This is a genomic window from Lacrimispora xylanisolvens (genome assembly GCF_002934545.1).
Classification (GTDB): domain Bacteria; phylum Bacillota; class Clostridia; order Lachnospirales; family Lachnospiraceae; genus Lacrimispora; species Lacrimispora xylanisolvens.
On sequence record NZ_PTJA01000014.1, the window covers coordinates 57,672 to 115,342 of the forward strand.

The following is a 57,671-nucleotide window of genomic DNA, read 5'->3' on the forward strand; positions in this document are numbered from 1 at the left end:
GTGGCAGTCAAATCAAAGGATTCTAAGATGAAGTCACTTGCTTTTTCTACAACGGTGTCTGCATTATTTGGTATCACAGAGCCTGCAATCTATGGAGTGACCCTGAAGCTGAAAAAACCCTTTTATGCAGCTCTTGCGGGAGGTGCAGTAGGAGGAGGGATTTATGGAACCTTTGCAGTAAAGGCTTTCTCATTTTCTGTTCCAGGAATCACCGCATTACCGTCTTATGTTGAGCATGGGACAAAAAACTTTCTCTTCGCTTTACTTGGTATTGGCTGCAGCTTTGTGGTTGCTTTTATTCTGACCTTATTGTCAAATTTTGAAAACAAAGTGTCCAAAATGGAGATCGGATCCCCTTTAACAGGAAAACTGGTTCCCCTTTCCGAAGTGCCGGACAAGACCTTTGCAGATGGGATTGTTGGGCAGGGGGTTGGAATCATACCATCAGAAGGCGTTGTAAAAGCACCGTTTCAGGGGATTGTTTCAGCTATTACAGACAGCAGGCATGCAATCGGTCTGACATCAGATGAGGGAGTCGAACTTTTGATTCACATCGGAATTGATACCGTAAATCTGGGCGGAGATGGTTTTGAACTGCTTGTAAAGGAAGGACAGAAGGTAAAAAAGGGAGATTCCCTCCTTTTGTTTGACATGGAAAAAATCAAGAATGCAGGATTTGACTTAATTTCTCCCGTTCTGATTACGAATACGGCAGTGTATGATGCAGTAAAAAATATGACAAATCAAGAAACGGTGTGTTTTTCTGACCCTGTTTTGCAAATTACCCCCAGGCAAGAAGAAATCTCAAAAAAATACTAATCAGGAGGAACTAGAATGAATCAGTTAAAAAAAGGTTTTCCAGAAGGCTTTCTGTGGGGAGGCGCAGTTGCTGCCAATCAGGTGGAAGGTGCTTATTTAGAAGACGGAAAAGGATTGTCAACATCCGATTTTGCCGCTTATAAAGATCCATATGCAGGCGGAGAAGTTAATAATTTCACTTTTAATGTAAGTTCACAGGAGCTTTTAGAATATACCGCAAATGAATCCGGTTATTTATTTCCCAAACGCTGGGGAATTGATTTTTATCATCATTATAAAGAAGATATCAGATTATTTGCTGAGATGGGATTTAAAGTATTCCGGCTCTCCATATCCTGGGCAAGAATTTTCCCTACCGGTATGGAGGAAAAGCCCAATGAGAAGGGCCTTAAATTTTATGATCTTGTATTTGATGAACTAAAAAAATATGGGATAGAGCCATTGGTTACGCTGTCACATTATGAGATGCCCATTGAGCTTACAAAGAAATACAATGGCTGGCAGAGCAGAGAACTGATCCCCCTGTTTACCAGATTTGCGGAAACATGTTTTGAAAGGTATAAAGATAAGGTCACATACTGGATTACATTTAATGAGATGAATATGAATCTTAACAGCCTTTATACCGGTGCAGGAACTCTGCCTGATCTGGTTTCCAATCAGGAGGCAGCCGCATATCAGGCTTCTCATTACCAGTTTGTTGCCAGTTCGCTGGCCATTCAGATTGGAAAGAAGATCATGCCCCAGGCAAAAATCGGATGTATGATATGCAGGCTGGAAACTTATGCAGAGACATGTAATCCTGAGGACCAGCTTCAGGCGCTTAAGGAGGATCATATCAATCTGTTCTATCCGGACGTACAGGTGCGGGGAGAGTATCCGGCTTATATGAAACGTTATTTTGCGGAAAATGGAATAGAGTTTGAGACTCTTCCGGAGGATTTTGAAATTATCCGGTCAAATACTGCAGACTTTATCTCCTTCAGCTATTACATGACCTATGTAACAAAAGGAGGCCCGGATGCAAAGGAACTTTCCGGACATCTTGTATCTAAGATAAAGAATCCTTATATTAAATTATCGGATTGGGGCTGGCCCATTGATCCCATTGGATTAAGGATTACATTAAATAAGTTATGGGACAGATATCAGGTACCGCTGTTTGTGGTTGAGAATGGCTTAGGAGCGGTGGATACTCTGGAGTCAGATGAAACAGTACATGATCCTTACCGGATTGAATATATGGGTGAGCATATCCGGCAGATGAAAGAAGCAGTCTGTGACGGAGTGGAGTTAATGGGATATACATCCTGGGGCTGTATTGACTTAATCAGCTGTGGGACTTCTCAGATGAGCAAACGTTATGGAATGATCTATGTGGATCAGGATGACAGGGGAAATGGAAGTTTAAAGAGAATACGAAAAGATTCCTTTTTCTGGTATAAAAAAGTAATCGAATCAAATGGAGAAGTAATCTGATAAACAAAAGATGAGCGTTGATTGTTCCAAATGGACATATCAACGCTCGTTTTTATGTTTTATCAGATCTTTCAGTTGGCATTGAATTGTATGATCTGATTTGGTATGCTGATAATAATATAAGAATATCAGCTTAGTCCGATATCGTAATTCGGTAGGCAGAACGGAGATCATTTGGAAAATACGTTGTATATCAAAGATAATATGGATTCACCTAATTACGAAGTTTTTTATAAGGATAATATTCCTTCTGTGGATCATCCTCTCCATTACCATGATTTTCTTGAAATTTATTACCATGCGGAAGGAGACTGCGATTATATCATTGACAGCAGGATCTATACCCTGAAACACGGAGATATTGTACTGATTAACAATCAGCGTTTACATCGGGCTGTGATTAAGGATATGACAAAACCGTACCGGCGGTTTGTCTTATGGCTGGAATATAATTACCTGGAGACATTGCTGGGTGGAAAAATTGAATATAATACAATGATAGGAAAGGAGAGCAAAACAGAGATATTCCGTCTCCCCGGACAGCAGAGTGAAGAGATCGAATCCATTTTCAGAAAAATGTGCCGGGAGAGTGAAGCGGTGGATTTTGCAAGTTCCTATCTTCAGGAGAGTTATTTAAGCCAGCTTTTGCTGCTTTTTTGCCGATATAGCCAGAATTCTCAGTCAGTGGAAGAGACTACGTTTGAAAACGATGAGATGATTCAATCCATTATGGATTATATTGACCAGCATTATATGGAACCGATCACTCTGGATATGATTGCACAGCATTTCTTTATGAATAAATATCATCTTATGAGGAAATTTAAAAAGCATACAAGAATGACCATCATGGATTACTGCAAAAAGCGGCGGCTGATTATTGCAAGGAATTATCTGATGGAGGGTGCAAGAATACAGGATATCTATAAACTAAGCGGGTTTGATGATTATTCTAACTTTTTCCGGGCATTTAAATCTGCGTACCAAATGTCCCCCAGAGACTATAAGAACTATATGATTCAAAGTCATAACAGTACCATACAGCTGGCGGTGGACCGGGATCAGATTAATAAGAAACATTAAAGTCGGAAATTGTCAACATTTGCAATGTTCACGCCAGTTTTCGTTATTTATTCTGGATTCATAATGTTATAATTTATACAAGAGATTGTAATGGATCTCAGAGAAAAATGGCAATATGTACAATGAGAAGGAGGATTATTTATGAAAAAGGCTATAAGTTTTTTATTGGCTGGTGTTATGGCAGCATCGCTGACTGCCTGCTCCGGTTCCGTGAAAGAAACGGCTCCTGCAAAACAGGAAGACACAAAAGCAGCAGAACAAACCAGTGAGAGCAAAGGAAGCGGGGAAAAGGTGGAGATTAGTTTCCTGGTAACAAAACCGGAAATTGTTCCCCAGTTTGAAGAGACATTCAAACGTTACACAGAATCTCATCCCAATGTAACAATTACTGCAATTCCATTGTCAGGACAGACGATATACGAAAAACTCACATCCCTATATGCATCTGGGAATGCGCCTACCATCACTATGGTTGGAGGACCGGAATTTACATCCTTTAAAGATAATTTCTTAGATATTACAGATACCGATTTTGCTAAAAAAGTTTATAGCTGGGCACAGGACAAGACGAAATCGGACGGAAAAGTTCTTGCTGTTCCAACAACCGCTGAAGGAATCGGCATTATGTATAACAAGAAAGTAATTGAGGCAGCGACTGGAAAAGAGTTTGATCCATCCTCCATTAAATCAAGAAAAGATTTTGCGCAGCTTTTAGAAGAGATTTCAAAGACTGACTATGCACCGGTTCAGATCACCAATAAGGACTGGCTGTTAGGCTCTCATCTGACTTCTGTTTTATATGGCGCAGTAAGTAAGAACTACGATGAGAGACAGGCTGTCATTGAGGCATGCCGCAAGGGAGAATACAATTTTGCTGACAGCCAGGTGTTTAACAACTGGATGGATACCTTTGATCTTCTCATGAAATATAATAAATACGCCAAGTCACCACTTGCGAATGCTTACGAAGATGATCAGTTAACAATGGCCAGTGATGAAGTTGCTTTCTGGCCCATCGGTAATTATATTTATCCAAACATTGTAGATATTAACCCGGATGCCCAGGTTGGCCTGATGCCTTATCCAATGGGAGATGACGATTCAGCTGTTGGAAATAAGGAAATTGTATTATCTTACTCCATGTTTGCCATTGACGCAAAGCAGTCCAAACCGGAACAGCAGGCAGCAGCCATCGATTTCTTTAACTGGCTGGTTACTTCCAAAGAAGGTCAGGATTCCTATGTCAACACCCTCATGTTTGTACCTATTTTTGAAGGTTTTGAGATACAGCCTGCTAATCCGGTAGCAAAGCAGATTGTTTCTTACATGGAACAGGGAAATACTCTGGAGAGAATGAGCGATTATTTCCCAGCTGGTGTTATGAATCAGTTTGGTGCAACCATGCAGCAATATCTGGATGGAAAAATAACCAGAGCCGATGTTGCCAATCAGTTTAAGGATAAATGGGTGGAATTCTTCAAGAAATAAAAGATGAAATGGGAGATATTATGTATAAAGAAAAATCAAATTTGAAAAGTTTTCAGGTTTTTGCTACATTTGGGTTAATCCCTCTGTTGGTTTTTGGTATCGTAGTACTCATCCCTTTCTTTTCCGGTCTGTTTTTATCGCTTACCAATTGGAATGGTTCCTTAGACAGCAAAATTGAGTTTATAGGAATCGGAAATTATATTTCAGCAGTCAGGGACCCCGCATTCTGGGGTTCCCTGGGTAAAACGTTTTATTATGTTTTCTTTGTTATGATTTTAACAAATACATCTGCTTTTTTATTCGGTTTGCTGGTAACCAGTGGTATGAAGGGACAGAATTTTTACAGAGCGGGGTATTTTACGCCTAATCTGATCGGCGGCGTAATTTTAGGATATATCTGGCAGTTCATCTTCTCCAGAGTATTTGTTTATTTCGGTACCAAGACCGGAATCCCATTTTTTGAAATCAGCTGGCTGACACAGCCTCACGCAGCTTTATGGGCGCTGATCATCGTAGGTGTCTGGCAGAATGCTGGTTATATGATGTTAATTTATATTGCGGGCTTTGTTGGAATTGATAAAAGTCTGATTGAAGCGGCGCGGATGGGGCCAGCCCCTTTCAGATGCTTCAGAAAATAAAAATACCCATGATGGTGCCGGCATTTACCATCACGCTGTTTCTCACACTGAGAAAGGCATTTATGGTTTATGATGTGAACTTATCCCTGACAAAGGGCGGGCCTTACAATACCACGGAGCTGATTTCCATGCATGTCTACAATGAAGCATTCTTAAACCAGAATATGGGTCCAGGTCAGGCAAAGGCATTTTTACTGTTTATACTGGTTGCTGTTATTGCGGTTGCCCAGGTAGCAGTTTTAAAGAAGAAGGAGGTTGATGCCATATGATGACACAAAGAAGAATCAACTCCCTGATAAAACAGTTTTTCGCTTTTCTGTTTTTAGTTTTTATGCTTTTACCTTTCTTTCTTGTCCTGATTAATGCGTTAAAACCAAGAATTGAAATTATTAAAAACCCTATGGCACTTCCTCATGCCCTGTCACTGGCCAATTTTACAAAAGCCTGGGTGACCATGAAATTCGGTACAGTTCTCATGAATACCGCTTATATCACGGCATTTTCTCAGATTCTGCTGATTGTATTTGGTGCAATGCTTTCTTATATGCTGGTTCGCTGGGACTTTAAAGCCAACAAAATTATTTTTACAGTATTAATCTGCGCCATGATTATACCGTTCCAGTCATTAATGATTCCGTTTGTCAGTATTTTTGGAAAACTGGGACTTATGAACAGCCGGACAGCCCTGATATTTTTCTACATGGGCTTTGGTATGCCAATGACTACGTTTATGTATCACGGCTTTATGAAAGGGATATCAAGAGAGATGGAGGAAGCGGCGCTGATTGATGGCTGTTCCCATTTTTACTGCTTCTGGAAAATCGTATTCCCCAATTTGAAGCCAATTACAACCACAATATTAATTGTTAATATATTATGGATCTGGAATGATTTTCTTCTTCCTTCTTTAGTTCTCATCAAAGATAAAAACAGGACAATTCCCCTTTCCACATTCTATTTCTTTGGTGAATATACCGCGGAACTGGGACTGGCAATGGCTGCTTTAATTTTAAGTGTTTTGCCTGTTGTTGTAATTTATCTTTTCCTTCAGAAGCAGATTGTGACAGGGGTCATGGATGGGGCTATTAAATAATGGAGGTAAGCTGACTTGAATATATCAAACAAAATAATGCTGATAACTTATCCGGACAGCATTGGAGGAAATCTTGTTACATTAAGAAATGTACTGAAAGAATATTTTGAAGATGCCGTTGGAGGGATACATATTCTGCCCTTTTTTCCTTCCAGCGGAGACCGGGGATTTTCCCCCATTACGTATGAAACGGTAGAACCTGCTTTTGGAGACTGGGCTGATATTAAAAAACTGTCAGAAACATATTATCTCATGTGTGATGTGATGGTAAATCATGTTTCCAAAAGGAGTAAAGAATTTCTGGATTATCTTGAGAAAGGCGAAGCTTCTCCTTTTGCGGACATGTTCCTTGATTATGAGCAGTTCTGGGGAGAAGGAAGACCGGATGAACAGGATATAAACCTGCTCTACCGGCGAAAGGATGGAGAGCCATACCAGAGCTTTGTCCGGGCAGATGGAAAGACTGTGAAGCTTTGGTGTACCTTTACCAATGAGCAGATTGATCTGGATCTTCGGACAGAGACAGCAAAAAAATTCTTGAGAGAGAATTTCAATCATCTTGCCTTAAATGGTATCAGCATTATCCGCCTTGATGCACTTGGCTATGTGGTGAAAAAACGGGATACAAGCTGTTTTATGGTTGAACCCGATATCTGGAACGTGATTGATGAGATAACCGGAATGGCCGGTGACAGGGCATGGCTTCTGCCGGAAATCCATGATACATGGGAGACAGCAAAGAAGTTAGAGGAGCATCAGGTCTGGAGCTATGATTTTGTACTGCCGTTCCTGATGCTTCATGCCATCTATACCGGGGACACAAAAAAGCTGGCAGGCTGGCTGGAAGCAGCTCCCCGTACACAATTCACGGTTTTGGATACTCATGACGGAATTGGTGTATATGATGCCTATGACTGGGTAAATGAAGAGGAAGCCGCCGCATTAATTGAACGGATCGAAGACCGCTTAAGCTATCAGTTTAAGCCGCTGAACCCGGAGAAGAAACGGTTTAAAAAGGCATATCAGCTTTACACAACCTACTTTTCAGCGCTTCATGAAAATGAGCAGGCATATTTACTTGCCCGTGCGGTGCAGTTCTTTGCGCCGGGAATCCCTCAGGTGTATTACGTTGGAATGCTGGCAGGGGAAAATGATTATGCAGCTTTGGAACAGTCAGAAGATCACAGGTCCATTAACCGCCATAATTATACGGTGGAAGAAATCAGAGACTGCGCTCAGAGAGATGTTGTGAAAAAATTAAGATCCCTGATGCAATTTAGAAATACGTTCGGTGCATTTGATGGAGATCTGGAGGTTACTGTTCCTTCAGAGGGGATCTTAATTATGAGAAGAACTACAGATGATAAGTGGGCAGAGCTGATCTGCAATTTTGCAGATTTGGATTTTTCCATTTGTTATATGGAACAGGGAATTACGCAGAGGCTTAAGCTCTAATTATATTATGGGGTATTTCCCCAGATAGGTAAGGTCCGGGGAAATACCCTGGGCTTTACTTAGTTCTGATCTCCATTATAAATGCCGTATTTATAAAATTGATACCAATTAAGAATCTCATTTTCTGGCGCAATATTTAATGCCATAAGAACCTCTCTAGCAAATTCCAAAGGCGAAACTCCATTTGCAGTAATGATTTTTTCATCTCTTACCGCCGGTTCCACAATATAATTTATCTCTCCAGTATAAGCATTTTTGGCCCACTGCTTTAAATTATCGCAGTCATTGCTGGTATGTCGGACGTCATTTAACAGCCCAATTGTGCCCAGGAATGCGGAAGCATCACAGATGCCAGCTAAAATTCTTCCATCATGAAAACATCTTTCTGCCAGGGGCCGGATCTGCTGTGCTGATTCCCCTCTCCAAGAGGTACCACCGATGAGGATGAGAGCTTCATAATCCTTTGGCATATCATGGATATCATAATCAGGAATAACCCGGAATCCGCCAATGGATTCCACTGCCTTCTTTTCTAAAGAAACAGTTTTTACATCGTATTGATCCGGATCAAATGTACGGATGGCGGTAGATAAATAGGCTGCTTCCCAATCTGCAAATCCTTCTAAAATTACAAATAATATATTCTTTTTCATAATATTCTCCTGTTCTTTACCTGTTCCAGATTTACGATTTTAATTACATCTCGTGCTTAATGGACATTGCCGTCTGCTTTTTATAATCGATCACATAACCGTTCCCTGTCTCCATTGATAGAAAGCTGGAATAAGAAGGGGTAATCTTAATCAGCCTCATAGCAGGATCATCTTTATATCGGTCAAAATGATGAGGCAGGCCGGACTCAATATAACCTATTACCCGTTCATTGGAATCACTTAACGGATGGGATAGCAATGTTCCAATACCTCTGATCTGAATGGCATCAATGCTTAAGGCAACAGAATTGTTTTTGCTTATCTGTTCATATTTGTTGGAATCAGCTTCTGTCACAAAGTAAAAGCATCCCTCGTAAGTATAAATATTAACGGTTCGGGCAGAAACGCCTTCCTCATTTCTCGTTGCAAGAATCATAAGTTTATCTTGTCCAATTTCTTTTTCCAGGCCTTCCAATGCTTTTTCAAATATTTTATCCATGTTTGATTTCTCCTTTTTTTAAAAGTATAACATCCTATTGTTGACATCTGTATGTCAATGATTTAAGCTGATTAAAAAAATGAAGGTGATGAGATGAAAATAGACAGACTGATTGCAATTATCATGATTCTTTTAGAACGGGAGAAAGTAACCGCAAAATCTCTGTCAGAGATGTTTGAGGTCTCCATGCGGACAATATACAGGGATTTAGAAGTGATTAATCAGGCGGGAATTCCAATCTTTGCCACTTCAGGACCGGGTGGCGGCGTTGAAATCATGAAAGAATTTAAAGTGGAAAAACGAATTTTCTCGGCAAATGATATCACCGCACTTCTGATGGGATTATCCAGTATTAAAAATAATCTGCCTGGGGAACAGACCATGGCGGCGCTGGCAAAAGTAAAGGGTATGATTCCAAAGGAACATCATAAGGAGTGGGAATATCGTGCAAATCAGATGAAAATAGATGCTTTACCCTGGTTCAATGCCGGTAATCTGTTTCACACAGTTGAACTGATACAGGATGCGTTAGATCAGCAGAGACTTCTCACATTCCAATACCGGGATATCAGAGATAAAAAAAGCAGCAGAGAAGTAGAACCCTATCGTCTTCTATGGAAGGGAGAGGCCTGGTATCTTCAGGGATATTGTCTGTCACGCAGGGATTTTCGTACTTTTAAACTGTTAAGGATGAGCGATCTTTTAATATCAGACCAGCGATTTGAAATCCGGGATTTTCCCATAGAACGGTTGGATGAGATACAGACCAGAGAAAATTCTCTAACAAGGGTAAAGCTGAGGATTCAGGAAGGAGTAAGGGATTTAGTTATAACGCGTTTCGGGGAAGACTGTCTGACTCCGGACGGTCCGGATCATTATATAGCTGAACTATTTATGCCTGTGGACGATCTTGCCTGTGGCTATCTGCTTGGCATGGGAACCAGATGTGTATGTCTGGAGCCGGAGGAAATGCGGGAAAAGATGAGACAGCTTTCTTCAGAGATCTGTGGATTTTACCAATCTTCATAAGCTTCTATGTCATAGCTTCTCGGCATATAGATAGGATGTACTTTTTTGAAACTGCAAAAGGCGCATAAAACGAAAGGAGTGCATCCATGATTGTATCGTGGCTGACAACCAACGAGTGTAATTTAAAATGCAGGCATTGTTACCAGGATGCCGGAAGCAGGAAAACAAAAGAGCTGACAACAGCAGAAGCAGAAAAGATGATTGGGGAAATTGCAAAGGCAGGTTTTAGAATCATGATTTTCAGTGGGGGAGAGCCACTGATGCGACCGGATATTTATCATTTGGTATCTCATGCCGCAAAAGCCGGGCTAAGGCCGGTCTTTGGAACCAATGGGACACTTCTGACGGAAGAAACGGCCAGGAAGTTAAAAGACTGCGGTGCTGCAGCCATGGGAATCAGCGTGGATAGTTTAAATGAAGAAAAGCATAATGATTTCAGAGGCTACTCCGATGCATTCCGCTTAACCATGGAAGGAATTGAAAACTGCAAAAAAGTGGGACTGCCATTTCAGATCCATACCACAGTTCTGGACTGGAATCAGGCGGAAGTAAGCGATATCATTGATTTTAGTGTAAATGTGGGAGCTATGGCAAACTACATATTTTTTCTCATTCCGGTGGGGAGAGGTAAATTTCTGGAAGACACTTCCTTACAGGTAAGGGAATATGAAGCACTATTAAAAACCATTATGGAGAAACAGAAAAATGTACCCATTGATATAAAGCCCACCTGTGCCCCCCAATTTGTCCGTGTGGCAAAGGAACTGGAGGTTCAGACTCGTTTTAAAAAGGGCTGCCTTGCCGGCTTGTCTTATTGTGTGATTACTCCGGAGGGGCTGGTAAGACCTTGTGCATATATGACGGAAATTGCAGGAGATGTCCGGGAGGAATCATTTGATAAAATCTGGTATGAGAGCAGTGTGTTTAAAAGGTTAAGAAGCAGGGAGTATAAGGGCACCTGCAGTACATGTGATTACAAAGAAGACTGCGGTGGCTGCCGGGCAAGAGCCGGATATTACCACGACGGTGACTATATGGCGGAGGATAGTTACTGTGGGTTTGGAGCCAGGTGGAAGGAGGGATTTCCTGTACAATGAAATTCCGTTTGCTGAAAATAACGGTATTAATAACAATACTTACTTCCTTCATATCTGGATGCGCAGCGCGGACTGTGGCTGTAGCCAGCAATGATGCAGATGATCAGACCGGGTATTATCAATTTACGGATGCGTTAGGACAGGAGATCCGGGTGAAGAATCCCAAACGTGTGGTTGCGCTCATGGGAAGCTTTGCGGATACCTGGCAAAAAGCAGGGGGAGAGCTATGCGGAGTGACCGATGATGCATTTGATGAAAGAGATCTTGTACTTCCTGAGAACGTGATTTCTGTTGGGATGTACAACAGCCCTAATCTGGAGGCAATCATTGGGCTGAATCCTGATCTCGTCATTTTGTCGTCTGAGACGAAAGAGCACACAGCGTTAAAGGAAGCGCTGAAACAGGCAGGAATCACAGCTGCCTATTTTCATGTGACTTACTTTGAGGATTATCTTTCCATGCTGCGAATCTGTACGGATATCACTGGAAGAGAGGATTTATATAAGAAAAACGGATTGGAAACAAAGCAGCAGATTGAAGCTGTGATCAATAAGAATATCCCCGGAAGTTCACCAAGAGTTCTTTTTCTTATTACCTATTCCGGCGGCGTTGTGGCAAAAAATTCTGAGTGTATGACAGGGAAAATGTTAAAGGATTTAGGGTGTACCAATCTGGCGGATGAGAATAAAAGTCTGTTAAAAGAATTTTCCATGGAAGCCATAATCAAAGAAGATCCGGATTATATCTTTGTTGTCCCCATGGGCAATGACGAAGCCCAGGCAAATAAAAACCGAAAAGAAAGCATAGAGAAGAATCCTTCCTGGAATGGTTTGAAAGCGGTTCAGAATCAGCATTATATTCTTCTTCCCAAAGAGAAGTTTTTATATAAGCCCAATGAGAAATGGGGGGAGAGCTATGGTTACCTTTCTGAAATTCTTAGCGGCAGCAGATAAAAAGGGCTGGCGGCTTCTGGTGATTTCCTTTTTGTTTCTTACTGTATCTGTTTTACTGGGATTATTTTCCGGCGCCAGTTATATTCCTCCTACTGTGCTGTTTAAGGTTTTGTCCTCTGGCTGTACCCAGGACCCGGTTTACCGCATTTTCATGACGGTGCGCCTTCCAAGAGTTATGGGAGCGCTGCTTGCAGGAAGCGGTCTTGCTGTTTCGGGATCAATTCTGCAGACGGTATTTCATAATCCGCTGGCAAGCCCCAATATTATTGGCGTTAATGCGGGAGCGGGGCTGTTTGTACTGATCTGTTCCATACTATTTCCAGGGGCCCGTGATCTGATTCCCTTTGCTGCATTTTTAGGTGGGCTGCTCGCTTCGGTACTGATTCTGTTGATTGCGATGACTGGTCGAATGTCTCAATTATTACTTGTGCTGACCGGCTTTGTGATCAACAGCCTGTTTACAGCTGGAATGAACGGTGTGCTGATCTTATTTCCGGATGCGTATGTTGGCGCCGGTAATTTTCTGGCAGGAGGTCTTTCCGGGATTACGACTGCTATGCTGATCTATCCCTCTTTTGGCATCCTGGGAGGAATTTTACTTTCCTTATGCTTTGCAAAAGGACTGAATCATCTGGGACTTGGTGCGGAACGTGCCAGTGCTTTAGGGATGAACGTACCCCTTATAAGAGGTCTGGCTATAGTAATTGCAGCAGCATTGGCAGGTGCAGCAGTCAGCTTTGCCGGTCTCATTGGTTTTGTCGGTCTTATTATTCCCCATGGAGTAAAACTTTTAATTGGTACGGATAACCGTTTTGTATTGCCGGGCAGCGCACTTCTTGGAGGAATGTTAGTCATATTGTGTGATCTTTTTGCACGGACTTTGTTTGCTCCTTATGAACTTCCGGTGGGAATTATTCTGTCTTTCATGGGCTGTCCGTTCTTTCTTTATCTCATCCTGAAAAATAGAAACAGGAGGGATATGGAATGTTAAAAATGGAGGGGGTTTCCTATTCCTATCATAAAAACAGACCGTTTATCACAAATCTGGATTTAGACATCGAGGCTGGGAAGATAACTACAATTGCAGGACCAAACGGATGTGGGAAAAGTACAGTCTTAAAGCTGGCATCCTGTCTTCTAAGGCCCCAGACAGGTAAAATCCTTTTGGGTGAAAAAAATATTTCACTTATGAGTAAGAAATCGGTGGCCAGGGAAGTGTCCGTGCTCCTGCAGAACAGCCAGATTCCTGATATGACTGCTTTACGTGCAGTGACAGCAGCCAGATATCCCTACCAGACTTCTTTCACCGGATATACGAAGGCAGAGGAAGAGATGAGCGAATATGCCATGGAGTTAACCGGGTGTAAAGAATTTCGTCATAAAAACATGGCGGAGCTTTCGGGCGGAGAGCGGCAGAGAGTATTTCTTGCAATGATATACAATCAGGATACTCCTCTGATTCTTCTTGATGAACCAACTACCTATCTGGATATTCATGTAACTTATGAAATGATGGAATTGATTCGCAGCCTGAACAAGAAGCAGAAAAAAACGGTGGTGATGGTGCTTCATGATTTGAATCTGGCTCTTCAATATTCGGATTCCCTGGTTTTTATGCGGCAGGGCAGTATTTTTGAAATCCATAAAACCGGTGATCATCATATTTTAGAAAGTATAAGAACTCTTTTTGGCGTTGAAGTCCGTACTTATAACGATGATCTGAATTCTTATTATTGTTTTACTCAGTCAACCGATACTGATACAACTATATAGTTGATAAAAGCAAATAAAATAATTGACAAAAGCAACTGTAGTGATATGATATAATCATCATTTTACATCAGGAGGAAAAGCCATGCAAAGTTATTTGAAAAAATATGTAGGAATTATCCGCAGTTTCAACCGTTATTACACGAATGTCCTTGGATTGCTGAATCAGCATTTCCTGGACAGCCCTTATTCTCTTTCCGAAGTGCGAATTCTCCATGAGATTGAAAAAACAGAGCAATGCACCGCCAGCATGCTGGCAGATACACTTTCCATGGATGTGGGGTACTTAAGCAGAATATTAAAAAAGTTTCAAAAATCAGGACTGATAGAAAAAAAGAAGTCGGCAGAAGATAAACGCTCTCAATATCTTACCGTAACTCCATTTGGAAAGGAAAACCAGGATCAGTTTAATGACCGTTCCGACCATCAGATTGAAAAGCTGGTGGAGACCCTTCCTGAGGAAGAGATTAAGATGCTGGCACGGAACATGACTTCCATTGAAACAATATTGACGAAAGGGAAAAATATCAGGCGCAGTGATATAACCATTCGTGATGATGTAAGACCAGGAGACGCAGGCTACCTTACCTATTTACATGGATGGATTTACAAAAAGGAATACGATTACTCTGTGGCGTTCGAGGGATATGTTGCAGAATCCTTTTATCAGTTTCTGGTTCAGTATAATCCGGAGAAAGACAGGCTCTGGTGTGCAGAGCATGAGGGAGAGATCGTTGGCTGTATCGGTATTGTGGGCCGCGGGGAGAGGGCGCAGCTTCGGTGGTTCCTTCTGCACCCTAATTACCGGGGAATCGGACTTGGGAAAGATCTTTTTGAGCTGGCTATGTCTTTTGCAAGAGAAAAAGGCTTTGAGAAGGTATACTTAGAAACTACCAATGATTTAACAAGGGCTATTGGGATGTATACGAAGGCAGGATTTATAAAAACAGCAGAAAAGGAAAATCGGGCATGGCGAGATGATTTGCTGGGGCTGGAATTCGAAATGGAGATATAATTGTAAGAGCTGCATTAACCGGATTAAGGTTTTCTGCAGCTCTTATAGAAAGTTCTACGGACAATTAAGTTTTTGATCACAGTTTAATTATTCTTCAGAGAATTTCTAAGCGTTATATTAGGAAGAATTTCCTTATGTGTCAATTTTGGATTCTGGAACTGCTTATTAAGCATTAAAAGACATTCAGCAGCCATTGTTTCGATGGGGATTTGTATCGTGCTTAAGGATGGGCTAAGAAACTCATCGATGTGTGTTAAACCATTTCCGATAGACAGTATCTCAATATCCTCAGGAATACGAATACGCTGTTCGTAACAATAGTGCATAATGCCCAGCGCAATCATATCACTAGCGGTATAAATAACACTGGTTGTTTCAAAATCAATCTGAGAAGCAATCTGATACCCATCATATGATTGATTAGATTCCACATTAAGCTCCACATATTTCTGAGAATTTTCATATAAAAGTTTCATTAACGTGTTGTCACGTATTTTCATACCCTCAAAGGAGTGGGGAGCTTTTACAATGGCAATTTTACCTTTATTTTTGAGAAGGCCAAAAGCCTCGCGTGCTATTACACCATCATCTACATATACGCTGCTTATATTTTCCAAGACTCGATTGTATAAGACAATAGGGACTGTTGGCTTTAGTGTGGAGAGAAACTTTAGATCTTCCTGGCCGGCGTTAGCGATTAATGCCCCATGAAAGCTGGAAACATTGATAAGGGAATCCTCTTTCGAAAGCGTATTATTTTCATAGGGATATATGATAACATCATAGGATAATTGGGATTTCCTGATCTGCTGCTGAACCCCTTTTAGAAAACGTGCAAGCATAATATCACGGAAGTCGGTTGTCCAATATAGAGCAATTGTCTTACGTGTATCAGGAACACGCATACGTTTTGCAGACAAATTGATCTGATAATTTAATTCCTTTACTGCCTGCAATACTTTTTCCTGTGTTTCTTTCGGTATTTTTCTTTCTTCACTTCTGCCATTTATAACAATTGAAACGGTGCTTTTGGATACACCAGCTAAGTCTGCAACATCTCTGATTCCTGCCATATATAAATTCTCCTCAAAAATGATAATTTATTTTTGGTACCTTTAAATAAAACTATCATAACAGAAAAAAAACACCTTGACAAGCATTTAGTAGACCGATATACTAAACAAAGTAAGTAAACCGGTCTACTAAATGGGGAAGGAGATATGGGAATGCCGGATCATGACTGGCAATCCATAATTAAGAAAAATGGCAGACAATAAAAAAATTGCTGAACGTGTATTAGACGCAGTAGGTGGAAAATTAAATGTAATTGATGTTACGCATTGTATGACCAGGTTAAGATTCCGATTAAAAGATGAGTTAATTGCAAACGATGATGAAATTAAGAAAATTGATGGCGTATTGGGTGTGGTAAGAAACGGTGGTCAGGTTCAGGTGGTTATTGGTCCCCAGGTTGGGAAGGTATACGATGAATTACAGAAAACAGGCAGTTTTTCTGAAAAGGAATCTGTAGGAGCAGAAGCAGGTGAAACAGTAACAGCTGAAAAAAAGCAGAAAAAAACAGCAATGGGTGTCATTAACAATATTATAGGGGCTTTAGCAGGATGTTTGACTCCGCTGATTCCAGTACTTCTTTGCTGTGGTATGGCAAAGATGCTGGCTTCCGTCCTTGGACCGAATCTTTTTAAAATCTTAGATACGCAAAGTAATATGTTTGTACTGTTGACATTAATTGGTGATGCCGGATTTTATTTTCTTCCGATTATCATCGGCTATACAGCTGCCAAACGTTTTGGTATGACACCGGTCATGGGCATGTTGTTTGGAGCAATACTGGTTCATCCCACATTGCTGAAGTTTGCAGCGGATGGAGTAACGTTCAGTGTGTATGGCATACCGGCGCCTGTACAAAATTATACATCTACAGTATTTCCTATTTTTCTGACGATTTGGCTTGGTTCTTATGTGGAAAAATTTTTACGTAAATACATTCCTGATACAATCCAGGTGATTGGGGTTCCTCTAATTACATTATTTGTTGTGCTGCCTCTGGAACTTTGTCTGTGTGCTCCCCTGGGATACTACCTTGGAAATGGAATTGCTACGGGACTGGTAGCACTGAATAATATTGCAGGTCCTTTTGCTGTAGCTGTTCTTGCAGGCAGCTGGACTCTCTTGGTATTGTGCGGAATGCACGTTGCATTGGTTCCTTTTGTAGTTACCAGCTTTGCAACTCTTGGTTATGATACTTTTATTGTTCCTGCCATGTTTGCCGGAAGTTGGGCAACATTCGGTTGCATGCTGGCTGTTTTGGTACTGGTTAAAGATAAGAAAAAACGTGCATTATATTCCGGGTATGTTTTTGCATGGCTGATTGGAGGGGTTGGAGAGCCCTACAAATACGGTGTGCAGATACCATACAGAACTCCGCTGTACGCAAGTGTTGTTTCCGGTCTGCTGACAGGATTAATTGCTGGCTTCATGCATCTGACTGCCAACGTACTTAATACCGCTAATGGTATTTATTCCTTTGCAGGCTTCCTTGGCGGTGATATAAAAAATTACATAGCATTGATTGTTACAACTATTGCTGGAACGGTTATTGGTTTTATTACTATGTATGTAATGAAAATTGATGAAAGCCTTGTAGACTGACCATAGCAAAAAGGTCTAAGGAGAATGATTTTATGAAAAACTATAGCTACATTCATGAGAAATTAAGTCCTCATCTATGGCGTATTATTGATCATACCGGTGTCTGTTGTTATTTAGTTGTTGGTACAGAAAAAGCTTGCCTGCTGGATACCACCAATGGGCTGGGGGATATCAGGGAATATGTTCAGGGTTTGACGAGCCGTCCGGTTTTTGTCATTTTAACACATGCCCATCTGGATCATATGGGTTCTACAGGATTGTTTGATGAAGTTTATATGAATCTGGAAGATCTTCCTGTATACGACTATAAAACAAGTACAGAACACCGTCTTTACGATGCTCAGAATCGTTTAAAACTTCAAGTATCAGATATAAGTGAACTACCACCGGTTTATAATAAGGAATTCAGACCGCTTATAGATGGTCAGTGCTTTGAACTGGGTGAAATTACAATTCAGATGATTTCTGTGAAGGGACATACTCCAGGAATGATGTGCGCATTGCTGAAAGAAGAGAGAATTGCCATTTTTGGTGATGCATGTGGTGTTGCAGTGATGCTGATGGATCAGTTTTCTTCCAATGTCTCCGAATATAGGGAGAGCCTGTTGCATCTGAAAGAATATGAAGAACAGTATGATGTGGTATATCGCAACCATGGCACATTTACTTCGCCAAAAGAACTGTTGGATAATGTAATTGAATGCTGTGACCTTGTATTAGCAGGAAAAGATGATCACGTTTCATTCCAGGTGTATGGGCATGACTTGTTTCTCTGCCACAAGCTGAAACCGGGAACTCAGGAACGTATGGATGGCAAAGAAGGAAATCTGCTCTACCTTCCAGAAAAAGTAAAGTAGAAGGAAGGGTGATTATGAAAAAAATTAGAATCGGTTCAGGTGCAGGCTATGGAGGAGACCGGATAGAACCGGCAATTGAGTTAATTGAACGAGGTGATCTGGACTATATCATATTTGAGTGCCTTGCAGAGCGTACGATATCTCTTGCACAAAAAGCAAAACAGAAAAATCCAGAACTCGGGTACAACGATTTATTTGAATATCGGTTTGACAAGATCTTAGATGCACTAAAAAATCATAAGGTAAAAGTTATCACAAATATGGGTGCTGCAAATCCCGAGAGTGCTGCTAAACTTTGCTCAGTAATGGCAACAGAAAAAGGACTGAAAAATCTAAAAATTGCTTATGTAAAGGGTGATGATATTGGAGATCGTCTGGAAAAATACCTGAATTACCAGGTATTAGAAACAGGCGGTAGATTATCGGATATCCAGGGAGAGATTTTATCGGCAAATGGCTATATTGGTATTAAGGGTATTGTTGATGCATTAAGAGCTGGAGCAGATATCATTATTACCGGAAGAGTTGCAGACCCGTCTCTTTCTTTAGCTCCCTTATGTCATGAATTTGGATGGTCAATGGATGAATATGAAAAACTGGGAAAAGGAACCTGGATCGGTCATCTTCTGGAATGTGCCGGACAGGTAACAGGCGGTTATTTTGCAGATCCGGGTTATAAAGATGTGCCTGAGTTATGGAATCTTGGTTTTCCAATTATTGAAGTTGATGAAAACGGTAAAGGAATTGTCACAAAGCTACCAGGAACCGGAGGTATGGTGACCAGGGAGACTGTACAGGAGCAGACACTTTATGAAATCCAGGATCCTGAAAATTATTTTACCCCTGATGTAATTGCAGATTTTAGCAAAGTAAGAATTGAACAGGAAGGAAAAGACAGAGTACGTATTTATGGTGCATCCGGGAAAGCTCCCACAGGTAAATACAAAACCAGCGTAGGATACCATGACTGTTACATTGGCGAAGGACAAATCAGTTATGGCGGGGGCAATGCATTGGCTAGAGCACAGCTGGCAAAAGAGATCCTCGAAAAACGATTTGAACAAATCGGTCTTGTTTTTGAAGAAATTCGTTATGATTTTATCGGATTGAATTCCTTATACGGAGATTTAATTTCAAAACAGCTAAATACAGGGATCAGTTCAGAAGTAAGGCTGAGGGTGGCAGCTCGTGTAAAGACGATTGAGGAAGCTGAGCAGGTGGGAAATGAAGTAGAAGCCTTGTATACCAATGGACCATCAGGCGGCGGCGGAGCATCTAAAAATATAAAGGATATTGTTAGTATTGCATCTATATTTATTCCAGTTGAAGATTTTGAAATTTCTGTTGGATATCTGGAGGTAAATGAATCATGAAATTAAAAGAAAAAGCTCATTCCAGAACTGGGGATAAGGGAAACATTTCTATTATTTCTGTTATTGCCTATCATGACGAAGATTATGCGCTTATAAAAGAAAAGGTGACGGAAGAAAAAGTAAAAGAGTATTTTAAGGAAATTGTTCATGGAAAAATAACCAGATATGAGATTGAGACAATCAGCTCTCTGAATTTTGTAATGGAAGACGCCTTGGGCGGCGGCATCACACGCTCCCTGGCGATGGACATGCATGGAAAGTCTCTTGGAAGCGCACTTTTAGAGATGGAAATTGACTGAACGCTGTAAAATAGAATTATTCGTATAAACCTGAAATTCTATTAATACAATGTAATAAATGCAAGAGCGATGAGGTACTACTGAATGAATTATGATGGAATCATCATTGGCATAGGGACATTTCTAATTATCGGACTTCTGCATCCGGTTGTAATTAAGGCAGAGTATTATTTTACAACAAAAATATGGCCCTTGTTTCTGATATTTGGACTATTGTGCTTTGCAATCTCTCTGGTGTCACCCTCCTCTACGGAACGGTCACTGACTGCAGTCCTTGGCTGTTCACTTTTGTGGAGTATAAAAGAAATTTTTGAGCAGAAGAAGAGAGTGGAGAAGGGGTGGTTTCCTGAAAATCCAAAAAGAAAAATTATCAAAGCCGCAGAACTGGGCGGGAAGGAAAAATAAAAAGATAATTCAAACAAGATGGTTATAAGAAAAAAATTACTGACGATATTAATCTGTAACCATTTTAATTATGTAAGTTATGGGAGACACTGAAAGGTGTCTCTTTTCGTTCCCTATATACCAAAGTATGCAAAGCCTGTGAAGTAAATTGGTTTTGCGGGCAAAACATCCGAAATGCTATACTGAGCACATAAAGGAGGAAAACATGGAAAACCGACTTCCAAAAATATTTGAACTTGTCTGTCAAAACAAACGGGAATTAACAGTCCGGGAGTTTGCCACTCAGTTTGGGGTGAGTACCAGAACCGTTTACAGCGATGTAAAAAAGCTGAATGAGCTTCTGGAGACAGGCGGATATCCTATGATACAGGCAGATAAAGGGAAGCTGCATTATGCAGAACCATTAACAATTGAATTTGAAAGTCTTCTTGCTTCCACCTCGGACTTTGTTTTAACCAATCAACGGATCCGGCGTTTACGGATCGTAGAGACCATACTTCTGGCAGGAGACCAGTTTACGGTAGAGGATCTACTCAAGGTTCTGGATATCTCCAGAAACACGCTGATTGCAGATTTAAAGGAAATAAAAGAAATGCTGGCCATTCACTCAATTGCAATGGAATCCACACCTTTTAAAGGCTACCGTGTGATTGCAAAAGAGTTAAATATCCGAAATCTACTGATCCTGTCAGTCAGTGAAGACCCATTGTTTTTTGAAAACCGGCCGTTCAACGATCTGGAAATCATAAAGAAGTGTGAAGCTTTTTTAGACGATGTGTCAGGGAGACTGAGCGTGGAACTCAGTGATGTTTCATTTCACCGGATGCTGGCTGCATTCTGGGTCACCTATGCAAGAATTTCCATGGGAAAGGTCTTTCCGGAAGGTCCCAAAGATCCGCTGACAAGAGAGGAGATCACCTTTTTACAGAAAAGAAAAGAGCTTGCATCCATTTTTGAAACAGAAGTGTCCTTAGATGACTGCTTTTATCTGGCGAATAAGCTGACGGAAGCGTCTGTGGTAAAGTATGAAGAACTGCTTTCTGAGCAATGGCTCCCCTTTCATCTGGTAACCAATCAGTTTATCGAAGCAGTCACAAAGGAATATCCCTTTGAAGCATTTGTTACAGATACAAAGCTGTACGAGGGACTGCTCAATCATCTCCGGCCAGCCTATAAAAGGGCATTATCCGAAGAGTGGGCGGAAAACCCGCTGCTGGATTATGTAAGGGAGAACTTCTCTCAGCTAAACGATGCTGTCTCAAAAGGGGTTATGCTGGTAGAGGATAAGCTAAAGGTTCATTTTAATGAGCATGAAGTATCATATTTCACACTGTTGTTTGCCTCTGTAATTGAGAGAAATGAAAAACAGGTACGCAGAACGCCCAATGTAATTATTGTGTGCAATGCCGGAATCAGCACCTCCGAGATCTTAAAAAGCAGACTGGAAGCCATGTTCCATGTAAACATACTGGGAACATTCAGCCTTCGCAATGCAGCTTTGTGGCTGATGGAACACGTACCCGATTTCATTGTTTCAACGGTACCTTTTAAATGGAAAGATATACAGGTATTAAAAGTCAGTCCGTTCCTGTCGGATTATGATATCAGAGAAATACAGAACCAGTTATCCTTTTTAACTGCCAGAATTCATCTGGGAGATGTTATGGGAATTATCCGCAAATACGCAGATATCAAAGAAGAACAGATTCCAGCTCTGAAAAAAGAATTGAGTCTATATTTGGGGTTCTCTGAAAAAACGGAACCCAGGAAAGGAATTTATCAACCTATGCTAAAAGAAATACTGACAACCGATTTAATACAGGCAAAGTTTTCAGCAGGCAGCAGAGACGAAGCTGTCAGGGAGAGCGGCAGACTGCTTGTTGAAAAAGGTCTGGCTGATGAAGCTTATATTGAAGCAATGCTTAAAAATGTGGAGGTCAACGGAACCTACATTGTAATTGCTCCCGGAATCGCCATGCCTCATGCAAGACCGGAAGAAGGGGCACTTGGGATCGGACTTAGCATTGTTACACTGAAAGAGCCTGTGGTTTTTGGACATCCGAAAAATGATCCTGTTAAAATCGTCGTTGGTCTATGTGCCATCGATCACCAGTCTCATTTAAAAGCTCTGACAGAACTTGCGGACATTCTTATGGATGAGAAGAAAGTAGAAGAAATTATTAACGCAGATTCGCAGCAGGAAATCATGAAAATTATAAAGGGGGAATCCTAAATGTTAAAAATAGTTACGGTATGTGGTGCAGGAGTGGGGAGCTCCATGATGCTTCGTTTGTTTACCCAGCAGATTTTAGATGGGGAAAAGATTGAAGCAGTGGTAGACGCGTCTGATATTGGTTCTGTGAGCCCGGATTTTTATGATATCTTAATCACCACTTCAGATTTTGCTGATGTGTTAAGAGATTCAAAGGCTCATATTATCCGCATAGATAATATGATGGATAAGCAGTATTTGAAAGAACAGCTTATGGAAGCAATTAATACGAAGAGATAACAGGTGTACAAGCCCTGGGAGGGAGAACTATGGAAGTAATGATGTATCTGATTCGCAATGTGTTCAGCCAGGCGGTGTTCATCATTGGAATCGTAGTAATTATAGGAATGGCTGCGCAGAAAAAGACCTGGGACCAGATTCTGCCAAGCGTAATCAAAACCATGATTGGTTTCACCATGATCAATGTAGGCGGACAGACCCTTGGTATGTCGCTGCTGCCTTTGCAGACCATGATCACAAAAATATTTAATCTGCCTGAAATTCCCGTTGATATCGGAGCGGCACAAAGCGAAAGTCTTTCCGGAATCGGAACAGAGATGGCGCTGATCTTTGCACTGGGATTTGTTGTCAATCTTCTCCTTGCAAGATTCACCCGCTTTAAATACGTACATTTATCTGCTCACGTATCCTTTTTCTATGCAGGACTCATAGCAGCACTGCTGAAATTCGGAACCAGCTTAAGCACGATACCATTAGTAGCAGTGGGGGCTGTTTTACTTGGCTGTTATATGACATTTTCCTGCGCTTACGTCGCTTTGTTTATGAAAGAGGTAAAAGGCGGAGAAGGGTTTACCCTGGCTCACTCCAGTTCTGTGGGAATCCTTATTTCTTCCCTGCTGGCGAAAGCCTTTGGCAACAAAGAACATGATCTGGAGAATATCAATGTACCAAAAAAACTGAACTTTTTAAGGGAAATGACCATATCACTGACCATTGTCATGACCATCCTTTTCCTTGCCATCAGCCTTCTTTCCGGTCCTTCCTGGGCACTGGAAAACGTCACCGGCGGACAGGATATCCTGGTTTTCAGCTTCTTAAAAGGTTTATCCTTTGGTATGTGGATTACAGTTATTATTACTGGTGTCAGAATGATGCTTTCCGAAATTATCGCTGCATTCCACGGAATTGCCAATAAGATTATTCCCAATTCGGTACCTGGACTGGATATTCCGCTGCTGTTCCCCAATTACCCCAATTCAGTGATACTTGGTTTCCTGACCAGCCTGATTGCAGGACTTTTGGGAATGATGGTTCTTGGATTACTGAATTATCCGGTAGTAGTATTCCCGGCACTGATTCCAACGTTCTTCACCGGTGCAGTAACCGCAATCTTCGGAAATGCTCACGGCGGCCGCAGAGGCGCCATAATCGGATCCTTTGTAAATGGACTGATTCTGATCTTCGGACAAGCCCTTTTACTGCCAATGATCGGTTCCTATGCACCGATTATGAGAATCTTAAGTGAGACAGACTATTCCTTCTACGGACCGATTTTAGGATGGATTCTGAGAATGTTTGGAGGAATGTAATGAAACATCTGGCTTTTTATATCCCACTGCATTATCCGGACAGAGAACGTTTTTTTGAAATTCTTCAGTTGCTTGATGAACGAGGGGCGGGGTATGTGGAAGTTGGGATTCCTGTTTCAGATCCTTATATGGATGGGGAGATTATCCGTGAAACAAACAAAGTGATTCTGAAGCAGGGATTAACCGGGGAAGACATTGCAGCTTCGTTAAAGGAGATTCGCAGCCGTTTTCGTTTTAAAGTTGTTATCATGACATATCAGGAAGGTGTGGAACGTTTTTTCCTTACCCAGATTCCACATGAGTTATATGATGGTTTTATCTGTGTCAATGGTGACTATCCGGCGGAGATCCTTCATGATCCAATCAAAGTACTCAGTCAGTCCCAAAGTAATGATGAACTGAAACAGGCATTAGAACACAATCATCTGTTTGCCTATGTGGTATCGGGAGAAGGAAAAACAGGCTCTTTTGATAAACTGCCTGATCAATATATCGAAGTAGTAAAAAGAGTGAAAACGTTTACTTCCATTCCCGCATTTGTAGGTTTTGGTATCAAATCTGCCGCTGATGTAGACATGGTCATGAATAATGGTGCAGACGGCGCTATTATTGGAACCGAATTTATCCGCCGTTATCAGCAGGGAGGATTTGATACATTAAAAAGCTACATAGATGAACTGAAAAGAGCGTATTAAAACAGGGGAGTTTTAATAGAATCAGCAGAAGTCTGATTTATCTTACAGTCAGGCTTCTGCTTTTGCGTTTTCTTTCTTTCCAGTGTGGATAAACTCTTTTACACCATAACAGTCCCTGTATTGTTTTAAGGTCATGCCAGTCACTTCCTTAAACTGCTTTCCCAAGTGGCTCTGCGATGAAAATCCCAGATAGGCCGATATCTCAATATATTGATATTTGGAATATATTAAAAGATTTTCAGCCAGCTTTATTTTTTCATTTCGAATGTAGTCTGTAATAGATATACCCTCCTCCTTTTTAAACAGATCAGAAAGATAGTTGGGGTTCATCTGAAGCTCCAGAGCCATATCTCCAATCTTGATTTTATCGTGAAGGTGGGAAAAGATATAATCCTTACATTCCTCAATGCGGGGATTTTTCTCTATTTTCTGTGTCCCTTTCTGTTTTTCCTTTCCTTCCTGTACCAGCCTGGCATACTCATATTCCGCACTGTTTTTGATATGAATCAGAGTGGCGATATCGTTGGATTCTTCTATTTTCATGATATATATGTCACTGAGGGAAAATGAGATTTCCGGGCTTAAACCTCCCCGTATGGCAGCCCGGCTTGCCAGTGTAATAACCACAATACAGACATTTTTAAAGCTGCGAAGCCGGTCTTTTGCCAGGATTCCCAGCTGTCCGGTGTAGTCCTCTGCCCAGCTTTGCTCCAACTGCTTAATATCTCCGTTTTCAATGCTGGAAAATTCCCTGACCTCCTGATCATATGGGTTGTGTTTTTTTCCATTTTCATGATTCTCAAAGATCAATTCTGAAAAATTCTTCTGTATCTGCGCTTTCGTCAGGGAATCCACACAGTTTTCCTTTATGATATCACCTGCCGTAAGCATCTCCTCGTGGAACAGGTTATAAATGAGAAGGATATCCCGCAGAAAAGCATCGAAATCACAGATACTCAGACTCTGGATCCAGTTGGAGTCAATATCTACAGCCTGAATACTGCGGTTAATATTTACCTGTGTCTGAAAGCCCACTGGCCCAATCACGTAAATCATGTTCTGAGCGGGGACTGCTGCATAAATGATATTGCCGTTGACAGCGGAAAGTGTGGGAAAAGGTTCTGATTTCATTTTAAGTACGGCGTCCCTGACTTCCGGGGAGAAAAAAGGAAGATCAGAAAAGTCCTTGCGGGCACATACAGTCTCTCCGGGTTTTTTGTCCATTGTATAGGATTTTACAAAGGTATGAAGATGATAGGAAATGTGTTTCATGAAATAATTTGTAATCATACAAACTCCTTTAACTGAGAAACGTGATAAAAAACTGTAAATATTGATATAAGATCAGTATAACTTAATTTAAAATGAAAGCAACTAAAAAATGATACAACAAGGAGATATAAATGAAAGTAAATGGTGTAAATCTGGGAAACTGGCTGGTACTGGAAAAATGGATGAGTCCCGGATTATTTGAAGGAACGGATGCAGCGGATGAATACTGGCTTCCCCGCAGTCTGACAAAAGAAGTTTACGAAGCCAGGATTCAAATACATCGCAGTGAATATATTACGGAACGGGATTTTGTGACTATCAGATCCTGGGGCATGGATACCATACGTATTCCGGTTCCATATTTTATTTTTGGTGACAGAGAGCCTTTTTTTGGCTGTATCAATGAGCTTGATCAGGCATTTAACTGGGCTGAAAAGTATGGTCTTAAAATACTGATTGATCTACATACGGCACCGGAAGGCCAGAACGGATTTGATAACGGAGGGATCAGCGGCGTATGCAAATGGGCACAGAATCCCCAGGAGGTGGAGTTTGTACTGACTGTTCTGGAACGCCTGGCAAAACGATATGGAACAAGAAGTGGGCTGTGGGGAATTGAGGTTCTCAATGAGCCGGCTACGGAAGCAATCTGGGAGTTTATGAATGTGCAAAAGAGATATCCTCCCAAAGATGAGGCCATGGGAAAGGGAAGCTGCGGAATTCCCATTTCATTCATTAAACAATTTTACCGGGAGGCATATAAAAGGATCAGAGCATTTATGCCGGAGGAAAAGCATGTGGTCTTTCACGATGCATTTGATTTGTCCGGCTGGAAGGAATTCTTTGAACATGAAAACTTCCAAAACATCGTTCTGGATACCCATCAGTATCTGATGATGGCAGAAATGATGGGATGTGGTCAGAACTTAAACGAATATCTGGATTATATTCAGACCCATTTCGCAAATGAGATAGAGAAAGTACAGGCATATGTCCCGGTAATATGCGGAGAATGGTGTCTCTTTAATTCTCTGGCATGTGGCTGGGATACAAAAGGGGGTCAGACTGTCTTAAACGGTTTAGAGGGATCTGACAAAGAGCTGAAATCTGCTGAAGAGAAAAAAGAAATCTATCAGGCTGTGGCAAAGGCTCAGCTTACTGCATGGAATAAGGGCTCTGGTCATTTTTACTGGAGTTATAAGCTTTTAACGGATACTGTCAATACCAGCGGCTGGAGCGGCTGGGACAGCTGGGATTTGGGAAGATGTGTGGATTTTGGCTGGTTTCCTGTAAAAAGTAAAATATAATTCAGAAAAGAGGAGAAGATATGAAACAGACAAAAGCTAACGGATCGCTTTCTTTTGTGGAGCGTTTTGGATATGGTATGGGAGATTACGCCGGAAATCTGGTTTATTCTGCAATCAGCGCATTCCTGCTGGTTTATTATACCAATGTGGTAGGGGCGAGTGCAGCGGCAGCGGCTGGGATTATAGCAGTATCGAAATTTTTGGATGGAATTTCGGATTTAGTCATGGGCTACATTGTAGACCATACCCACAGTAAATGGGGTAAAGCACGGCCATGGATTGCCAGACTCTGTGTGCCGCTTGCAGTCTGCACAGTTCTCATGTTTACCGTACCTCAAAGTCTGGAGGGAAAGGCGCAGCTGGTATACATGTTCCTGACATATAATCTGGTTTCCACCATTTTCTATACCGGAATCAATATTCCATATGCAACCATGCACGGCCTGATGACAACCAACCAGTATGAAAGAGGACTTCTTGGGAATTTCCGCAATCTTCTGGCCACAGCAGGAACGATGACCATTAATACAGTTGTTTTAAAAATGACCGGATACTTTGGCGGTGGGGATAAGTACAGCCAGAGAGGATGGACGGTTACCATGATTATTTTAATGATCCTGTTTATTGTAATCAACCTCTTTACATTTGCTGTATGCAAAGAGCGTGTAGTGGATGAAAAATCAGAAGGAATTCAGGAAGAAAAAGTAACCTTTGTCAGGGGGATAAAAGGACTGCTGGTGAACAAATACTGGATTTTGCTGGTAATAGCAATCTTTTCACTGTATTTTATGATGTCCTGTTTCTTTGGATCTGCGGTTTATTTTGCGCAGTACCGTCTGGGAGATGCCAACTATTTTACACCTGTATCCAACTTCCTGTCCATGTCCCAGATCATAACCTTATTCATAACACCGTTTCTAATGAAGAAGTTTACAAAGAAGCAGCTGATGCTTACAGGTCTTACGGTTGCAACCCTGGGATTCGCTTTAACAGGAATGTCTTATAACATAACCTTTATCAGTGCCATGTCAGTAATCAAGGGAATCGGCTTCGGTTTATCGGGAGCGTGTATGTTCGGGCTTTTGCAGGATGCCATTACATACGGGGAATGGTATAACGGATATGGTACGGCTGGAATGGGAAATGCGGCATCTTCCTTCTGCATGAAAGTTGGCTCCGGTATTGGAACAGCAGCACTTGGCTGGGTACTGGCAGCAGGCGGGTTCCATGCAGAACAGGCAGTGCAGAGTGGGGCATCCTTAGCAGCAATCGACTGGGCGTTTATCTGGATTCCGGCTCTTACCATGGGAATCGGGGTTGTCTGCCTCTTGTTATTTGATCTTGATAAAAAATATGATAAAATAGTTTCAGATTTATCAGCAGGAAAACACAGATTGGAGAACTGATGAAAGATAACACTGGATATCAAAGAAAAACTCTTTTGTTTGGGACTGCATATTACCCGGAATATATGCCTTATGACAGGGTGGAGACAGACTTGTCCATGATGTGTGAGGCGGGGATGAATGTGGTCCGGATTGCGGAATCCACCTGGAGTACTCTGGAACCTTCCGATGGAATTTATGATTTCAGCTATATTGACCGGGTTCTTAAAGCTGCCGAAAAGAAGGGAATGGAGGTAATTATCGGTACGCCTACTTACGCCATTCCAAGCTGGCTGGAGAAAAAAGATAAGAACATCATGGTAAAGACGAAAGCGGGCCAGGCTGTTTATGGGCGAAGACAGGCGATGGATATTATGAATCCTTCCTACCGCTTTTATGGAGAACGGGTGATTCGCAGACTTCTGGAACATACCGCAGGTCACCCATGTGTCACAGGCTTTCAGATAGACAATGAAACGAAGCATTATGGTACCTCATCAGAATTGGTTCAAAAGCTGTTTGTGGAACATCTGCAGCAGAAATTTGTTACAACTGACCGGTTGAATGAAACCTTTGGCCTTGCCTATTGGAGTAATTCCATCCATGACTGGAATGATTTTCCCGATATGAATGGCTGTATCAATGCTGGTTTATCCTGTGAATTTGAACGTTTTAAGAGAAGTCTTGCAGCTGGATTTCTCTTATGGCAGTCAGAAATAGTAAAAGAATATAAAAGAGAAGATCAGTTTATTACCCACAATTTTGATTTCCAGTGGAAGAAATTCGGAGCAGATATTGCTCAGGATGGATATTCCTATGGTGTCCAGCCAGATATCAATCATTATGAAGCTGCAGCTGCGGTAACAATTGCCGGTACTGATATCTATCATCACACCCAGGATCAGCTGACCGGAGCAGAGATCGCTTTTGGCGGAGATTCCATACGCTCTTTAAAAGGAAGAAATTATCTGGTACTGGAATGTCAGGCTCAGGCGTTTAAGTACTGGACGCCTTATCCGGGACAGTTAAAGCTTCATGCTTACAGCCATCTGGCAAGCGGAGCAGACGGAATTATGTACTGGAACTGGCATTCCATTCACAATGGATATGAGACCTACTGGAAAGGGCTGTTAAGCCATGATCTTGCAGTCAATCCTCCATACGAAGAGGCTTGTGAGATCGGAAACCAGTGGAAAAAGATGGGAAATAGTCTTCTGAATCTGAAAAAAGACAATCAGATTGCGCTGGTAGTTGACAATCAGTCCCTTCAAGCACTGGAGTGGTTCCCCATAGACCGGGATCTAAGCTATAATGATGTGGTGAGATGGATGTATGACAGTCTCTATGAGTTAAATATGGAATGTGATGTAGTGGATGTCAACGGTCTGGATCCTTTTAAATACCAGATGATTGTGACACCTGCTCTGTATAGCATTACAGAAGATAAATGCAAGCAGTTAAAAGAATTTGTTTCCAACGGAGGAGTATTGGTCAGCACCTTTAAATCCTTTGTTTCCAATGAATATTTAAGCGTTTATCCGGACACACAGCCTCATCTGCTTCATGAATGTTTCAAAATTCACTACAACCAGTTTACGGAGCCGGGAACTGCGAAAATCAAAGGCAGGCCGGTTCGGTACTTTGCAGAACTCCTTTATACAGACGGAGCCAGGGTGCTGGCGTCCTATGATCATAAATATTGGGGAAAGTATGGGGGAATTACTCAGGCAGACTACGAAAAGGGCAGCACTTATTACATCGGCTGTTATACAGATAAAGACATTGTAAAAGAAATATTAAAAATGGCTGTAAAAGATGCAGGCCTTTCTGATTTCATACCGGATGTATGCTTTCCGGTGATCATCCGAAGCGGAGTGAATCGGGACCATAAAAAAATTCACTATGTCCTTCACTATTCGGATGAAGAAACCACCATTTCCTGCCCCTATGAACGGGTGAATAATAAATTAGACGGAAAAAGTTATAAGAAAGGAGACAGGATACCCCTGAAAGACTGGGATGCTGTCATTTTGGAGGAAGAATGATGATCGGACAGGATAAAATGATAAAAAACCCCATTCTGCCGGGCTTTAATCCCGACCCATGCATTTGCAGAAAAGGGGATGATTATTATCTGGCAGTATCAACCTTTGAATGGTTTCCCGGAATCCCCATATACCATTCAAAAGATTTAAAAAACTGGGAGTTGTACACCCATGTTCTGACAGACGATGAAACAGTTGATTTAAAAAAGCTTCCATCTGCAAAAGGTATCTGGGCTCCATGCCTCACATACTGTGAAGAGGAAGATCTGTTTTATGTGATCTACGGAGTCATGAATTCCATGAACGCAAGATATTTTGATGTAAACAATTATCTGATTACAGCAACCGATATCAAGGGACCCTGGAGTGAACCAGTATATCTTCATTCTTCCGGATTCGATGCCTCAATCCTTCATGATAACGGCAAAAAGTATATTGTATCTCTGGAATGGGAGACCAGGGAAGGCTATGAAAAGCCTGGTGCAATCTGTATGGTGGAATACGATCCCGAAAAAAAAGAAATTATCGGTTATCCCAAACGCATCTGGAACGGCGGAACGGATCGGGGCTGCATTGAAGCACCCCATTTATACAAACGGGGAGAATATTATTACATCATGTGTGCAGAAGGAGGGACTGGCTATAATCATTGTGTAACCATGGGAAGATCCAAAGAAATCTGGGGGCCATATGCAGCGGACCCAATGAATCCCATCGTAACCTCTGTTCCGGGTGAGTCCAATGAGCGCCACGATCCGGATCATTTAAAGCCAGGATATTATAATACTGATTCCATCCTTCAGAAATCCGGTCATGGCAGTGTGGTGGATACCCAGAAAGGGGAAACCTATCTGGTGCATTTATGTGCCCGGCCTTTTGTACCAGAACTGCGCTGCACTCTTGGAAGAGAAACGGCCATTCAGAAAATGATATGGACTGACGATCATTGGCTGCGTATGGCAAATGGGGGGGATTTAGCGGAAGTTCTGGTTGAAGCAAGTAACCTGCCTGAAGTGCCGTTGAAGCAAATCCCTGATTTTGATGATTTTAATGAAGAGGAACTGGGGCTGCAGTATTACGCACCCAGAATCATGCCCCAGCGTTTTGCCGATTTAAAAGCCCGTCCGGGTTATGTGCGGATTCGCGGTCAGGAATCACGGACTTCCTTAAATCAGGTGAGCATTCTGGCGAGGAAGCTGACCTCTGTCTATGCAACGGTGACTACAAAGATGGAATTTATACCGGAAGTTCATCAGCACAGTGCCGGACTGATCTTATATTATGACAATATGAATTATATTAATTTAAGAAAATATTACAGTGAGACTCTGGGACAAAGTGCGCTTTCCATTATCCATCTGGAGAACGGAGAGAAGACCGAATTTCTAAATACCAGGATACCGGTAAGTGATGATCCTATCTATTTGAGGATTACAATAGAAGGCCGGCAGTCTTATTTCTCCTGGTGTTATGACGGAGTGAATTATCAGAAGATCGGCAGGGTCTTTGATACCACCAGATTTTCCGATGAATACTGTAAGTACGGAGAATTTACCGGTACTATGGTTGGGTTAACCTGTGCAGACAGAGTAAAGCACAGTCATTATGCAGATTTTGACTTTTTTGAATATTGTGCAGATGAGGACAGAGCGGTCGATTAAGATTTTTCGTATGTCAGACTGTTAAATTGTAAAAACTGGATAAAACAGGTCAAAAAACAGAAAGAATATCCCCAATTTACCTGCTATACTCAGATGATACCGGATAAAAAACGGAAAAATCATGAGGATATGGGAGGTGCTTATGGAAAAGAAGGTATCACAGCAGTTAACTATGAAAGAGAAGGTTTCTTATGGTCTGGGTGACTGCGGTGCCAATGTAGCTGTTGCAATGTGCTCCACCTTTTTAACTGCATACTATACAGATACGGTTGGCATCGCGGCTGCAGCGATCGGAACCATGATGCTGTTGACGCGTATTTTTGATGGAATAACAGATATTTTCATGGGAGTCATAGTGGACAGAACCAGTACCAGATGGGGGAAGGCTAGACCCTGGCTGCTCTGGACTGCGCCCTTCATGGCTTTGGCCCTTGTTTTGTTGTTTCATGTACCTGGTGAATTAAGCAGCAGAGGAAAACTGGTATATATCTATCTCACATACATATTTCAGAGCTGCTTTGTGTATACAGCAAATAATCTGCCGTATAATGCACTGCTGTCCCGTATGACACTGAATGTCAATGATCGTGCTTCTGCAGCCTCCATACGCTTTGTGATGACACAGATTACCACTCTCATAATTAATGCGGTAACGGCAGGATTACTTGCTACTGTCGGATGGTTTGCTTTATCTTTCGTTTATGGTATTATAACCATGGTTTTACTCCTTATCTGCTTTTGGGGAGTAAAAGAGCACTTAGATGAAGACGCAGAAACCGGGCTGGTAAAAGTGGAGAGAGTACCCCTTCATTTAGCCCTTCCAGCTCTGTTGAAGAACAGATATTTTTATATTCAGACTTTACTCTTCCTCTTTTTATATATTGCAATAGTCAGTACTGGATCAACTACATTTTATTTTTGCAACATTGTACTTGGAAATATAGGGATGATTACACTGATCAGTATGGCAGCTACGATTCCGGCGATGATTGTAAATCTCATTATGCCCAAATTAGTTAAGCTTTATGGAAAATGGAAACTGATGATATCAGGTGCTGTCCTGATGATCATAGGCTATTTAATAATAGGAGCGGCAGCTTCCAATGTAACGGTTGTTTTGATCGGTGTGGCAGTGAAAGGCTTTGGTATGGGACCTATTATGTCTGGTCTTTTCGCGATGACGGCAGATGTAGTTGATTATGGAGAATGGAAGACTGGAATACGTTCAGAAGGACTTGTCAACAGCTGTACTTCCTTTGGCATGAAGGTTGGAATTGGCGTTGGATCTGCTGTCTGTACATGGATTATGGCAATTGGAGGTTATGTTGGGACCGCAGCTGTTCAATCCCCTTCAGCAGTGAATATGATCCGTTTTGGATTTGGCTATAATGGTGCGATTATTTCCGGCATTTGTCTGATACTTTGCGTTATGATGAATATAGACCGCTACATTGTCGAGATACAAAGGGATCTTGAGGAAAAGCGTGAAAATAATAGAAAAGCTGGTGAATAAAATGTCAGAATCAAGTGATTTAATACGTAAGATGTTTCGGGAAGGAGACCGAAAACGTGATGCGGGTTTAACAACGCCGGAGTCCATTCAAAGATACGATGACATTCTGTACGGAACTGACACAGACTGGCAGATTCTTGATGTGTACCGGCCGAAAGAGTCAGATGGAAAGAAGCTTCCTGTCATTGTAAGTATACACGGCGGAGGCTGGGTCTATGGGGATAAGGCTGTCTATCAGTTTTATTGTATGGATCTGGCAAGGCGAGGCTTTGCAGTGGTAAATTTTACTTATCGGCTGGCGCCGGAAAACAAATTTCCGGCTTCCATAGAAGATACCAATCAGGTATTTTCATGGGTTATAGAGAATGCCGATGCCTATGGCTTTAACAAAGAGCATATTTTTGCAGTAGGAGATTCTGCAGGAGCTCATATTCTGGGACTATATTCGGCGATTTGCACCAATCCTGATTATGCCGGTCAATATCCGTTTCACACACCAGACGGTTTTGCACCGGAGGCGATCGCGTTAAACTGCGGTGCATTTCATATGGAATATGACAAAGAGAGTGGGGATAATACGCAGTCCCTGATCGGGGAATATCTTCCCCTGGGGGGGACTCCGGCGGAGCTTGAGATGATAAGTGTGGAAAAATATGTAACAGCAGATTTTCCTCCTGTGTTTCTTATGACATCAGTGGGAGATTTTTTGAAACATCAGGCGCCCATTATGGCTGAAAAGCTGACAGAATGTAATGTTCCGTTTATCTATCGCCTTTTTGGCAGTGACAAAAACCGCCTTGGTCATGTTTTTCACTGTGATATAAAATCAGTGGATGCCCGTATATGCAACGATGAAGAATGCTTCTTTTTTAATGAATTTATAAAAAAGGATAATGAGTAAAAATGAGTGAACCAATCGCAAAGCATCAGATGTTTGAATACGAAATAAACAATCCCTTCCAGATTATAAATCTGGAAGGGCCGTTGATTTGCGAAGAAAACTTATTAAACCACTGGCATACGGAGCTGGAAATGGCTTATATTTTTCAGGGGAAAAGCGACCATTATATAGATGGAAACTGCATTCATGCGGCTCCGGGAGATCTGGTGGTTGTAAATTCTGAAAGCATTCACAGTATTATTCCGGATCATACTGCCTGTCAAAACAGGGGAATGATTGCAGTGGTCCTCATTATATCCAGGGACTTCGTATTGGAATGTTTTCCTGATCTGGATTGTCATTATTTTGTGGTATCTGATACACTCAACCGCATAGAGGTGAGACGCATCATGGTTACCCTGTCTGAAAAAGCAAAATGCTGCTGCAATCATGAAGAGAGGCTTCTGATAAAGGGGCTGATTCTGGAACTGTTTTATTATCTGTGCCAGGATGGATACCAAATGAAGGATTTTGTTATGAACATCAATCAGCAAAAGAATAATGAACGTTTAAAGGGAATCATTCAGCATGTGGAACGTCATTATATGGAGCCAATTACTCAGTCAGATACTGCAAAGCGGTTCTATTTTTCAAAAGAGTATTTTTCCCGCTTTTTTAAGAGAAATACAGGAGTTAATTTTAAGCAATATCTGATAAATTACAGAATCCTTAAAGCAAGGAATGAACTTATTGGTACGGATCACAGTATTCTGGAGATCGCACTTAATAATGGGTTCTCAGATGAAAGACGTCTGATTGAGTCATTTAAGAAAATATATCAGATTACACCGCTCCAGTACAGGAAAAAAAATTCTGCTGATTATAATCGTAAAAAAAATGATTGACAATAAGTGAATGATCATTTATTATAAACCTATAGAGGTGATGAAATGAGAAGAAAAGACGACGAAAAGGTGAGGAATATCAAGGAAGCAGTAATAAAGCTGATCCTGCAGGAGGGCTTTCACGGCACTTCTGTCTCTAAAATAGCCAGATTGGCAGGGGTTTCGCCGGCAACGGTTTACATCTATTATGAGAATAAGGATGTGATGCTGCATGACATTTACCTGGAATATTCAGAAGAGATTTACGACTACTTATTAGACAGCATGAAACAGGAGTTAGAAGGGCGCAGACAGATTGAGCTACTGATCCGAAGCTATTATAACTACATTCTGGAGAATAAGGAAATTTTCAGTTTTGTGGAACAGTTTTCCAACTGTCCATCTTTAGCCAACAGCTGTTCTGGAAAACAGGGCATCTGCAAAATCTATCATATGATGGCAGAGATGAAGCAGAACCATATCTTAAGAGATTACAGGGAAGATAATTTACTTGCAATTATTTTCCAGCCGGTGAAAGCCATTGCGGTTGATAACCGGAAGGATGCAGCTCAGAAAGAAGATTTACTCACAGAGCTGATTATCATGATACAAGACGCAATTATGATGTAACATTTATAAGCGGGATTCTTTTATTGAGACAGTAAGAGATATCTCGCCATTAAAAATCTGATTGTTAAATGAACATTCACTTAAAATACGCACAGAAAGGATAAAACTATGAAAAATTATAATGATAATAATCTCGGCATAATTGTTCCGGTTTTTAATAAAGTTTTATTGCCTGGTGTCGCGACAATAATACATTTGGAACATTTAAATGAAAGACAGATCATGAGTCTTGAAGAAGAGGAGATCGTAAAGATTGCATTGCCGCTGAAACAGAATGCAGGCTCAGAAGAGAAGTCAGAAGATGATTTTCACCGCATTGGTGTTACCTTTTCCATAAACTCAGTGGAACAGACGGAAAAGGGGTTCCGCCTTTCCGTGGAACTGGGCAGCAGAATCATGGTGAACCAGATCAGTGAAGATAAAGGTGTTTTATACGCTGCATTTGAGGAAGCGCCGGATCTGGCAGATTTAGACGAGGCAAGCCTTAAGGAAATGCTGGGATATATTAAAAAAGTCAGCAATGAGATCAGCGGTAAATTTACAGGCGGGGAACAGTATCAGCGTATCGTAAACAGTTTCCAGGATATCAATGCGCTCATGATGTATTTATCCCAGTTTATACAGATCTCTTCCGAGGAACGCTACCAGCTGTTAGAAATCCAGTCCTTAAAGGAAAGAAGCCTTCGTTTCATGGATCATATGCTGAAGCAGAAGGAAATGATTGAGCTGCAGATGCAGGTAACGGAAAAATTTTCTGAAAGAGCCAATAAAAATTATCGGGAAGCAGTTTTAAGAGAACAGTTAAAAGCCATTCAGGAAGAATTAAATGAAGGAAAAGAAGGGGATGGCAAGAAAGAGAATGATTACCGTTCCAAGATTGAAGAAGCTGGCATGCCCCAGGATATCAAGGAATCTGCTCTGGAAGAATATGAAAAGATGGAAGAGCAGGGACCAAACCAGCCCGACTACAAGGTAATGCGCAATTATCTGGATTTGCTGGTAAAGCTGCCATGGAAAAAACAGCCCGCCAAATCCGTTGATTTAGACGGAGCAAGGAAGATTCTTAATGAGAGACATTACGGTCTTGATAAAGTGAAGGACAGAATCATACAGCATCTGGCGGTTATGGAACTGAACAAAGAAAAGAAAGGCTCCATCCTCTTGCTGGTGGGACCTCCGGGAACAGGAAAGACCAGTCTTGGAAAAAGCATTGCCGAAGCTCTTGACAGACCTTATACACGGTTAAGTCTGGGCGGCGTCAGGGATGAATCTGAAATCAGAGGGCACCGGAGAACCTATGTGGGAGCTATGCCTGGAAGAATCATTCAGAGCATGAAAAAGGCTGGCGCCACCAACCCGGTTATGGTACTGGATGAAGTGGATAAGCTGATGTCAGGTGGATACAGCGGAGATCCTGCCAGCGCACTCCTTGAAGTACTTGACCCGGAGCAGAACAATACCTTTACGGATCATTATCTGGATGTTCCCTATGATTTGTCCGATGTATTTTTCATCGCAACGGCAAACTCCTTAGAGACCATACCCGGTCCTCTGCTTGACAGAATGGAGATCATAAACATCACAAGCTATACAGCAGATGAAAAGTTTCATATCGGAAAAGATCATCTGGTTCCAGAAGTATTAAAAGAACACGGATTAACTGTAAACGAGCTTGTGATTGCAGATGAAGTACTGAAAGCGGTTATCAATGATTACACCATGGAAGCCGGGGTCAGAGGCCTGAAAAAGCAGCTGTCATCCCTTGCCAGAACTGCCGCAGAGAAAATAGTTTCAAAGAAGACCGAGATACCAGTGGTAGTGAAGCCGGCAGATTTAGAAGACCTTCTTGGAAGAAAAGTCTCCCGCCATGAGAAAGCCCAGCTGGACAACCCGCCTGGTGTGGTGACCGGACTGGCATGGACACCGGTAGGGGGAGAGATCTTATTTATTGAGGCGGCTGATATGCCGGGCAACGGCAACATTATATTAACCGGAAAGCTGGGTGATGTGATGAAGGAATCTGCCAGAATTTCCTTAAGCCTTTTAAAATCCAGACTGCCTCTTAATACCTTTAATTTTAAAGAGAGAGATCTTCATATTCATGTACCGTCAGGAGCTGTACCAAAAGATGGCCCTTCCGCCGGAATTGCACTCTTTACCGCGCTGGCTTCCTTAGTCACAGGTGCTAAGATAGATTCCAGACTTGCAATGACTGGTGAGATTACGTTAAGAGGAGCCGTATTACCAATCGGCGGACTGAAAGAAAAACTTCTGGGTGCACAGAGAGCAGGAATTAAGAAGGTTCTGATTCCTCAGGATAATGTGGTTGATTTAAAGGATGTACCGGAAGAGACAAAAGAAGGGCTTACCATCATTGCGGTGGAGACCATAGAAGATGTAATAAGAGAAACCATAGGAATCGCGTTGCCGCGGATGGAGCAGGTACTTCTGCCAAAAGAAGGGGCAGGCCGGTTGTTTGAAACCATCGAGCCTATGAAAAATAATATGAGAAGAGAGGTAATTTAAATGAATCTTACAGTGACAAAGGAAACATTAATCGGAGAAATCTTAGAAGCAGACCGCACCACAGCACCATACTTTTTTGAAATGGGAATGCATTGTCTTGGCTGCCCTTCCTCAACGATGGAAAGTCTGGAAGAAGCCTGCATGGTACACGGAGTTCCGGTTGAAGAACTGGTAGAAAAATTAAACGGACATATGTCCAAATAAATGATATTTTAGAAAGTCCCCCATTCTGCATCAGTAAAAAATAAGCAGAATGGGGGACTTTTCATAATAATCAGATGTCACTGTCACCAAGCATTGCTTCCGCCATACTCTCATATCCGTAGATTCCTGATACATAGCGAAGTCCGTCAGATATCTCAGATTTGGAAAAATCGTTTTTATCTAAAAAATCCCCGTCTTTGTCATTTAAGGTGTAATAGAACATCAGAGCCAGTTTTAAATATTCCATATCCTCAGAATCCAGTTCTTCCAAAAGAGTATTCTCGGCATCATTAATGGATCCTTCTTCAATCAGTTTCTTCAGTTCTTCAAATTTCTCTTCCATTTCCCGGCTTTTAAAAGCCCTGTCGTCATTTTTTCCCAGCTCTATGTTAAAAATCAGTTTTAACAGTGTACTAACCATTCCATTATTGATCCGTGTAGCGTAATCATCTGTCAGCATAATATTCTCCTATTCTGATTCTGAATTCCTATTTTTAAAAATTTCAGGCAAGAATTACTGTATCATAACGGAATCAAAAAGTAAAGAATTTAAGTACATACCCATGATTGTTACACATGGAAAAGTATGTTAAGCTGTTATAGACATGCATAAGAGAAGTTCAGGAGGTAAGATATGATTGAAACAGATCTGGCAAGGAAATTTATTGAACAGGTAACCCAGTATACCCAGTATAATATCAATATCATGAATGATCAGGGAATTATTATTGCAAGCCGGGATGAAAGCCGGGTGGGAACGTTTCATGAGGTCGCCTATTATATTGTGACAGGGAAAGAAGACATGGTGGTCACATCAGGAGAGGAAGATTATCCCGGTGTCAGACCCGGAATTAACATGGTAATCAACATCGATGGAAGGCGGGAGGGTGTGGTTGGGTTAACCGGAGAACCTGCTGAAATAAAGCCGGTAGCATTGATTACGAAAATGGCAATTGAGGCGATGTTAAAATATGAAAAACAGCAGGAGGAAATCCGGCGGAGAAGAGATAAAAAAGAACACTTTACCAATTTGCTGATCCATGTGGAGCATCCCGATCCGGGAGAACTGCGGAGTATGGCGCATCAGCTTAATTACTCTGAAAACATAGTCCGGATTCCCATTTTATGCAAAACAGAAGAGGTAAAAGCGGAATTAATTCTGGACATGTTAAAACATGGTCCCCGTCATGGAAGAGAGGATATCAGTGCAGTTTTAAATGATACTCATGTTCTGATATTTAAAACCATGAAAACAGATAACGCCAAGCTGTTTGCTGATTATAAATATCTGATTGGTGATTATCTCAGTACCGTATTAAAATGGCTGCGCCAGCAGGAGAAGCAATGTAGATTTTATATTGGTTCCTTTCAGGAAAATTTCACTCAGTATTATTACGCTTACAGTCATTGTGTATGGCTGGAGGAAAAAGCAGGGAATACGACGGCAGCATTTTTTTATGATTTCACGGGAAATTATGTACGTTCCGTTGTTCCCTTTAATGAACTTCAGTGGATGTTTCAGACTTATGAAAAGGAAATGAATGAAGATTTGAAACAATCTTTGATTGAAATTGCGGGTGCGCTGATAAAATCCAATTATAATCTGGTGACAGCTTCAAAAGAACTCTTTGTTCATAAAAATACGCTTTTATACCGCTATGGCAAGATCAAAGATTATTTTAATATAAACCCCATTGAATCAGCAAAAGACCGCTTTTTTCTGGAAAATTTTTATTCTTTTTTAACAAAAGAACATTAGTTTTGTATTGACAATACAAAAATCACCGTGATATTGAGATTCACAGCAGTGGTTTTACATTTATTATGATGATACCATTGTCATAAGAAGTTAGCTGCATGATTAATTTCATTATGAAGGGGGTCATTTTATGACAGGTTTACCGTTAATCTTTGTATTTATCCTGGCGATTATTCTGATGATTATGGCTATTTCCAAATTTAAAATTCATCCGTTTATCGCAATTATGACCATCTCTTTGCTGTTAGGCCTTGTAGCAGGAATACCGCTGGCAGACAAAACATTGGGAGATGGAACAAAAGTAAGCGGACTGGCATCAGTCATCGGAGCAGGATTTTCCGGCACTTTTTCAAGCATCGGTATCGTAATTATTCTGGGTGCTTTAATTGGAACCGTTCTGGAAAAAACAGGGGCTGCACTGAAGCTTGCAGATATGGTGATAAAGCTGGTGGGAAAAAACAATCCTGTACTGGCAATTGAAATGATGGGCTGGGTGGTATCTATTCCAGTTTTCTGTGATTCGGGGTTTGTAATTTTAAATCCAATCAGAAAAGCACTGGTTAACAGGACGGCAGCATCCTCTGTGGCAATGACGGTTGGGCTTTCCTCCGGATTATATATTTCCCATGTATTTATTCCGCCCACACCAGGACCCATTGCAGCAGCGTCTACCCTGGGAATTGGTGAAAATCTGCTTCTTGTAATGGGAATGGGCGCTTTGTGTTCTGTTTTCCCTCTGATTGCTGGTTACTTCTATGCCAGATACATAGGCAAAAAGGTAAGATCAGAAGATGAGGCAGATATGGGAGAGATTGGAAAGACCTATGAAGAGCTGGTAGCAGAGTTTGGAAAACTTCCCAGCGGTATCAATGCTCTGGCCCCGATTTTGGTGCCTATTCTTCTGATGGCTCTTTCTTCCGCGGCATCCATGGCAGGTATGACAGGACTTGGCGGAGATATGATTAAATTTTTGGGAACGCCCATCATTGCTTTGGCAGTCGGTACACTTTTTAGTGTGATTCAGCTCAAGGGTGCAGGAAAAATGAGTGATTTTTATGAAATCACCAATGAAACATTAAAAACAGTGGGACCAATTCTTTTTGTCACAGCTGCAGGAGGAGTTTTGGGTAAAGTGATTTCATCCACTGACATGGTTAATTACATTAAGGATCACGCTTCTGTGTTAAGCACCATGGGAATATTCTTCCCATTTCTTCTGGCAGCTATTTTAAAGAGTGCACAAGGTTCCTCAACGGTATCCTTAACCACAACAGCTGGAATAGTGGCACCCTTACTCCCTATGCTGGGGCTGGAGAGTCCAGTCAGAGTTGCTCTTGCATGTATGGCAATCGGTGCCGGTGCAATGACTGTTTCTCATGCCAATGACTCCTATTTCTGGGTTGTGACAAACTTTGGAGCAATGACCCCGGAAAAAGGATATAAGACTCAGACTATGGCAACTCTGGTACTTGGAATAGCAGGAATACTGGAAATCTTTATTCTGTCATTGATTCTTCATTAGGAATCAGACAGAAAGGGGGAAAGGAGAGACCTGATATGAAACTATTATTTGCATCCGATTCTTTGAAAGGAACCCTTACCAGCGCACAGACCATTGAGCTGCTAGGTAAGGCTGCTAATGAAGTATTTGGACTTTGTGAGTGGGAAGGAATTCCTGTTGCTGACGGAGGAGAAGGGACTGCAGACGCGGTAATCTCTGCTGCCAGGGGAGAAAGGGTGCCGGTGACTGTACATGGTCCTCTTTTAGAGACAGTTCACACCTATTATGGCAGCCTGGATAAGAACCGGGCCATTATCGAGATGGCGGCAGCCTCCGGTCTGACTCTGATACCAGAAAGCCAGAGAGATCCCAGAACCACCACCAGTTTTGGTACAGGTGAAATAATAAAAGATGCGTTAGAAAGAGGGTTTACAGACATCTCCATTGCCATAGGAGGATCAGCAACAAATGATGGCGGAATGGGATGTATGAGAGCACTGGGTGTCCGGTTCCTGGATGCTGGCGGAGAGGAACTAAATGGAACGGGTGAAGATTTAATCAGGGTATCTTCCATTGATACTTCCGGTCTGGATTCCAGACTTAACCAGGTGAGGCTTACTGTTATGTGTGATGTAAACAATCCACTGTGCGGTCCTGATGGAGCTGCCTATACCTTTGGGAAGCAAAAAGGAGGAACTCCACCTGTTTTAGACCAGCTTGAAAATGGCATGATAAACTACAGAAATATAATCATACAGAAATTTGGAATCAATCCGGATGAAATTCCAGGCTCAGGTGCCGCTGGCGGGCTTGGCGCTGCACTTTGCATATTTTTAGGGGGACAACTAAAATCCGGTATTGAAACGGTTCTGGATTTAATTGATTTTGACTCCCGACTCCATGGCGTTTCCCTTGTAGTGACAGGAGAGGGGCGGGCAGACTGGCAGTCCTGCTTTGGCAAGGTGATGCAGGGGATTGGAGAAAGATGCAGACGGAGAGGGATTCCTGCTGTGGCCCTGACCGGATCCATGGGACCTGGGGCAGAGAAAATCTATGATTATGGAATCCGTTCTATCATGACAACGGTAAACGGAGTTATGGATCTGAATGAGGCATTTAACCGGGCAGAAGATTTATATTATCAGGGAGCAATTCGTATGTTCCGGCTGATTGCACTTGGAATGGAATTGTAAAGAAAAACGTACATGACAAGGATCAACCGTTCATGTACGTTTCTTTTATTGATTGAATTTAATACTTGTAATCTGTATTTATTTCAGAGTACTCAGTAGAAGCCTTATGGCTGCCTTCTGTTGGCTGGGGCACATCTTCCTGCTGTTCCTTGCTGTTTACCAGCTGGAATTTTCCTACCAGAGATTTTAAGTTCACTGCCTGGGCAGACAGTTCCTCTGAAGTAGCGGCACTTTCTTCCGAAGTAGCGGAGGTTGTCTGAACAACTGCGGAAATCTGGTCAATTCCAGTTGTGATCTGTGTAATGGCATCTGCCTGGACATTAGATGCTTCTGCAATTTCTGCGATTTTACCGGTGGAGATTTCCGACTTCTGAACAACCAGGCGAAGTGCATTCGCTGTCTCGTCAGCGATTTTCGTTCCGCTTCCAATTGCAGATATGGCATTCTCAATGAGAGAAGTAGTATTTTTTGCTGCTTCTGCTGATTTACCAGCCAGGTTTCGTACTTCGTCAGCAACAACAGCAAATCCCTTGCCTGCAGATCCGGCTCTGGCTGCTTCAACAGCTGCATTCAGTGCAAGAATATTGGTCTGGAAAGCAATATCATCAATGGTTCTGATAATTTTGCTGATTTCATTGGAAGTATTGGCAATCTCGTTCATCGCTTCCGTCATTTCTTTCATTTTCTGGTTGCTTTCCGTGATGCCTCTGCCGGCTTCCTGAGAAAGGGTATTTGCCTCCGCTGCATTGGCCGCATTTTGTTTTACACGTTCTGAGATTTCCGTGATTGTTGCGGACAATTCTTCTATGGAAGAGGCCTGCTCTGTGGCTCCCTGGCTTAACGCCTGGGAAGCATCAGCTACCTGGGAGGCACCTGTGGATACCTGCTCGGATGCCTCGTCAATTTCCAGAAGGGTGCTGCTTAAATTTAAGCGGATGTTATGCATTGCTTCATAAATATAGCGATAATCTCCGGTATATTGATCCTGGCACTCCGATTGAACTTTGAAGTTTCCCTGGCTCATCTCCCCAAGCAGATAATTGATATCATGAATAATCAATTTTAAATTTTGTCCCATGTCCACGAATGTTTTTGACAACTGGCCAATTTCATCATTGCTTTTGACCTGAATCTCAACATTTAAGTTTCCTGCCGCAATATTCTTTGCTGCTGCCACAACTCCATCAATGGGTTTCAAGGTTCTCCGTAAAAATACAATGATAACTGAATTAATAAAAATAAGAGATAAAACGGCCAGTACAATCATGACAATAACACTTTTTACCACATCCTTATACAAATCGCTTTTGTCAAGACTGCTTGAAGCCCACCAGGTCTGGGATCCGCAGGAGATGGGATAGTAATGTCTGGTTTCCAGAGAACCGTCAGCCTTTTTTGTATCAATGTGGAATTCTTTCTTGTTTTCCTGCATTTTCACAATCCTGGCATATTCTGATGGAGGAATTAAGTCTTCCAGTTTTTTACCAATGTTATCACTTGATTTACTGTCGAAAGCAATCATATTTCCTTCTGTATAAATATCCACATACATGGAAGGATATTTGGCATCAGTGGTTTTGATTCTGGAAAAATTAGATACGTTAATATCAGCCAGGATAACACCAATTACATTGTCTCCGTTCATAATTGGATATGCTATGGTACTCATCATGGTTCCTTTATAATTAAAAGGATCGGTCAGGTAAGGTGCCTTGGTTTCTCTTGCTACCCGGTAATAATCCTGATTGGAGTATTCGCTGTAGGCTCCCAGAGATTGGGCAGTGTTATTTTTTGCATTATCACGGTCAACGTAGACGGAGTAATCTTTGACTGCCGGATCAAATTGCCCAGGCTCGAAAAAGGCACCGACGCCATATAAGGAATCGGTATTATTAAGAGCTGCCCAGGCTGAATTAGTAATGTAATTTTCTACCTCATAATTGACTTCTTTCAGCTGGGCATTGTATATTTTGCTTTTTCTGTTAATGTCTTTCCAGTCACTGGCAGCTTCCCCTCCGTTATACACCCGATTTAAGTAATCCTGTAAATCTTTGGCAGTGCCAGATGCATCATTAATAATAGACTGAACCATGAGACCGTTCTGAGCTGCAATTCCTGTAAACTCACCATTGATTGCTTTGGATATTGAACTGCTTGCAAGTATGGAAGAGATGGTAATAAGCACGGTCAAACTCATAATCAGTATGATGCCTGTAGCAATGGATGTTTTCATTGCAAGCTTCATATCATTGAAATTAATTTTTTTCTTGTTCTTCATCTTAATGCTCCCTCAAATTAAAAAAATAGAAAAATTTACCAATTACCGTATAAAAAATAAACTGCATATCATGCAGCTGAATTTTTATATATTAAAAAAATGACCCTCCTTTCCTGTCATTAGTTTCATTTTTCTTCACCATCAACCGTTATTCGACACAAAGTGACAATTTGTTAATAGAAAATTCATAAAAAAGATTACTATGATTATTAATAATGAGGGGAATAAAATAATTAAAATGGTAATTTGCATGATTAAATCGGTTTTAACACAGATGATCAACTTTATATACCAGGCATCAGCAACTGAGCTGTAACTTCGGCAACACCGCAAAGAACCATAACCAGGATCGGGTCTTTCTTTTTCTTTCGCAGTAGAAATAGGGCAGCAGCAAAATAGAGTACTGGACGAAGTTTGACCTGACCAGGTAAAAAAGAGAGGGAACCAGAGGGAAATACAGCAGGAAATAAAATATCAATTCCAGCTACTGCAATCATAGATACAACGGCAGGACGCAGACTTTCTAATATATCCTGCAGAATGCTTAAATTTTTATATCGGTTATATGCCCAGGATAAGAAGGTGACAAACAGGCAGGAAGGAAGAACACAGCCCAAAGTTGCAAAAAAAGCGCCGGGTAATCCGGCTATCTGATTTCCAACAAAGGTTGCAGAATTTATGGCAATCGGCCCAGGTGTCATTTGTGAGATGGTAATTAAATCGGTAAAATCGTTTATGGTGAGCCAGTGATAAGTAGTGATAATCTGTTGTTTAATTAATGGCATGGCGGCATAGCCACCTCCGAAGCTGAACGCTCCAATCTGAAAAAATGCCCAGAACAATTTTAAATAGATCATAATTATGCCTCGTTTCTAAGTTTTCGAATGATAGTCTTACCTATGCCGGTCAGTGCTGCAGCTAAGATGATAAAAATTACATTTACATGATAAAAGTAAGCGGCGATAAAGGAAGCTGCCATCAATATAATTAAAAGAGGATCTTTTCCCTTTACCACGTCACCTCCCATATCATAAACAACGGAAAGGATTACAGCACCAACACCTGCTGTCATACCGTTTAGCATCGCCTGAATGATGAAATTTTCCTTAAAGGCAGTGTAAAAAAAGGATATAACAGTGAGAATAACAAAGGGAGGAATCACAGCACCTAAAACGGCGCAAATAACGCCGGGTAATCTGGCAAGTTTATATCCCACAACAATGGCTCCGTTAACAGCAATGGCTCCTGGTGAGGACTGGGCGATGGCTACCAGGTCAAGCATTTCCTGCTGATCAATCCAGTGAAGCTCATCTACAAATTTTTTCTTCAGCAAAGTGACAATTACATAGCCACCGCCAAAAGTAAAAGAGCTTAAATAAAGGGTTGATAAGAATATATTGCTTAATATTTTTTTATTCATCTGTGTAAGTCTCCTGTTTCCGATACAAATTCATTTTCTCTGTCTAAATATCTGCAAAAAATAAAAAGTCCCATTAGGATAAAAGGAGAAAATAACGGATCTGCCTCCACATACCAGCCCCCACCTTTTATACAGTGTACAAGCCTTGCAGCCACCCAGCTTGCCTCATCCATAATGCAGTATTCCTGGCTGTTTCTCATAAATAAATCGTAACCTTTGTGATCCATGGTGAACTTGATCTGATTTACCTGCTGGCCATTCAGTAAAGACAGATTTTCCGGAAAGACAAGACTTCCGGATAAAATGGTCTGATTGAGAGAATCAGAAAGAATATAAATTTGTTCCTGGCTGTGTTCACCGCCCTCACAGGTTTTTATATCTGCATATAATTTAACTCTGCCGTCAGGGGAAAGTATGGTCTTCCTTGTGGGATAATAGGGCATTTTTAAGCAGGCAAGCTTTGTGGAGGGTCTTTCATTATCAATCATATAAAGTTTTCCCGCTTTGATTAAGTATTTCATAGAAGTTTCCTTTCCGGTTGTTTATTCCTTTACCAGTATAGCACTTGATGGTTTATAATTAAAATAGTATAATTTTATCAAAAACATATGATATTAGCTATGATAACAGGAGGTATCCCTATGTCCATACGCCATCTGCGCATATTTCTTACTGTGTGTGAATGCAATAACAGTATAACCAGAGCAGCGAAAAAACTATATATGACCCAGCCATCCGTTTCTGTAGCCATACAGGAGCTTGAAAAATATTATGGGATTGTGTTATTTGACCGCATATCCAGAAGGCTTTATCTGACTGAGGCGGGCAGACAGTTTCTGGAATATGCCCAGCGTATATTTGCCCTCCTTGATGATATGGAGAAGGGGATCAGAAACTGGGATACCATCGGTGTGCTGCGGGTCGGAGCAAGTATCACCATTGGTTCCCAGTTCATGCCAAGTTATGTGGAAAAATTTTCAGCAATGTATCCCGAAGCGGACGTGCAGGTGTTTATCGGAACTTCCCATCAGCTGGAGCAGAAGCTTCTAAATAATGAACTGGATTTTGCACTGGTGGAGCGGCCGGTTCATGAAAGCTCTCTGTTAGCTGAGCCTTATATGGAAGATTCCCTTGCAGTCATTGCTCCCGGCCGTCACCCCTATTACCAGGGACAGGTGCTGAAAAAGGAAGAGTTAAGCGGACAGAAATTTCTTCTGCGTGAACATGGGAGCGGGACCAGGGAGCTGTTTGAAGAAGTGATGGAAAAATCGGGTATTACGATAAAGCCAGTATGGGAGGGAATGAGTACAACCGCACTGGTCAATGCAGTTATTCATGGACTTGGAATTGCCGTTGTGCCAAAGCGCATGGTTTCCGGTCCATTGGAGAAAAATCTGGTTTACCAGGTGGAAATAGAGGATGCGGAATTTAAACGGTACTTCTATATCGTCCATCACAAAGACAAGCTTTTAACCAGGACGATTCATGAATTCATTGATCTTTGCAGGTGTTACGAGCTGGACTTCCCCATGCCAAAATACAATGGACTATAAAAAACACGGGACATTCCATCGGAGGGATGCTGGAAACCGCAATGACTTCCATGGAGGTTCCGGCCAAAGAGATGGGAGAAGAGGTTACCAGGATGATTGTTTCCGACATTGAAGGTGGGGCGGATAAAAAAAACAGCCCGTTTCACAAAGTATTTGAAGCTTCTCTTATTGAGAGAGAAACAACTTAGACCTTTAAACGGGCATAGGATCAGGTTTATGACAGCTGGTTCTTATTTTTTCCGGATTTCCACAAAAGGATAAAACCTGCAAGAGCTACAAACAGGGAGATAAACTGGGAAGTTGATAAGCTTCCAACAGAACCCCTGATTAAATCACCCCGGTAAAATTCAATTGCGAATCTCCCCAGGCTGTAAAAAATCAGATAGAAAGCGCTGACTCTTCCGGCAGGGGGATTGTTCCGTGCCAGTGCCAGCAGTACAAGAAAGTTGGCAAAGTCAAAAACACTGGATACAATCTGAGTCGGCAGCAGCGGGATTCCGTTCGGTGCAAACTGAGAACTCTGAAAGGTTATGGAAAAAGGTCCGGAGGTCTGACGCCCATAACAGCAGCCGGCAAGAAGACATCCGATTCTTCCAAACCCCTGTGCCAGGGCAATTGACGGAACTACAAGATCCAGATAACGGATTGGACTTATTTTCTTTATACGGCAGTAAATAAATCCGGCACCAATTCCCCCGATGATTCCTCCATACACCACAAATCCGGTTGAGATATCAAGTAAAAGTCTGGGATTACTTCTGATTTCATCTAATATTGTAACGTAGTAAAGAAGCTTGGCACAGACAAGACCGCCCCCGGCTCCCAGGATAAGCAGATAGAATAAGTGATCCGGTTCCAGCCCTGCCTTTTTGGCGCGGTATTCTGCTGTTAAGTAGGCTGCCGCAATTCCAATGCCGATCATCAGACCGTATCCGTGAAACGTAAAACCCCCGATGGAGAATAAATCGTTATACATGGTTATCTTCCTTCTTTTATCTTTAGAATAAAAACGAAGTTATTATACCATATCTTTTCATACATTGCAAAGAAAGCCGAAAGGCTTTGGTATCACACAATATATAAAATGGTCATTTCCTTTAATTTTTCATTCATCTGCTGCCTTAAAAACAGCTCCCCATCTTCTCTTAAATCATTTTTGTAACAATATTTCCCCCTGCCTCTTCCTGTCATTAAGTCTTTGTCATAAAGCTTTCCTGCGTCAGGAAATGCCTCACTGTTAATGGCATTGTGGACAAAGCTGTAAGTCATGAAAATTATTTCAACCAGAGCGGTCCGCTTTACCTTTTCGCTTAACTGCATGGAAAGAATTGTAATCAGTTCGGAATAAAGCTGTTTCCAGTCATCCGTTAATATGACAGGTGCAATAAGGATTCCAACCCGGTAACCGGCGTCACACATTTTGTTTAATGCGGTAATTCTTGCATTTAATCCGGAAGTTCCAGGTTCAAATCTGGTTATAATGGACTGGGGATTCACGCTCATACGCATGATAATGCGTCCTCTGTGATTTAAATCAAGAAGAGGGTCCACCTGGTTAAATTTAGTGGGAAAGGTTAAAAAGCCTTTGTCTGTTTTTCCAAACTGTTCAATGGTCCATGATAAATTGCCGGTAATCGTATTTTCCAGAACCAGATCACTGTTACTGCCAATCTCATAAGTGTTGTCTTTTACGGATTTAGCCTGATGATTGATTATTTTATTCAGCATCTGTTCCCGGTTTACAAACAGGCGCAGATAAGAACACTTATTGTAGTTGCAGACCAGATAACAGTAGTGGCACATGGCAGTACAGCCGGATGAAGTATAAGGAACAAGATAATCTGAAACTTTATGGTTTGGAACGTAGTTATGGGTTTTTCTGACTCCAATGACCAGCAGCCGTTTTAGTTCAGGGAAATCCTTGTTGGGCCGGGTGCGCAGTTCATCTATTTTATTATGGCTTTCAATGGGAATCCATGGTATATCTTTATATTTCTCTTTCAATAATCCACCTAACTCATAGTTCATGGAATCTGGTTCAAAATAAATTTTATCTGGAAACATATTGGTTAACCTCCTGTTTCCATTTATTATGCGGAGAAAAAATCGGGATATTCCATGTAAAAATGCACAAAAAAACGACTAAAATCTGTATGATATTACAAAAATTCAATAACGATCATATAAAAGATAAACGAACATATAATCCTATTGAAAATCAACTTTAATCATGATAATATGGCATTACAGAAACAAAACGAACATAAAAAACCGGCATTAAGATCAAAGGAGAAGGTAGTATGAGCAAGGTGAGTGAAACGACCAGAGAATCATGGATCATGAGCACGTTTCCAGAGTGGGGAACCTGGCTGAATGAAGAGATTGAAAGCGAGGAAGTAAAACCCGGCACTGTGGCAATGTGGTGGTTAGGCTGTACAGGAATCTGGTTTAAAACACCAGGCGGTTGTAATTTAACCATTGACTTATGGTGTGGAAACGGAAAACGTACTCATGGAGACGGAAGGATGGCAGAAGGGCATCAGATGGCTAATATGTGTGGTGCCAGAAAGATGCAGCCCAATTTAAGAGCAGTACCTTTTGTCATTGATCCATTTGCCATCAAAAAGGTGGATGGAGTTTTGGCAACTCATTATCATCAGGATCACATGAGCGCGGAGTATGCGGCTCACGTCATTCAAAGCGGTATGACCACCACTGACGAGAATGGAAATGAGATTCCGGTTCCATTTATCGGTCCTTTAAAATCCGTGGAAACCTGGATCAAATGGGGAGTTCCAAAAGAACGGTGTAAGGTAGTGCGTCCGGGAGACACCATAAAGATCAGGGACGTGGAAATCGTAGTGCTTGATTCCTTTGACAGAACCTGTCTTGTAACAACGGACTCCACCGGAGCGGACAGAGAAGAACTGACCGGAATCTGCCCCACCGATATGGACGATAAAGCGGTCAATTACTTAATAAAAACGCCAGGTGGCAATATCTATCACAGCGGTGATTCCCATTATTCCATCTATTTTGCAAAGCATGGAAAGGATCACAAGGTTGATGTGGCATTTGGCTCCTATGGAGAAAATCCGGTAGGTATGGCGGATAAGATGACCTCCTGCGATGTACTTCGCATGGCGGAGGCATTAAACTGTGATGTGGTGATTCCCATTCACTATGATGTGTGGAGCAACTTTATGGCTGATGTCAACGAAATCCGGGTGCTTTATGATATGAAAAAGGACCGTCTGGATTACCGGTTCCATCCGTTCTTCTGGGAAGTAGGCGGAAAATATGTCTATCCAACAGACAGAGAGAAAAAAGCCTATCATCACCCCAGAGGATTTGAGGACTGCTTTGAAGCTCCTCAGAACATACCATTTCGGTCCTGTTTATAGATAATCGGGGAGGGTTCGTCATGCTGTTAAAAGAGTTTGTAGAACTGGGGCATTATAAATTCGCGGAGGAAGCGGCAAGCTGGGAGGATGCGGTCCGGATGAGCTGTGAGACCTTAGAGGCGGATGGAACTGTTGAGGCAGATTATAAGGAAGAAATCATTGAATGCATCAGGAAATATGGACCTTATATTATCATCATGCCAAATGTAGCCATGCCGCATTCTCAGGAAGGTGCAAAAGGGGTGCACAAAACTGCGATCGGATTTATGAAGCTGAATAAGCCGGTCAGCTTTGAGCCGGGAGATGTGGAAAAGGATGCAAGGCTTTTCTTTACTCTTGCTTCCTGTAATCCGGAGCAGCATTTGGTAAATATGACAAGGCTGTCAGAACTGTTAATGAATGAAGGGGCGGTGGAAGCACTGTTAAGTGCCAATTCACCGGAGGATTTAATTAAAATCCAGAGCGATTATCTGGATTCATAATGGGGAGGGTTTCTTATGGATATTTTATTAAAGATCTGGTCGTATTTTGCAGTCAATGTATTACAGCAGCCGGCTTTTATGATTGGTCTGATCGTTATGATCGGTTACGTGCTGCTTGGAAAACCCTGGTATGATGTTCTTGCCGGCGTAATTAAGGCAATCGTAGGTTATCTGATTCTGACAGTGGGTTCCGGGGGCTTAGTCAATAATTTCCGTCCTGTGCTTGTGGGTCTGAAAGATCGTTTCAATATGAACGCAATGGTAATTGACCCTTACTTTGGACAAAATGCAGTAACAGCAGGGGTGGAAGAAGTGTTTGGTAAAGCATTTGGCAATGCCATGATTCTGCTTTTAATCGCGTTCATTGTAAATATTCTACTGGTCCGTTTCAGTAAGGTGACCAAGTTAAGAGCCCTGTTTACCACTGGTCATGTACAGGTACAGCAGGCAGCTACCGCTTACTGGCTCATCCTCTTTGCCTGCCCGTTTTTATTAAACAATAACGTTGCCCTTCTGGTAGTAATGGCACTGATTCTTGGAGCTTACTGGGCAGTGGGTTCAAACTTAACCATCAAGCCCTGTCAGGAACTGACCGATGGTGCAGGCTTCTGTCTGGCACATCAGCAGATGTTTGGTATTGCATTTAATACATGGCTGGCAGAAAAGCTGTTCGGCAAAAGGAAAAACGGGAAAGAAATTAAGAAGATAGACGAGATCGAACTTCCCGGATTCATGTCCATATTCAATGAAAACATGGTATGTACCTCCATACTGATGATCGTTTTCTTCGGAGCAATTCTGTGTATTTTAGGAAGGGAATATCTGGTGGAACAAAAGTTCATGAAAGAGGGCGCCAGCATGGTCTTCTATGTCATTCAGACCTGCCTTTATTTCTCTGTTTACCTGGCAATCCTTCAGCTGGGAGTCAGAACCTTCGTCACTGAGCTGACCGCTTCCTTCCAGGGAATTGCAGATAAGCTCCTTCCTGGATCCCTTCCCGGAGTTGACTGTGCAGTTGTATTCGGGTTTGGTTCTGCCAATGCGGTACCTCTTGGTTTCCTTGCAGGCTTTGCCGGTCAGATTCTGGCAATCATCGCACTGATTGTTTTAAAGAGCCCGGTTCTTGTAATCTGCGGTTTCGTTCCTGTATTCTTTGATAATGCAACCATTGCCGTATTTGCCAATGAAAAAGGCGGAATTAAAGCAGCACTTTTGTTGCCGTTCTTCTCTGGTATCTGTCAGGTGTTCGGGTCAGCAATTATTGCAGGCTGGGTTGGAATGGCAGCTTATGGCGGATACTTAGGTATGTGGGACTGGGCTGTTGTATGGCCGGTTATGACAGCAGTCATGAAGTTCTTAAGCTATGCCGGAGTGCTGATTGTAGTGGTTGTTTTACTGGCGATTCCCCAGATTCAGTATCGGAAGGATAAAAAAGGTTATTTCCTTATTACAGAAAATTACGAAGCCTATAAAGAATTAAAAGGAGTTAAATAGAAGTCAGGAGAAGGAATATGTCAAAAGAAAATATGAGTTTTATGGTTTGCTGTGCCAATGGGGCCGGCTCCAGTCTGATGATGAAAATGACAATGCAGAAGGTACTTGATAAGGCGGGAATAAAGCCCACCAAAGTTCATCACTGCGCCTTATCGGAAGGAAAAACGGCAGCCGCTCAGTACGATGTTGTCTTTTGCGCACAGAATTTTGTCAGTATGTTTAAAGGGGCACAGGAAAAAGGGACTCTGGTGATTGGCCTTAGAAATATCATGTCTCCCCAGGAGATGGAACAAAAAATGAAGGAAAATGGAATTCTTTAATTTCAATCAAAACGAACATAAAATAAGTGACACAGGCTTCTGAACAGGCTATAATGAGGATAAAGAATCATATCTTTATGAGTTGAGAGGGAAAACAATGAAAAAAGACAGAGCTTGTGTTGAGAACAGAAGGAGCCGCATCCTGGAACTGATGGAGAAAAATCCCAGGGTGCGGGTAGATGAACTGGCGGAAGCATTAGAGGTTTCACTGATTACCATACGCAGGGATTTGCAGTATTTAGAAGATAAGAAGCTTCTTGTACGCACCCATGGAGGCGCCATTGCTTCCGGCAGTCCAGTGGATGAGGTTTCCTTATACAGGAGACTGATTGCTGAATTTGCTGCGAAGTTTGTAGCCGATAATGATACGCTGTTTATTAATACCAGCAGCAATGCATTAAAAATACTGGAATACATTAACTGTTCCAATGTAACCGTCATTACCAATAACGGAAAAGCCATTCACTGTGAGCATTCCCAGGAAGTAAACGTGGTGCTGACAGGCGGTGAACTGCGCTATCCAAAAGAAGCTATGGTAGGAGATTTTGCATTACGCAATTTACAGACAATTTACGCGAAGAAAGCATTTATCGGCTGTTCCGGTATCAGCGGGGAAAACGGCATGACAACAGAGATCTTCAACGAGGTCAGTATCAATGAAATGATGGCAGGCCATGCAACCCAGGCTGTCTATGTCCTGGCGGATCACACAAAGATCGGGAAAAACAGCAGCTTTGTCAGCTGCCCCATTGAAAAAATCAAGTGTTTAATTACCGATGAAAAAGCATCATCAGAAGCTCTGGATCTGATCAGGGAAAAAGGGGTGGAAGTGTTTGTAGTCCACCGGTCAGATTTTTAAATCAATCATAGTGGAACAATGCCCGGGCGTCCATGTTGATTGCATCTTTCGTGGAGGCAAATTTATGGAAAAGGCATATACCCTTGGATTATATGAGAAATCCATGCCTGAGTGGCTTGGATGGAAAGAAAAACTGGAAGCAGCAAAAGCAGCCGGTTATGATTTTGTGGAAATCAGCATTGATGAAACAGACCAAAAATTAAGCCGTTTATCCATGTCGCAGGCAGAACGGCTGGAATTAATCAATACCATGAAGATTGTGGGACTGCCCATCCGCACCATGTGCTTAAGCGGGCACCGCAAATATCCCCTTGGAAGCCACGATCCCGCAATACGGGAAAAGGGAATGGAGATTATGGAGAAAGCAATCCAGCTGGCAGATGATCTGGGGGTCAGGATCATCCAGCTGGCAGGCTATGATGTATATTATGAGGATTCAAGCGAGGAGACCAAGCGGTATTTTCTGGAGAATCTGAAGAGAGCCACGGAAATTGCGGCGCGCCTGGGAGTTGTACTGGGATTTGAGACCATGGAAACGGAATTCATGAATACAGTGGAAAAATCCATGGAATATGTAAAGCTGGTATCATCTATGTATTTAAACGTCTATCCGGATATCGGGAATATTACCAATGCAGCCAAAACTTACGGAATCAATGCCTTAGATGACTTACGCGCAGGGAAAGGTCATCTGGTTGCCATGCATTTAAAAGAAACCGTTCCTGGAAAATTCAGGGAAATTCCATTTGGGACGGGGCATGTGGACTTTGAAAGTGCCATTCAAACAGCCTGGGAGCTGGGAATCAGAAAATATGTGGCTGAGTTTTGGTATACCGGTAATTCCCAGTGGATGAGAGAACTTTACGATGCTAATAAGCGGATGACTGAGATTCTGGATAAACAATGCCTGAAGGAGAGTGTGCAATGAAAGCAGAGAAAAAGGTATTGGGGCATTTAACAAAATGTTATTCGGTTGCCCCCTTAAATTATAAAGGGAAAGAACATTTTCTGGTGGCAGCGGAAAAGGAAGATCCCTGTCTTTTATTTGATATGGACGGAAATAAGGTGGATACTGTCTGGGAAGAACCAGGCGGCACCATGTCCATGGTACAGGTTCCCGGTACAGACGGACAGTTTCTGGCAACCCAGCGGTTTTATTCTCCCAATGATTCCAAAGAGGCAGTCATAGTACTGGTAACCCCGGATAATTTGGGGAAGTGGCAGATAAAGACCATTGCAGCCCTTCCTCATGTCCATCGGTTTGATATATTAAAAAGGGGAAGGACATACTATCTTCTGGCCTGTACTTTAAAATCCGGCCACGAGTATAAGGAAGACTGGTCCAGTCCGGGCAAGGTTTATGCTGCAGTGCTTCCGGAGGATCTTTCAGGGCTTTGTGAGTCCCATCCGTTGCAATTTGAAGTGATTCTGGAAGGACTGTTTAAGAATCATGGCTATTACCGGGTGGAGGAAGACGGAGCAGATACGGCACTGGTATCCTGTGAAGGAGGAGTTTTTCAGTTTGTCCCGCCCTTTCAAAAAGGGGAAAAGTGGGAGGTACAGAAGCTGCTTGACACTCCTGCCAGTGATGGTGTTTTAATTGACTTTGATGAGGATGGGGAAAAAGAGCTTGCTGTATTGTCCCCCTTCCATGGTGACTGCATTTCCATATATAAAAAATCGGAAGGCAGCTATAAAAAAGTATACGAATATGAGAAAAAGGCAGAGTTTTCCCATGGGATTTTTGGGGGAAGCTTATGCGGGAAGCCTGCTTTGGTGGTGGGGCACAGGCAGGGAGAGAGAAATCTCCTTTGCTTTACCTGGAATAAAGAACTTAAGACATATCAATGGGAGATCCTGGACCGGGACTGCGGACCTGCCAATGTTCTGCATTTGAAAAAAGAAG

Annotated in this window: 56 protein-coding genes (2 of these 56 cut by a window edge); 45 read left to right on the forward strand and 11 right to left on the reverse strand. The window is 41.9% G+C overall.

Annotated elements, in window-relative coordinates:
- The 8 genes from BXY41_RS21590 to gtfA form a co-directional block, all read left to right on the forward strand.
- Positions 1-819: the 3' end of a beta-glucoside-specific PTS transporter subunit IIABC gene (locus tag BXY41_RS21590; RefSeq protein ID WP_104438956.1), read on the forward strand. The gene continues 1,023 nt to the left of window position 1, outside the view; 819 of the gene's 1,842 nt are visible here — the last part of the coding sequence; its start codon lies beyond the left edge, outside the window; its stop codon occupies positions 817-819.
- A gap of 15 nt (positions 820-834) precedes the next feature.
- The gene (locus BXY41_RS21595; RefSeq protein ID WP_104438957.1) at positions 835-2,298 is read left to right on the forward strand and encodes a glycoside hydrolase family 1 protein; all 1,464 of its coding nucleotides are present in this window, start codon (positions 835-837) and stop codon (positions 2,296-2,298) included.
- 174 nt (positions 2,299-2,472) lie between these two features.
- On the forward strand, positions 2,473-3,381 hold the full coding sequence (locus BXY41_RS21600) for a helix-turn-helix transcriptional regulator (RefSeq protein ID WP_104438958.1): 909 nt from the start codon (positions 2,473-2,475) through the stop codon (positions 3,379-3,381).
- Between the two features lie 141 nt (positions 3,382-3,522).
- A complete protein-coding gene (locus BXY41_RS21605; RefSeq protein WP_104438959.1) occupies positions 3,523-4,869 on the forward strand; it encodes an ABC transporter substrate-binding protein in 1,347 nt (448 codons plus the stop codon).
- Between the two features lie 20 nt (positions 4,870-4,889).
- Complete coding sequence (locus BXY41_RS21610) at positions 4,890-5,507, forward strand: carbohydrate ABC transporter permease (RefSeq protein WP_242980314.1); 618 nt, start codon at positions 4,890-4,892, stop codon at positions 5,505-5,507.
- Positions 5,492-5,776 (forward strand): hypothetical protein, encoded by a 285-nt coding sequence (locus BXY41_RS27260; RefSeq protein WP_242980315.1) that lies wholly within the window; start codon positions 5,492-5,494, stop codon positions 5,774-5,776. The genes BXY41_RS21610 and BXY41_RS27260 overlap by 16 nt, the downstream gene beginning before the upstream one ends.
- Positions 5,773-6,600 (forward strand): carbohydrate ABC transporter permease, encoded by an 828-nt coding sequence (locus BXY41_RS21615; protein WP_207657088.1) that lies wholly within the window; start codon positions 5,773-5,775, stop codon positions 6,598-6,600. Before BXY41_RS27260 ends, BXY41_RS21615 begins: the two co-directional genes overlap by 4 nt.
- A gap of 15 nt (positions 6,601-6,615) precedes the next feature.
- Positions 6,616-8,055, forward strand: a complete 1,440-nt coding sequence (gtfA, locus tag BXY41_RS21620; RefSeq protein WP_146088590.1) for a sucrose phosphorylase — start codon at positions 6,616-6,618, stop codon at positions 8,053-8,055.
- A gap of 59 nt (positions 8,056-8,114) precedes the next feature.
- Here gtfA and BXY41_RS21625 read toward each other — a convergent pair whose 3' ends face one another.
- Positions 8,115-8,708 carry a type 1 glutamine amidotransferase family protein gene (locus BXY41_RS21625; protein WP_104438961.1) on the reverse strand — a complete coding sequence of 198 codons (594 nt, stop codon included), beginning with the start codon at positions 8,706-8,708 and terminating at the stop codon, positions 8,115-8,117.
- A 43-nt stretch (positions 8,709-8,751) separates the two neighbouring features.
- A complete protein-coding gene (locus tag BXY41_RS21630; RefSeq protein ID WP_104438962.1) occupies positions 8,752-9,207 on the reverse strand; it encodes a pyridoxamine 5'-phosphate oxidase family protein in 456 nt (151 codons plus the stop codon).
- Positions 9,208-9,300: 93 nt separating this feature from the next.
- Between BXY41_RS21630 and BXY41_RS21635 the strand changes: the two genes are divergently transcribed.
- From BXY41_RS21635 to BXY41_RS21660, 6 genes are all read left to right on the forward strand, one after another.
- Positions 9,301-10,236: a helix-turn-helix transcriptional regulator gene (locus BXY41_RS21635; RefSeq protein WP_104438963.1), complete on the forward strand. Its 936-nt coding sequence runs from the start codon at positions 9,301-9,303 to the stop codon at positions 10,234-10,236.
- 86 nt (positions 10,237-10,322) lie between these two features.
- Entirely contained in the window at positions 10,323-11,333 is a 1,011-nt protein-coding gene (gene nirJ2, locus BXY41_RS21640; protein WP_104438964.1) for a putative heme d1 biosynthesis radical SAM protein NirJ2, read from the forward strand.
- On the forward strand, positions 11,330-12,286 hold the full coding sequence (locus tag BXY41_RS21645; protein WP_104438965.1) for an ABC transporter substrate-binding protein: 957 nt from the start codon (positions 11,330-11,332) through the stop codon (positions 12,284-12,286). The genes nirJ2 and BXY41_RS21645 overlap by 4 nt, the downstream gene beginning before the upstream one ends.
- Positions 12,249-13,277 carry a FecCD family ABC transporter permease gene (locus BXY41_RS21650; protein ID WP_104438966.1) on the forward strand — a complete coding sequence of 343 codons (1,029 nt, stop codon included), beginning with the start codon at positions 12,249-12,251 and terminating at the stop codon, positions 13,275-13,277. The genes BXY41_RS21645 and BXY41_RS21650 overlap by 38 nt, the downstream gene beginning before the upstream one ends.
- A complete protein-coding gene (locus BXY41_RS21655) occupies positions 13,271-14,059 on the forward strand; it encodes an ABC transporter ATP-binding protein (RefSeq protein WP_104438967.1) in 789 nt (262 codons plus the stop codon). The genes BXY41_RS21650 and BXY41_RS21655 overlap by 7 nt, the downstream gene beginning before the upstream one ends.
- A gap of 82 nt (positions 14,060-14,141) precedes the next feature.
- Entirely contained in the window at positions 14,142-15,071 is a 930-nt protein-coding gene (locus BXY41_RS21660; protein WP_104438968.1) for a bifunctional helix-turn-helix transcriptional regulator/GNAT family N-acetyltransferase, read from the forward strand.
- A gap of 83 nt (positions 15,072-15,154) precedes the next feature.
- On the opposite strand, the gene BXY41_RS21665 is transcribed toward BXY41_RS21660, so the two are convergent.
- A complete protein-coding gene (locus tag BXY41_RS21665) occupies positions 15,155-16,144 on the reverse strand; it encodes a LacI family DNA-binding transcriptional regulator (RefSeq protein WP_104438969.1) in 990 nt (329 codons plus the stop codon).
- A gap of 190 nt (positions 16,145-16,334) precedes the next feature.
- On the opposite strand from BXY41_RS21665, the gene BXY41_RS21670 reads away from it, so the two are divergent.
- The 9 genes from BXY41_RS21670 to trpA all read left to right on the forward strand — a co-directional run bounded on the left by BXY41_RS21670 (position 16,335) and on the right by trpA (position 25,195).
- Positions 16,335-17,744 carry a PTS transporter subunit EIIC gene (locus tag BXY41_RS21670; RefSeq protein WP_104438970.1) on the forward strand — a complete coding sequence of 470 codons (1,410 nt, stop codon included), beginning with the start codon at positions 16,335-16,337 and terminating at the stop codon, positions 17,742-17,744.
- A gap of 32 nt (positions 17,745-17,776) precedes the next feature.
- Entirely contained in the window at positions 17,777-18,601 is an 825-nt protein-coding gene (locus BXY41_RS21675; RefSeq protein WP_104438971.1) for an MBL fold metallo-hydrolase, read from the forward strand.
- Between the two features lie 14 nt (positions 18,602-18,615).
- Positions 18,616-19,974, forward strand: a complete 1,359-nt coding sequence (locus BXY41_RS21680; RefSeq protein ID WP_104438972.1) for an acyclic terpene utilization AtuA family protein — start codon at positions 18,616-18,618, stop codon at positions 19,972-19,974.
- On the forward strand, positions 19,971-20,273 hold the full coding sequence (locus tag BXY41_RS21685) for an AtuA-related protein (protein ID WP_104438973.1): 303 nt from the start codon (positions 19,971-19,973) through the stop codon (positions 20,271-20,273). Before BXY41_RS21680 ends, BXY41_RS21685 begins: the two co-directional genes overlap by 4 nt.
- Positions 20,274-20,357: 84 nt before the next feature.
- Positions 20,358-20,678: a DUF4491 family protein gene (locus tag BXY41_RS21690; RefSeq protein WP_104438974.1), complete on the forward strand. Its 321-nt coding sequence runs from the start codon at positions 20,358-20,360 to the stop codon at positions 20,676-20,678.
- Between the two features lie 205 nt (positions 20,679-20,883).
- Positions 20,884-22,911, forward strand: coding sequence for a BglG family transcription antiterminator (locus BXY41_RS21695; protein ID WP_104438975.1), 2,028 nt, complete (start codon positions 20,884-20,886; stop codon positions 22,909-22,911).
- Positions 22,912-23,190, forward strand: coding sequence for a PTS sugar transporter subunit IIB (locus tag BXY41_RS21700; RefSeq protein ID WP_104438976.1), 279 nt, complete (start codon positions 22,912-22,914; stop codon positions 23,188-23,190).
- Positions 23,191-23,219: 29 nt separating this feature from the next.
- Positions 23,220-24,500, forward strand: a complete 1,281-nt coding sequence (gene ulaA / locus BXY41_RS21705; protein ID WP_104438977.1) for a PTS ascorbate transporter subunit IIC — start codon at positions 23,220-23,222, stop codon at positions 24,498-24,500.
- Positions 24,500-25,195 (forward strand): tryptophan synthase subunit alpha, encoded by a 696-nt coding sequence (trpA, locus tag BXY41_RS21710; RefSeq protein WP_170072524.1) that lies wholly within the window; start codon positions 24,500-24,502, stop codon positions 25,193-25,195. The genes ulaA (BXY41_RS21705) and trpA overlap by 1 nt, the downstream gene beginning before the upstream one ends.
- Positions 25,196-25,243: 48 nt before the next feature.
- Here the strand turns inward: trpA and BXY41_RS21715 are convergent, their stop codons facing one another.
- Positions 25,244-26,485: an AraC family transcriptional regulator gene (locus tag BXY41_RS21715; RefSeq protein WP_104438979.1), complete on the reverse strand. Its 1,242-nt coding sequence runs from the start codon at positions 26,483-26,485 to the stop codon at positions 25,244-25,246.
- A 113-nt stretch (positions 26,486-26,598) separates the two neighbouring features.
- On the opposite strand from BXY41_RS21715, the gene BXY41_RS21720 reads away from it, so the two are divergent.
- From BXY41_RS21720 to BXY41_RS21765, 10 genes are all read left to right on the forward strand, one after another.
- Complete coding sequence (locus BXY41_RS21720; protein ID WP_104438980.1) at positions 26,599-27,774, forward strand: glycoside hydrolase family 5 protein; 1,176 nt, start codon at positions 26,599-26,601, stop codon at positions 27,772-27,774.
- A 20-nt stretch (positions 27,775-27,794) separates the two neighbouring features.
- A complete protein-coding gene (locus BXY41_RS21725) occupies positions 27,795-29,180 on the forward strand; it encodes an MFS transporter (protein WP_104438981.1) in 1,386 nt (461 codons plus the stop codon).
- The gene (locus tag BXY41_RS21730; protein ID WP_104438982.1) at positions 29,180-31,204 is read left to right on the forward strand and encodes a beta-galactosidase; all 2,025 of its coding nucleotides are present in this window, start codon (positions 29,180-29,182) and stop codon (positions 31,202-31,204) included. Before BXY41_RS21725 ends, BXY41_RS21730 begins: the two co-directional genes overlap by 1 nt.
- Positions 31,201-32,865, forward strand: a complete 1,665-nt coding sequence (locus BXY41_RS21735) for a glycoside hydrolase family 43 protein (RefSeq protein ID WP_341457873.1) — start codon at positions 31,201-31,203, stop codon at positions 32,863-32,865. Before BXY41_RS21730 ends, BXY41_RS21735 begins: the two co-directional genes overlap by 4 nt.
- A gap of 142 nt (positions 32,866-33,007) precedes the next feature.
- Positions 33,008-34,378 carry an MFS transporter gene (locus BXY41_RS21740; protein WP_104438983.1) on the forward strand — a complete coding sequence of 457 codons (1,371 nt, stop codon included), beginning with the start codon at positions 33,008-33,010 and terminating at the stop codon, positions 34,376-34,378.
- On the forward strand, positions 34,350-35,279 hold the full coding sequence (locus BXY41_RS21745; protein WP_341457874.1) for an alpha/beta hydrolase: 930 nt from the start codon (positions 34,350-34,352) through the stop codon (positions 35,277-35,279). The genes BXY41_RS21740 and BXY41_RS21745 overlap by 29 nt, the downstream gene beginning before the upstream one ends.
- Positions 35,280-35,281: 2 nt before the next feature.
- Positions 35,282-36,163, forward strand: a complete 882-nt coding sequence (locus BXY41_RS21750) for a helix-turn-helix transcriptional regulator (RefSeq protein WP_104438984.1) — start codon at positions 35,282-35,284, stop codon at positions 36,161-36,163.
- A gap of 45 nt (positions 36,164-36,208) precedes the next feature.
- Positions 36,209-36,772, forward strand: coding sequence for a TetR/AcrR family transcriptional regulator (locus BXY41_RS21755; RefSeq protein ID WP_104438985.1), 564 nt, complete (start codon positions 36,209-36,211; stop codon positions 36,770-36,772).
- 108 nt (positions 36,773-36,880) lie between these two features.
- Entirely contained in the window at positions 36,881-39,298 is a 2,418-nt protein-coding gene (gene lon, locus BXY41_RS21760; RefSeq protein ID WP_104438986.1) for an endopeptidase La, read from the forward strand.
- Positions 39,299-39,502 (forward strand): DUF1858 domain-containing protein, encoded by a 204-nt coding sequence (locus BXY41_RS21765; RefSeq protein ID WP_104438987.1) that lies wholly within the window; start codon positions 39,299-39,301, stop codon positions 39,500-39,502.
- A 70-nt stretch (positions 39,503-39,572) separates the two neighbouring features.
- Here BXY41_RS21765 and BXY41_RS21770 read toward each other — a convergent pair whose 3' ends face one another.
- A complete protein-coding gene (locus tag BXY41_RS21770; protein ID WP_104438988.1) occupies positions 39,573-39,962 on the reverse strand; it encodes a DUF6483 family protein in 390 nt (129 codons plus the stop codon).
- Between the two features lie 174 nt (positions 39,963-40,136).
- Here BXY41_RS21770 and BXY41_RS21775 point away from each other — a divergent pair, with 174 nt between their 5' ends.
- From BXY41_RS21775 to BXY41_RS21785, 3 genes are all read left to right on the forward strand, one after another.
- The gene (locus tag BXY41_RS21775) at positions 40,137-41,261 is read left to right on the forward strand and encodes a CdaR family transcriptional regulator (RefSeq protein ID WP_104438989.1); all 1,125 of its coding nucleotides are present in this window, start codon (positions 40,137-40,139) and stop codon (positions 41,259-41,261) included.
- A 130-nt stretch (positions 41,262-41,391) separates the two neighbouring features.
- On the forward strand, positions 41,392-42,783 hold the full coding sequence (locus tag BXY41_RS21780) for a GntP family permease (RefSeq protein WP_104438990.1): 1,392 nt from the start codon (positions 41,392-41,394) through the stop codon (positions 42,781-42,783).
- 35 nt (positions 42,784-42,818) lie between these two features.
- Complete coding sequence (locus BXY41_RS21785; protein WP_104438991.1) at positions 42,819-43,955, forward strand: glycerate kinase family protein; 1,137 nt, start codon at positions 42,819-42,821, stop codon at positions 43,953-43,955.
- Between the two features lie 58 nt (positions 43,956-44,013).
- Here the strand turns inward: BXY41_RS21785 and BXY41_RS21790 are convergent, their stop codons facing one another.
- From BXY41_RS21790 to BXY41_RS21805, 4 genes are all read right to left on the reverse strand, one after another.
- Positions 44,014-46,233: a methyl-accepting chemotaxis protein gene (locus tag BXY41_RS21790; protein WP_104438992.1), complete on the reverse strand. Its 2,220-nt coding sequence runs from the start codon at positions 46,231-46,233 to the stop codon at positions 44,014-44,016.
- A 284-nt stretch (positions 46,234-46,517) separates the two neighbouring features.
- Positions 46,518-47,090 carry a chromate transporter gene (locus tag BXY41_RS21795; RefSeq protein ID WP_104438993.1) on the reverse strand — a complete coding sequence of 191 codons (573 nt, stop codon included), beginning with the start codon at positions 47,088-47,090 and terminating at the stop codon, positions 46,518-46,520.
- A gap of 2 nt (positions 47,091-47,092) precedes the next feature.
- Positions 47,093-47,653, reverse strand: a complete 561-nt coding sequence (locus BXY41_RS21800) for a chromate transporter (RefSeq protein ID WP_104438994.1) — start codon at positions 47,651-47,653, stop codon at positions 47,093-47,095.
- Positions 47,650-48,174 (reverse strand): hypothetical protein, encoded by a 525-nt coding sequence (locus BXY41_RS21805; RefSeq protein WP_104438995.1) that lies wholly within the window; start codon positions 48,172-48,174, stop codon positions 47,650-47,652. The genes BXY41_RS21800 and BXY41_RS21805 overlap by 4 nt, the downstream gene beginning before the upstream one ends.
- A 120-nt stretch (positions 48,175-48,294) precedes the next feature.
- Here BXY41_RS21805 and BXY41_RS21810 point away from each other — a divergent pair, with 120 nt between their 5' ends.
- Together BXY41_RS21810 and BXY41_RS26865 are read left to right on the forward strand one after the other, a co-directional pair.
- Positions 48,295-49,206, forward strand: a complete 912-nt coding sequence (locus BXY41_RS21810; protein WP_185140384.1) for a LysR family transcriptional regulator — start codon at positions 48,295-48,297, stop codon at positions 49,204-49,206.
- A gap of 26 nt (positions 49,207-49,232) precedes the next feature.
- Positions 49,233-49,394, forward strand: a complete 162-nt coding sequence (locus BXY41_RS26865; protein WP_170072526.1) for a hypothetical protein — start codon at positions 49,233-49,235, stop codon at positions 49,392-49,394.
- Positions 49,395-49,420: 26 nt separating this feature from the next.
- Here the strand turns inward: BXY41_RS26865 and lgt are convergent, their stop codons facing one another.
- The gene (lgt, locus tag BXY41_RS21815; RefSeq protein ID WP_104438996.1) at positions 49,421-50,182 is read right to left on the reverse strand and encodes a prolipoprotein diacylglyceryl transferase; all 762 of its coding nucleotides are present in this window, start codon (positions 50,180-50,182) and stop codon (positions 49,421-49,423) included.
- A gap of 92 nt (positions 50,183-50,274) precedes the next feature.
- A complete protein-coding gene (locus BXY41_RS21820) occupies positions 50,275-51,270 on the reverse strand; it encodes an SPL family radical SAM protein (RefSeq protein ID WP_104438997.1) in 996 nt (331 codons plus the stop codon).
- A 236-nt stretch (positions 51,271-51,506) separates the two neighbouring features.
- Here BXY41_RS21820 and ulaG point away from each other — a divergent pair, with 236 nt between their 5' ends.
- From ulaG to BXY41_RS21855, 7 genes are all read left to right on the forward strand, one after another.
- Positions 51,507-52,610: an L-ascorbate 6-phosphate lactonase gene (gene ulaG, locus BXY41_RS21825; protein WP_104438998.1), complete on the forward strand. Its 1,104-nt coding sequence runs from the start codon at positions 51,507-51,509 to the stop codon at positions 52,608-52,610.
- A gap of 20 nt (positions 52,611-52,630) precedes the next feature.
- A complete protein-coding gene (locus BXY41_RS21830) occupies positions 52,631-53,092 on the forward strand; it encodes a PTS sugar transporter subunit IIA (protein WP_170072528.1) in 462 nt (153 codons plus the stop codon).
- A gap of 15 nt (positions 53,093-53,107) precedes the next feature.
- Entirely contained in the window at positions 53,108-54,586 is a 1,479-nt protein-coding gene (gene ulaA, locus BXY41_RS21835) for a PTS ascorbate transporter subunit IIC (RefSeq protein WP_104438999.1), read from the forward strand.
- 17 nt (positions 54,587-54,603) lie between these two features.
- Positions 54,604-54,906, forward strand: a complete 303-nt coding sequence (locus BXY41_RS21840) for a PTS sugar transporter subunit IIB (RefSeq protein ID WP_207657089.1) — start codon at positions 54,604-54,606, stop codon at positions 54,904-54,906.
- A gap of 97 nt (positions 54,907-55,003) precedes the next feature.
- Entirely contained in the window at positions 55,004-55,765 is a 762-nt protein-coding gene (locus tag BXY41_RS21845; protein ID WP_104439000.1) for a DeoR/GlpR family DNA-binding transcription regulator, read from the forward strand.
- A gap of 64 nt (positions 55,766-55,829) precedes the next feature.
- On the forward strand, positions 55,830-56,693 hold the full coding sequence (locus BXY41_RS21850) for an L-ribulose-5-phosphate 3-epimerase (RefSeq protein WP_104439001.1): 864 nt from the start codon (positions 55,830-55,832) through the stop codon (positions 56,691-56,693).
- On the forward strand, positions 56,690-57,671 hold the 5' portion of the coding sequence (locus BXY41_RS21855; protein ID WP_104439002.1) for a hypothetical protein. 68 nt of this gene lie beyond the right edge of the window; only the first 982 of its 1,050 coding nucleotides appear in the window; its start codon is at positions 56,690-56,692; the stop codon falls past the right edge of the window. Before BXY41_RS21850 ends, BXY41_RS21855 begins: the two co-directional genes overlap by 4 nt.

Bases quoted from the DNA above. Each gene is read 5' to 3' on its own strand.
- BXY41_RS21660 (WP_104438968.1), top strand. From the start codon at position 14,142: ATGCAAAGTTATTTGAAAAAATATGTAGGAATTATCCGCAGTTTCAAC.
- BXY41_RS21810 (WP_185140384.1), top strand. From the start codon at position 48,295: ATGTCCATACGCCATCTGCGCATATTTCTTACTGTGTGTGAATGCAAT.
- BXY41_RS21755 (WP_104438985.1), top strand. From the start codon at position 36,209: ATGAGAAGAAAAGACGACGAAAAGGTGAGGAATATCAAGGAAGCAGTA.
- BXY41_RS21790 (WP_104438992.1), bottom strand. From the start codon at position 46,233: ATGAAGAACAAGAAAAAAATTAATTTCAATGATATGAAGCTTGCAATG.
- BXY41_RS21735 (WP_341457873.1), top strand. From the start codon at position 31,201: ATGATGATCGGACAGGATAAAATGATAAAAAACCCCATTCTGCCGGGC.
- BXY41_RS26865 (WP_170072526.1), top strand. From the start codon at position 49,233: ATGCTGGAAACCGCAATGACTTCCATGGAGGTTCCGGCCAAAGAGATG.
- BXY41_RS21645 (WP_104438965.1), top strand. From the start codon at position 11,330: ATGAAATTCCGTTTGCTGAAAATAACGGTATTAATAACAATACTTACT.
- BXY41_RS21830 (WP_170072528.1), top strand. From the start codon at position 52,631: ATGCTGTTAAAAGAGTTTGTAGAACTGGGGCATTATAAATTCGCGGAG.
- lgt (WP_104438996.1), bottom strand. From the start codon at position 50,182: ATGTATAACGATTTATTCTCCATCGGGGGTTTTACGTTTCACGGATAC.
- BXY41_RS21615 (WP_207657088.1), top strand. From the start codon at position 5,773: ATGATGACACAAAGAAGAATCAACTCCCTGATAAAACAGTTTTTCGCT.
- lon (WP_104438986.1), top strand. From the start codon at position 36,881: ATGAAAAATTATAATGATAATAATCTCGGCATAATTGTTCCGGTTTTT.
- BXY41_RS21690 (WP_104438974.1), top strand. From the start codon at position 20,358: ATGAATTATGATGGAATCATCATTGGCATAGGGACATTTCTAATTATC.
- BXY41_RS21700 (WP_104438976.1), top strand. From the start codon at position 22,912: ATGTTAAAAATAGTTACGGTATGTGGTGCAGGAGTGGGGAGCTCCATG.
- BXY41_RS21635 (WP_104438963.1), top strand. From the start codon at position 9,301: ATGAAAATAGACAGACTGATTGCAATTATCATGATTCTTTTAGAACGG.
- BXY41_RS21740 (WP_104438983.1), top strand. From the start codon at position 33,008: ATGGAAAAGAAGGTATCACAGCAGTTAACTATGAAAGAGAAGGTTTCT.
- BXY41_RS21780 (WP_104438990.1), top strand. From the start codon at position 41,392: ATGACAGGTTTACCGTTAATCTTTGTATTTATCCTGGCGATTATTCTG.
- BXY41_RS21655 (WP_104438967.1), top strand. From the start codon at position 13,271: ATGTTAAAAATGGAGGGGGTTTCCTATTCCTATCATAAAAACAGACCG.
- ulaA (WP_104438977.1), top strand. From the start codon at position 23,220: ATGGAAGTAATGATGTATCTGATTCGCAATGTGTTCAGCCAGGCGGTG.
- BXY41_RS21695 (WP_104438975.1), top strand. From the start codon at position 20,884: ATGGAAAACCGACTTCCAAAAATATTTGAACTTGTCTGTCAAAACAAA.
- BXY41_RS21725 (WP_104438981.1), top strand. From the start codon at position 27,795: ATGAAACAGACAAAAGCTAACGGATCGCTTTCTTTTGTGGAGCGTTTT.
- BXY41_RS21785 (WP_104438991.1), top strand. From the start codon at position 42,819: ATGAAACTATTATTTGCATCCGATTCTTTGAAAGGAACCCTTACCAGC.
- BXY41_RS21800 (WP_104438994.1), bottom strand. From the start codon at position 47,653: ATGAATAAAAAAATATTAAGCAATATATTCTTATCAACCCTTTATTTA.
- BXY41_RS21685 (WP_104438973.1), top strand. From the start codon at position 19,971: ATGAAATTAAAAGAAAAAGCTCATTCCAGAACTGGGGATAAGGGAAAC.
- BXY41_RS21665 (WP_104438969.1), bottom strand. From the start codon at position 16,144: ATGGCAGGAATCAGAGATGTTGCAGACTTAGCTGGTGTATCCAAAAGC.
- BXY41_RS21750 (WP_104438984.1), top strand. From the start codon at position 35,282: ATGAGTGAACCAATCGCAAAGCATCAGATGTTTGAATACGAAATAAAC.
- BXY41_RS21775 (WP_104438989.1), top strand. From the start codon at position 40,137: ATGATTGAAACAGATCTGGCAAGGAAATTTATTGAACAGGTAACCCAG.
- BXY41_RS21610 (WP_242980314.1), top strand. From the start codon at position 4,890: ATGTATAAAGAAAAATCAAATTTGAAAAGTTTTCAGGTTTTTGCTACA.
- BXY41_RS21720 (WP_104438980.1), top strand. From the start codon at position 26,599: ATGAAAGTAAATGGTGTAAATCTGGGAAACTGGCTGGTACTGGAAAAA.
- BXY41_RS21850 (WP_104439001.1), top strand. From the start codon at position 55,830: ATGGAAAAGGCATATACCCTTGGATTATATGAGAAATCCATGCCTGAG.
- BXY41_RS21840 (WP_207657089.1), top strand. From the start codon at position 54,604: ATGTCAAAAGAAAATATGAGTTTTATGGTTTGCTGTGCCAATGGGGCC.
- BXY41_RS21670 (WP_104438970.1), top strand. From the start codon at position 16,335: ATGGCAGACAATAAAAAAATTGCTGAACGTGTATTAGACGCAGTAGGT.
- BXY41_RS21770 (WP_104438988.1), bottom strand. From the start codon at position 39,962: ATGCTGACAGATGATTACGCTACACGGATCAATAATGGAATGGTTAGT.
- BXY41_RS21605 (WP_104438959.1), top strand. From the start codon at position 3,523: ATGAAAAAGGCTATAAGTTTTTTATTGGCTGGTGTTATGGCAGCATCG.
- BXY41_RS21805 (WP_104438995.1), bottom strand. From the start codon at position 48,174: ATGAAATACTTAATCAAAGCGGGAAAACTTTATATGATTGATAATGAA.
- nirJ2 (WP_104438964.1), top strand. From the start codon at position 10,323: ATGATTGTATCGTGGCTGACAACCAACGAGTGTAATTTAAAATGCAGG.
- BXY41_RS21595 (WP_104438957.1), top strand. From the start codon at position 835: ATGAATCAGTTAAAAAAAGGTTTTCCAGAAGGCTTTCTGTGGGGAGGC.
- ulaA (WP_104438999.1), top strand. From the start codon at position 53,108: ATGGATATTTTATTAAAGATCTGGTCGTATTTTGCAGTCAATGTATTA.
- ulaG (WP_104438998.1), top strand. From the start codon at position 51,507: ATGAGCAAGGTGAGTGAAACGACCAGAGAATCATGGATCATGAGCACG.
- BXY41_RS21820 (WP_104438997.1), bottom strand. From the start codon at position 51,270: ATGTTTCCAGATAAAATTTATTTTGAACCAGATTCCATGAACTATGAG.
- BXY41_RS21675 (WP_104438971.1), top strand. From the start codon at position 17,777: ATGAAAAACTATAGCTACATTCATGAGAAATTAAGTCCTCATCTATGG.
- BXY41_RS21715 (WP_104438979.1), bottom strand. From the start codon at position 26,485: ATGATTACAAATTATTTCATGAAACACATTTCCTATCATCTTCATACC.
- BXY41_RS21795 (WP_104438993.1), bottom strand. From the start codon at position 47,090: ATGATCTATTTAAAATTGTTCTGGGCATTTTTTCAGATTGGAGCGTTC.
- BXY41_RS21730 (WP_104438982.1), top strand. From the start codon at position 29,180: ATGAAAGATAACACTGGATATCAAAGAAAAACTCTTTTGTTTGGGACT.
- BXY41_RS21680 (WP_104438972.1), top strand. From the start codon at position 18,616: ATGAAAAAAATTAGAATCGGTTCAGGTGCAGGCTATGGAGGAGACCGG.
- BXY41_RS21650 (WP_104438966.1), top strand. From the start codon at position 12,249: ATGGTTACCTTTCTGAAATTCTTAGCGGCAGCAGATAAAAAGGGCTGG.
- trpA (WP_170072524.1), top strand. From the start codon at position 24,500: ATGAAACATCTGGCTTTTTATATCCCACTGCATTATCCGGACAGAGAA.
- BXY41_RS21630 (WP_104438962.1), bottom strand. From the start codon at position 9,207: ATGGATAAAATATTTGAAAAAGCATTGGAAGGCCTGGAAAAAGAAATT.
- BXY41_RS21845 (WP_104439000.1), top strand. From the start codon at position 55,004: ATGAAAAAAGACAGAGCTTGTGTTGAGAACAGAAGGAGCCGCATCCTG.
- BXY41_RS21765 (WP_104438987.1), top strand. From the start codon at position 39,299: ATGAATCTTACAGTGACAAAGGAAACATTAATCGGAGAAATCTTAGAA.
- BXY41_RS27260 (WP_242980315.1), top strand. From the start codon at position 5,492: ATGCTTCAGAAAATAAAAATACCCATGATGGTGCCGGCATTTACCATC.
- BXY41_RS21625 (WP_104438961.1), bottom strand. From the start codon at position 8,708: ATGAAAAAGAATATATTATTTGTAATTTTAGAAGGATTTGCAGATTGG.